Source organism: Paenibacillus sp. D9, from assembly GCF_001188365.1.
GTDB classification, from domain to species: Bacteria; Bacillota; Bacilli; order Paenibacillales; family Paenibacillaceae; genus Paenibacillus_O; species Paenibacillus_O humicus.
The window spans coordinates 4595137-4652807 of the sequence record NZ_JZEJ01000001.1 but is presented as its reverse complement, the minus strand read 5'-3'; the positions used below and the strand labels follow the sequence as shown (position 1 = coordinate 4652807).

Here is a 57671-nt window from a genome sequence, read left to right as displayed (position 1 = left end):
CGACATTCGCATTGCTCGCCTTGGCCTGTTCCAATGGGAATCCGTATTTGCGCGACAGCAGTTCATGAATGCTGGTGCCCGGCACGTGCTTTGCATTCGGGTCCAGCTCGAAGCTGCGGTATACGACCTCGATCTTATCCCGATGCGGAAACGATTGCAGCGCCAACTCAAACCTTTTCTTGCCGATATAGCAAAACGGACATGCATAGTCGGACCAAATCTCTACCTTCATGCTGCCTTCCTCCCGTTGTTTCGAATCCGTCCACAACTAACTGTAACTAAGTAAGTTACATTATTATAGCATAGCCGGGTTTCGGCGATCAAACGAACGGTCCGAGAGCCCTTGCAGGATGTCCGCCTATGCGGTTCATGCGGATCCCTGAGACGAGAGGCGTTGCCTGCACAACGCTTCACCAAGCTTCATGCACGCCGCCCGGCAGAGCCCGGCACACGCTGCCCGACAGCGACCATGGCATGAATCCCCCGTTCTATTTCCCGTCCTGAGCGGCCGGCTGATCCGATTTCGCGCCGGCTGCTTCATGCTCCGTCTCCGCAATCATCTTCAGCATGCCCAGCTTGTTGTCCCAATAACGTTCGAAGAAGGCGAGCCAGCGCCGAAGCTCCAGCAGAGGATCGGCATTCATCCGGTACCGGGTCTCGCGCCCGACACGCCGTTCGTGAACGAGTCCCGCATCGGATAAAATATGCAGATGCTTGGATACGGCAGCCCTTGTCATGGAAAAATGAGGAGTGATGCCCTTGAGCGGAAACTCCTCCCCGGTACGAAGCAGCTGCAGCAGCTCCCGGCGAGTCGGATCGGCGATCGCCTGAAACACGTCATGCCGCTGTTCCTTCGCTCCCATATGTCAGGAAGGGAACATGCCGGCGAGCTTCTGAACCATTTTCTCCCAGCCGCCGTTCATATGGCCCCGCACCTGGCTGTGAGGCTGTCCGAATTCCGTCCTTCCTTCCTCCAGCCAGCCGGAGTGGATCAAGGTGAATTCCGTCACATCCGGCTCCAGCTCGCGCAGCTCGAACGTGATGGACCATTGTTCTCCCCAGGCGAAGCTAAGCCGGCGTGGAGGCGACAGCTCGGTTACTTTGCATTTGGAATCTCCGAAAGGGCCCGCATGCAGGATGAACTCCGCTCCATCCTCCGGTTTAAACGTATTGGGCATGAACCAGGAGGCGATGCCCTCGGAAGTAGCGGCTTTCTCCCATACGAGAGCGATGGGGGCGTTGATGATCTGGGTCTGACGGATATCGGGCAGCGAGCGGCCCGGTTGCAGGTTTTCGGTCATGAGATACAGCTCCTCTGTGCGTATGAGTATCATTTCATTATTAGGATACCATATGGTATCCTAAATCGACAATTGGATTTCCCTGTATCTTTCATCCCTTCCCTTCTAGGCGCAGGCGCGCAACTAGCCATCGCTCGTTCAAAAACCTGGACGGACATGCCCTCCCGATGCCTGCAAATCGGAAAAGGGCCAACCAAATAAACCGGTTGACCCCATCCCTTGCACTTGTCCCGAAGATGATAGCTTGCCCATACCTAGCCCTTAAGCTTGCCGTAAGCAGCGGAAGGACGCTTCCGGCTTCAGCGATAAGTCCGCTGCGTGAGCTGATCCAGACTTTTGAACGTGTACCCCTGGCCTCGCGCGGAGTCGATTATTCGTCCGAGAGCTTGCGCATTGTCCCTGGATACCGCGTGAAGCAGCAGGACGGCACCGGGATGAAGCTGGCCCATTACGTTGCTGTAGGCATATTCCGCCCCTTTTTGAGCGGAGGTATCCCAATCCTTGTAGGCGACCGACCAGAACACATTGGTATAGCCGTCCTCCTTGCTCGCCTCCAGCATGCGGTCGCTGAAAATGCCTCTCGGAGGACGCAAATAGTTCATTTCCCGGAAGCCTGTCAGGTCGGCTACCGCTTTTTTCACATCGGCCAGCTCCCGCTTGACCGCATCCGGATGCAGCGTGCTCATATCGGGATGGCTCCAGGAATGGTTGCCGATCAGATGGCCCTCGGAGGCCATCCTCTTGACGAGATCAGGCTCCGTCTTGACATAATGGCCCGTGATGAAAAAGATGGCCGGGACCTTCTTCTCCTTCAATACGTCCAGAATCTGCGCCGTAAGCTTGTCCTTCTCGTACCCGTTGTCGAAGGTCAGATACAGCTCCTTCTCGGCCGTATTGCCGAGAAAAATCGCCTTATGCTTCTCAAGCATCGGCATGAAGCCCTCCTCGGCTATCGAGGGAAGCTGGCCGTTTTTGCTTTTTTTGAAGCCGAAATGGTAGGGCTTGCTCCATCCTGCCGCCGCTTCCTGATTGTGCTCCGCGACGGCGGCATTCCGATTGGACCGCTGCTCAGGGGCAGCGGCTTCCGCTGCCTGAGCGGAAAGAACAAGCATCGCCAGCATGCAGCCGGCCGCTCCCGCCGCTTTGATTCGGGCTTTCATTCATCGTCCGCCTCCTGCCTGATTTAGTTCGCATACCGGGTTGGTATGTGCAGGAAGCGGAAAAAGTATGCGTTGCGGAATGCAGGAGCATGCCTGCGCCGCAAAACGCCGTTCAGGAAGGAACGCACCCGGAAGCATGTATCCTCTTGTGCATAACTTGAATTGTGGATAAGTGGGCAACTTTTTCAATTTCTTCATATTACAGGCTTTCGAACCTGTTCATAGTGTGCACAAATCTGTGTATAACCTTCCGTTTCAGCAAGCCTTACCTTGGGTTCGAGGAGCGCTCCAGCGAATCCAAGCTTGTGTAGACGTAATCGGAGAAAATGCCTCCGTCCTCGGTCTCGTTCGTGCTTACTTTAAAGACGAATCCTTGGCCGCCGTATTCCTTCACGATGAATTGCTTGATGTGCGCATCGCTGCTTCCTTCCAGGAAGAGCGCCGCGTCGCGGAACGGCTCTGGACGCTTCTCCTTGGGAACGTCGGCGAGATCGGCGTCTTTGAACTCTTTCCGCGCTTCTTCCCTCAGATCTTCCGTGTTGAAACCGGAAGGCAGCGGCGCAATGGAAGCTTGCAGGTTGTTTCCCTGTGCCGGATCTCCAAACGACAGCGTTCCGTTTTCGGGATCGAAATCAAGCGCGCTGAACACATACAATCCGAACCCCTTGCCCTGCATGAGGGCGGCCGGCTTCTCCGTCGGAACATTCTGCACGCTCAGCTTGAAGGTTTTCGCCTTGGCCAGCTTGGTCAGGACCAGCTGCTTCACGGAAGCGTCTCCTTCTACCGGCTGTTCCTTATAGATGAAGAAAACCTCGCTCCCTTCGTCGATGCCTTCCGTGCCGACGCCTTCCCCGAGCTGATAAGACTGGGGCTGCCCGTCCGATTGGATCTCGACCGTATGCGGATCGGCCGCTCCGTTGTAGAGGCCGTATTTCCGGTGCTCCGCCTGCTCCGGCAGCGGAGCGGCAGTTGGCGCGACCGAAGGCTCGGCGCTCGGGGCAGGAGTCGGAGACGCTGAAGCGGAGACGACCGGACTGGCCTCCGGCGCAGGACTGGCTTCGCCGCCAGCCGCGCCTTCCGAATTGCCTGCGCCGCAGCCGGCGAGCATAAGCATCAGAACCGCGCTGGACAGCGCGAACGTTTTTGATTTTCTTTTCATTGGGTTTACACCTCCGCTTCTTAAGACGAGCGGGACGATCTCTTGGTTACATTGGAATGGAAAAAGCCGGCTCCGCAGATAGGATCCGCGAAGCCGGCTTGGAGTTGGAACCGGATGAAGACTGGCCTTACATCTTGGAAGTCAGCGTGATGGAGCCGTCGCTGCTGTTGAACATGACGTTCCAGTTCAGCGTTTCAGCGATGAAACGAAGCGGAACGAGCGTGCGGCCGTTTTTGTCGATGACGACTTTGGAGGATACCTTTTTGTTCACACCGTTCAGGGAGAAGGTGTCCTTGCCGGCCCAGAAGCCGAGCTTGTCGGAGCCGGCCATGACCCAGATGCCTTTGGCCGCTTTATCGTAGCTGACCGTGGCGCCGATGCCTTCGCTGAGGAAGCGCAGCGGAATATACGTCATGCCGTTCCACATAACCGGAGTTGTATCCATTTGAGTCGTCGAGCTGTTCACCTTCAGCTGCTTGCTGTTCAGCTTCATCCAGACCGTCGTCATTTCAGGAGCTGGTGTCGGTGTCGGCGTTGGTGCCGGTGTCGGCGTTACGACCGCAGCGTCCATGAATTTGTCCGGATATTGGGTTACAATCGCATTGCCGAGCGCCTGGCCGACGCCGAAGACGAATTTGAAGCCTTCGCGGTCGGTCGCATAAGCGCCGTCGTAGTTGCCGGCGGCGTATTGGTCGAAGGCGGCTTGGATTTGACCTTCATGCTTCATCAGAGCTTCCGTAGCGGCTGCAGCCGGCAGATTGCCGTTTGTAGCCGTGCCGAGGAAGGCGCCGAAGTCTTTCGTGAAGCTTTCGATGCGGGACTTGACCGCGGCTTTGGCATTGGCGTCGCTCATCTTGACCGCATTGACATAGTCGCTTTGAGCATTGATATGATTCGTTACCCACAGCTTCTCGAAGCCGTCAGCGCCGGCAGCGCCGTACAGGGAACTGATCGCCGCTTTCCAGTCGGCCGTATTCATCGCTTCGGTGCTGATGAGGGCATCGGAATCCTTGGAGCCGTCCAGCTGCTTCTGCATTTGCAGAACCGATAGGGCTACGTGCTCCGATACGAGAGCATTCAGGCTGGAGCGCAGATCGGCGGCTTTCGTATCCGGCGTCGTGTTGTTGAATTTATCCGGCATCTGCTTCGCAATCGCCGTGGAGAGCGCCTTGCTGATGACGAACATCGTTTTGTAGCCTTCGCGGTACTTGCTGTAAGCATCCTTGTAATCGCCTGCTACATACTCGTCGAATACCATCTGGACTTGATCCTCGTGGAGGCGAAGGGCTTGAGCGGCCGCTTCTTTGGGAAGGTTGCCGGCCGTTGCCGTCGCGAGGAAGGAAGAGAATTCATCGACAAAGCTCTGCACTTGGGCTTGAGCCGCTTTTTTGGCTTCCGCGTTGTTCATCTTGACGGCTTTGGCGAATTCGTCGGTCGCCTGGTTGTGGGCGCGGAAGATGCGTTCGAACTCATCCGCTCCCGCTTTGCCGTACAGCGATTCGATCGCCGGTCCCATGTCGATTGCATTCTGATCCAGCGCTTTATAAGCGGCTGCGGCATCCTTGGAGCCTTCGTAAGCTTTTGTCATGGCGACGACTGCAAGAGCAAAGTGCTCGGAGAGCAGCTGGTCCAATCCGGCGCGAAGATCGGCTGCTGGAGTATTGACCGTCGGTTTCATCGATGCGGCATGGACTGGAGCTGCTGCGGCCATTCCGGCTGGGATGAGCAGGGTCAGGCTGAGTACGGGTGCGACCAGTTTTTTGATGTTCATGTTATTCACTCCTCGATTTTTTGGTAGATTTTAGAATGTTGTCCGTCATACTCTTCAACCTCTTTTCATGGAGTGAAACGCGCCTGATTTTGAAAAGGATCACTGTTTGGAGAAAATATTTTTTATATTATTTTTGATGGTTTTACCTGTTTTAACTAGCTGTAATCACGGTTAATTCTATGATTCTATTTATTTTAAGCCTCATTTTCATAATGTTTCCTGTTTTTCAAAATGAAGAACATCCCTTTCCAAAACCACTCTGCGATATTGGTACTAACCGCCTTTGGCGCACCTTCGCTCGGATGTTTCCCGGCTGCAAAAAAGAAAAAGGACTGAGCACAGCCGCTCGAACGGCTGGGTTCAGTCCTTTTCATCTTGTCAGTGGGCTCCGCCGCCAAGACCGATGCGGTCGACGAGGCTGCGGCTCTGCTCGTTGAGCCCTTCAAGCGCAACGCTTTTGCCGGCGGCGGCGTATTTGTCCGCGAGCTTGGCGATCGCGTTGACGGCGGAATGATCCCATACATGGGACTGACCGAAGTCGATCACGACCTCGTCCGGATCATCCGCATAATCGAACTGCTGTACGAACGCCGTCGTTGTGGCGAAGAACAGCTGGCCCGTAACGGAATAGCGCTTGCGACGACCTTCCATCGTTCCTTCGACCTTCATTCCGGAGATGCGGCGGGCGAAGATCAAGGCGCTGATGACGACACCGGCCATGACTCCATAAGACAGATTGTGCGTCATCACGACGATGATGACCGTCACGGCCATGACGATGCTGTCGCCGATCGGAATCCGCTTCAGCTCCGTCAGGGAACGCCAGTTGAACGTTCCGAAGGACACCATGAACATGACGCCCACGAGCGCGGCCATCGGAATTTCCTTGACGACGCTGCTTAGTACCATGATCAGAATAAGCAGGAAGATGCCCGCTGTGAACGTGGACAGGCGGGTCCGTCCGCCCGATTTGACGTTGATGACCGATTGGCCGATCATCGCGCAGCCTGCCATGCCTCCGAAGAAGCCGGTCACGATATTGGCGATGCCCTGGCCCTTGACCTCCCGGTTCTTGCTGCTCGCCGTGTCGGTCATGTCGTCGACGATATTCGAAGTCAGGAGCGACTCCAGCAAGCCGACCAGAGCGAGCGAGACCGAGTAGGGCAGGATGATCATCAGATTGTCCACATTCGGAACGAAATTCGGCAGGTGGAAGCTCGGCAGCGCGCTCGTGATGTTGCCGATGTCGCCGACGGTGAGGACGTCCAGCTTGAAGCCCATCGTAATCGCCGAGACGACGATGATCGCCGCGAGCGCGGACGGGAACGCCTTGGTCAGACGCGGCAGGCCGTAAATAATAGCCAGCGTCAGGGCGAGCAGCGCATACATGAGCCATCCCTGCCCCCGGAAATGCACGAGCTGCGCGGTGAAGATCAGGATGGCGAGCGCATTGACAAAGCCGTTCATGACTGAATGCGGCACGAAGCGGATCAAGTGCCCCAGCCGCATATAGCCGATCGCCATCTGGATGATGCCGCACAGGACAGTGGCCGCGAACAGATACTCCAAGCCATGGTCGCGGACCAGGTTGACCATGAGCAGCGCCATCGCGCCGGTCGCGGCCGAGATCATCGCGGGCCGACCGCCGAAGAAGGAGATGACGACGGCAATAATGAAGGAGGTGTACAAGCCGATCATCGGATGTACGCCGGCGATGATGGAGAAGGCGATCGCCTCCGGAATCAAGGCGAGGGCGACCGTGATGCCGGACAGAATGTTGGATTTGGGATCGGTGAGCCATTGGTTTTTCCAGCTTGCTGCTTTCAATTCTTTCCCAGACCTCCTGCAGGATGATTTTGGCGACTTTCCAGTCTCAGAAAAGCCGGGGTCCGATGCACTTCGTCCGTAAGCATTATACGGAAAATTCGGATCGAATTGAAGGGGTTTCGGGGTCTCGTTTATGGGCGGGAGGGCTTGAAAAACCTGACAGAGCCAGTGAGCAAAGGCGGAAGCGGCACGCGAAGAGGCTGTGGGAACGGCAGCATCCATTGCAGAAAATCAAGGAACTGCGCGGCCTCGACCAGGTCGAGGAAAGTTCGAGGGAACGGTATGGGCTCGCAACGACGGCGGTCCGGATCGAATCGCGGGCGAGCTGGAGAAATCGGAGCGGCCGGGGCGTTCCCGGGTCCTCGCTATGTTTCGGAGTAAAAACGGCAGGAGGCTTTTCGCCGAAGGCGGAAACCCCTGCCCAGGAACGGGATTTACGGCTTTTGGAGCTCGAAGGGATCACGATTTCTTGAGCTCAAAGCTTTCTTGATGCCCCCCATCCTTGTCGGTCCACTCCATTACGACCATTATCGTGTCCTTCTCGGGAGTGCAGTCATCGCACACGATGCCGGAGGACAAGGTCGGACCGGGCAGGCCGTCCGATCCACGATAGTAAAAATGACCGGGTCCATCGGTCGCGATCGAGAAGGCTTCAATCTCTTTGCGCGCATCCCCTTTGTAGCGGAAAGAATACGTCCCCAACTGCGACTTCTTGCTCTTGACCAAATCCGCTTGGTAGCTTCCTTCCCAGCTGCCGCCGCTCCCTTGGTACCGGATGGTCTGAGACTCTCCGCAGCCTGACAGCAGCACAGCAGCGGCGGCAAGAAGAAGACCGGCTTTTGCTCGGCCTGTTTTCATCGCCATCACTCTCCCTCTATTTCCCATTCTATCAAAAGGCTGGAGCAAATCCGAATCTATCGCTTCAAACGAAAAGCAGAGGATGGAAAATCCCACCCTCTGCTATCCCTGACCGAAGAAAACATCGATCTGTATCCGCCGGCTTAGATTGAATATCCCGTCGCCCGCAGCCGCTCGGAGCCTTCCTCCCCGCCCAAAATGCGGTCCAAAATCAGCTTCTCGTAATGCGCGAAGGCGCTGTCCCGCTCCCGAGGCCGCGCGAGGCGGATCTCGACATCGAGGGAGATCACGCCATCCTCGACGAGAATGACCCGGTCGGCAAGTGCGACCGCCTCGCTCACGTCATGCGTGACGAGCACGGCGGTGAAGCCCTGCTCCTCCCACAGCCGCTCGATGAGGCGCTGCATCTCGATTCGCGTCAGAGCATCGAGCGCGCCGAGCGGCTCGTCGAGCAGCAGCAGTCCCGGCTGCCTCGCGAGTGCTCGCGCCAAAGCGACGCGCTGACGCTGGCCGCCGGACAGGACGCCCGGCCATTCGTCGGCGCGGCCGCGCAGGCCGACCAGGGCGAGAGCATCCACCGCATCCTCGCGGCTGCCGCGCCTCATGCCGATGCGGACATTGTCGGCCGCCCGCTTCCACGGCAGCAGCCGCGCGTCCTGGAACAGCATGCGCGTCGACTCGCCGATGCCTGAGATGGCGCTGCCGTCCAGCGACAGGCTGCCGGAAGAAGGCTCATCCAGGCCCGCGATCAGCCGCAGGAGCGTGCTTTTGCCGCAGCCGCTCCGTCCGACGACGGCGACGAACTGTCCGGCAGGAATTTCGAGCTCGATTCCCTTCAGCACTTCCTTGCCTCCAAATTTCTTCGAGGCTCCCGAGATGACAAGCCGCTTGCCCCGGGACAGCAGCCGCCGGCTCTCATCATATTCGTCTCTGCTCCCGTATTTTTTTGAGGCAGTCTGGACGTCATTTTCTCTACGGGGATCCCGCCTGTTCCCTTGCCATCCTCCAGACTCAGGTCCTCCCTGTTGCTTGGCTTCCTCAGCTCCGGCAGCCTCTCCGCCGATCCTCGCTCTGCCCGCCTGCTTCCGTTCTCCTACGCGCACGCTCATGCCGCCTTCCCCTCCCCGGATTCCGGCGTCGAATAATTCGGGTTCCATGCGAGCAGTCTCTGCTCCAGCAGCCTGGCCGCCGTATCCGACAGCTTGCCCAGGACCGCGTACAGAAGAATCGCCAGCACGACGATATCCAGCCTCATGAACTCCCTCGCGTTCATCGCCATATAGCCGATGCCGCTGTTCGCGGAGATCGTCTCCGACACGATCAGCGTCAGCCACATGAGGCCGAGCGCATAACGCACGCCGACGAGAACCGAGGCCATGGCGCCGGGCAGAATGACCTCCCGATAAAGGGAGAAACCCCTCAGCTTATACACGCGCGCCATCTCCAGCAGGCCGGGATCGATCGAGCGGATGCCATGGAGCGTGTTCAGATAGATGGGGAAAAAGACGCCGAGCACAACGAGAAAGATTTTAGCCGTCTCCCCGATTCCGAACCACAGGATGACGAGCGGAATCAGGGCCAGATGCGGCACGTTGCGGACCATCTGCACCGAGCTGTCGAGCAGCCGGAACGCGCTCCGCGACAGGCCGCTCAGCAGTCCGAGTCCGAAGCCGATGCCGCCCCCGATCAGAAATCCGAGCAGCGCCCGCCGAGAGCTGCTCCAGATGTACTGGAACAGCTCGCCGGAGTACGCCAAGGCGATGCCTGCCTCCGCCACACGGAGCGGAGTCGGAAGCGTGTGCGACGAGATCGCGCCGTACTGGCCCAGCAGCTGCCAGAGCGCCAGCACCAGCACAGGAACGAGCCACGGGGTCAGCCGGCTTTCCGTCCATTTGCGGCCTCTCTTATCGATGGGAATTCCCCTCTTTCCTCAGGATTTGGCAGCGACAGCGTCCGGAAGAAGATCGTTGGCGACGATTTCTCCCGAAGCCTTGATCGCGGCCTTGAGCGGCTCGCTCTGCGGCTCGACCGGCAGCAGAGGGAACAGCAGCTCCGCCGTCCGGTACGCCTCTTCCAGATGCGGATAACCCGACAGGATGAACGTCTCGATGCCTAGAGCCTCGTACTCACGGATTCTCTCTGCGACTGTGGCCGCGTCTCCCACAAGAGCCGTGCCTGCGCCGCCGCGAACCAGACCGACGCCTGCCCATAGATTGGGAGAAATCTCCAAGGAGTCCCGCTGGCCGTTGTGCAGCCTGGCCATCCGCTGCTGGCCGACGGAATCGTAGCGGGCGAACACCTTCTGCGCCTCGGCGATCGTATGGTCGTCGACATGGCGGATCAGCTCCTCCGCCGCCTGCCACGCCTGCTCGTTCGTCTCGCGGACGATGACATGCAGCCGGATGCCGAACTTGACCTTGCGCCCCTTGGCCGCGGCCAGCTCCCTGACCTCGCCGAGCTTGGCCGCGACGTCGGCCGGCGGCTCGCCCCAAGTCAGATAGACGTCCACATGCTCGGCGGCTATATCCTTGGCTTCATCCGAGGAGCCTCCGAAGTAGAGAGGCGGATAAGGAGACTGCAGCGGCGGGGAAAGCAGCTGTCCGCCTTCCGCGCGAAGGGATTTGCCCTTATGGCTGACCTTCTCGCCGGAGGCGTACTTCCGCCATAGGTGCAGGAATTCGTCCGTCAGCTCATAACGTTCCTTATGGTTGAGGAACAGGCCGTCGCCCGCGAGCTCCTCCGGATCGCCGCCAGTGACGATGTTGATCAGCAGCCTGCCGCCGGAGAGGCGGTCGAACGTCGACGCCATGCGGGCAGCCGTCGCCGGCGCCATCATGCCCGGACGGATGGCTACGAGGTATTTGAGCCGGCTCGTCGCCGGGATCAGCGACGAGGCGGCTACCCAGGCATCCTCGCAGGAGCGGCCCGTCGGGAGCAGCACGCCGTTGTAGCCCAGCCGGTCGGCAGCACCGGCGATCTGCTTCATATAATCGTAGTCGACGGCGCGGGCCCCGTCGCTCGTGCCGAGATATCGGCCGTCGCCGTGCAGCGGTATGAACCAGAAAATTTGCATGATGGGTATCCTCCTTGGGCTGGGGAAAAGTGGACTAGCTGTCGAACCGGCTTAGAGGCTCGCCTCATCGGCCGTGATGCAGACAGCGGCTGCGGGATTGTCAGCTCGGCGTCACGGGCCGGGCTTGCGTCCTTGTTCTGCCCCGCTCGCGTTATTTTCCTGGAGCCGCGTCCCTCACCTTGACCGCTTCCGGAATCAGCTTCAGCTTCAGGAACGCGTCCGCGATGCGCTGCTGCTCGGCGTAGGTGTCCTCGTCCATGTCCTCGATGCCGAAGGAGCGGCGGGAGATCGCCTGCTCCAGCGAGGGCACGTCGATGCCGAGCTCCGGAGACAGCAGCTTCGCAACCTCGCTTTGATTGGCTTCCGCCCATGTGTCGGCTTCCTTGAGCTGATCAAGAACGATACGGACGGCTTGCTTGTTGTTCTGCTCGAAGCTCCTTGAAGCAAGCATGAATTCATGGTTCTGCACCAGGCCCTCTCCCGTCGTCAGAACCTTGGCCTTGGTCGCCAGCTGGGCCGCCGAAAAGAACGGCTCCCAGATGACCCAGGCGTCGACGCTGCCGCTCTCGAATGCGGCTCTGGCATCGGCCGGAGGCAGAAAGACGGTCGTGATGTCCTTATAGTCCACGCCCGCTTTCTCCAGCGCCTTGACGAGCAGGTAATGCACGTTGGACCCTTTGTTCAGGGCGACCTTCTTCCCTTTGAGATCGGCCACCGTCTTGATATCGGAATGCTCCGGCACCAGAATGCTCTCGGACTTCGGACTCGCCGGCGAATGGGCCAAGTAAACGAGCGGCGTTCCGGCCGCCTGGGCGAATATCGGAGGCGCCTCCCCGGTGTGGCCGAAGTCGATGCTGCCGACGTTCATCGCCTCCAGCAGCTGGGGGCCGCCGGGGAACTGCGTCCATTCCACCCTGTAGCCGATCGCCTCCAGCTTGCCCTCCAGGCTTCCTCTGCCCTTGAGGATGTTGGCGGTGCCGTACTTCTGATAGCCGATATGAATGACCTTATCCTTCGCCTTGCCGGAGCCCGATCCGCCTCCGGCCTGGGATGTCCCATCATTGCCGTTGCCGCAGGCCGCAGCCAGCAGAAGCACAGCGGACAATCCGATCAGCCATCCTGCCCGTTTCCACCCGATTCCAGTACGCATGCCCGCTTTCCGAATAGCCGCAGTTGGCTTCACGTTTTCCCTCTCCCTTTCGGCCAGTTCCGGCCTCTTTCTAAATTCCTCGGTCTTGCTTAATCCCCATTAAATCGGTGTGATTAATAGAAAATTAGCATCGCGCCGCATCCCTGTCAATAAATGGAGGAGAAGAGAGGAGGAATGAGGAGAAATGAGGAAGAAGGGCAACGTTTGGGAACTAACCATTGCGCTTTCCGCAACGGTCCGGTATTTTTATAAATATATAATTCCTACCCGATAAGTTGTATTTATAAATGGGAACTGTCCCTATGACTCGTTGACGGAGGAGAAGCGATGCCGAACGAACCGTTCAATCTGATGAGCCTCCAGGAGGCGATGGACCTGCTCGGCGTCAGCCGGGCGACCATCGACCGCTGGCGCAAAGACAAGCGGCTGCCGTATCTGAAAATCGGAAAAGAGGTATGGATCGACCGTATCCAGTTGGAGTTATGGGTTCGAGGAGGCATGCGGAATCCGGTCCCTGCAGAGAAAGAGAAAGTTGCGGCCGGCTCGGCGGTGTTCCCGCTTCCTTCCAAGGAAGCTTCGTCATTCCAAACGGAGATCGAGACGGAAATCACCGTCGGCTATCAGAGCGGTGCTGCCCTGCTCTGGAGCGCCTTGATCGTCAAGAACCGGGGCTGGTTCGAGCAGGAGCTGCGGCAGGCGGAGCCAAGCCGCCGGTACCGGGTCAGCTGGAAGCATGCGGACAGCGGCATGGAGCTGGTCGAGGAGCTGATCGCGGGCCGGGTGCAGATCGCCTCCGTCGGCGATTATCCCATCGCCGCGAGCATGGAGCTCGGGCGCCTGCTGCCGCGCTTCCAGCCGGCCATGCTCGCCTTCGACGGCAAATGCGCGGGCGGAACGGGCATTTCCCTGGTGGCCCGCAAAGAACAAGGAATCCGCTACGGGGATCAGCTCACCTCCTCCTCCGCCATCTCCACCGTCATCCGCTCAAGCGCATCGAGACGGCTGCAAGCCGTCCTGGACCGGGGCCGCAAGGAGGCCGTGCAGGTGCTCGGCAGCCGCAGGATGGCCGACTGCCTGGCCGCGCTGCTGGAAGGACGCGTCGGAGCCGCGATGCTGTGGGAGCCCTATCTGACCTGGGCGCAGACGCTCGGAGCCGGCATGACGGTCGCAGCCGATGATTGCGGAGGGGATTACCTGACCGGAATCATGGCGGATGAAGCGTGGGCACGCACTCATGAATCGGTGACGGTATCGTATCTGAAGGCTCATATCCGGGCTCATGAGCTGATCCGCCGGGACCCGCTGGCTGCCGCATCCATCATTCGAGACGCCAGCGGCATCCCTTTGGAAGTCATCCTCCCGGTTCTCGCCTCCATTCGCTGGGACGCCAGTGTCTACAGCCGCGACCTGCTGACTCTGTCCCGGCTGGGGGAGGACGACTCCGGACTCAAGCTCCGCAGCTCTTCCCTGTCAGCCGGCCCAGCCTTTCAAGCCTCTTATTTGCAGGAGGCCGCCGCTGCGCTCAAGCTGCCGTCCCTGCCGGATATGGCGATTCCCCATGATTGGACCGATGACCGCCTCTATTGATCGCCACATGCGGCTATGCTCTGATTTCCGCGCAGGCTGACCTATGATCTCCGCACGACGTGCTGCAGTCTTCAGAGTTCGCTGAATTCGTTAAAGGAAGTACGAACGCAGAAAAAAGAGGTCGAACCAGTAAGTTCTGGCGACCTCGAATCCGATCGCTTTGGTGATGAATTCATGAGAGATATAACCGGCTAAAGAACAGGGAATCTTGCTAGCCCGACAGACATCCAACGCAAGTGAGGATCTATGTGCTCAGTATAGAGCTGTGATACTTTCAATCAAAGTGAATAGCATTCAAGATAACATTCAATAAAATTGAAATATGAAGGGGGAGCATCGGATGGAATTGCGGCAACTGAATACCTTTTGTACGGTTGCAACAACATTGAATTTCACGCGGGCAGCAGAAGTGCTGAGCTACGTTCCTTCCAACGTCACGATGCAAATCAAAGCATTGGAAGATGAGCTGGGTGTTCGCCTCTTTGATCGGTTGGGCAAGCAGCTCGTACTCACAACTGCGGGTAAACGCTTTTTAACACACGCCCGAGGCGTTCTTGAAAAAATGGACGAAGCTCGCAGCGCTGTCCATCATAACGAAAAACTAAGCGGTACCTTAACGATAAGTGCGAATGAGGTGATTTGCGCCTACCGTCTTCCACCTGTCTTCCAACGGTTTCGTTCGCAGCATCCGGGAGTTCGTCTAATCTTTCGCTCCGTTCCGAATCAAGAGCTCAAGCAATCGCTCTTTGAGGGAACCACGGATATTGTTTATATGTTGGATGAGCCCATTCGCTCGAGTGGACTTTCCGTGGAGCCTTTGCTGGAAGAACATTTCCGATTGTTGGCTGCTCCAGATCACCCACTCGCCAAACGAACTGTGCTTCAGTTGGAAGATTTTCACGGAGAAGTATTCCTGACGAATGAAAAGGGTTGTCCTTATCGAACTATGTTTGATCGATCCTTTGAGAAAGAGGGCATTGATAGCATTACCTATTTGGAGTTTCAAAGTGCCGAAGCCATTAAACAATGCGCCATTTCAGGAATCGGTATTGCCTTTCTTCCTGAGATCGTCGCAGAATCCGAAGTTGAACGCGGAGAACTTGTTGTCCTGCCATGGCAGATTCCGGACTTGCAGGTATTTACACAGATGTTGTGGCATAAAGACAAGTGGCTTTCACCAATCATGTTATCTTTCATGGAAGCAGCCAGAGCGGTTTTTGGTTCGCCGAATGAGAACCTAGTTTTTCCGACCAAGGGCAAGAACTTAACTTCATAGCTGAAAAGGTTAAGAACATGGACCAATGTCTATTAGAATCTTACTCTGTTTCGTTCAGCTAACGGAAACGTTAGCTGAACGCATTTTGGAGCAGTTTGCCGTCGGCAGCTGCTCCATTTTTCATTAAGCTAACGGGCAGGTTAGTTGAAGATTATTCGCGGTGAACCTTACCACAAGTAACGGCAAGTTCTATGAATAATGATAGAAGAAGAGAGATTTCATTTAGTATAAGCCCTGAGAGAGAAGTACAATCACTTTGTATGGTTTACACAAAAACTAAGGGTGAAAATTTATAGAGACAGTGAAACATAACGATCCGCTGGTCGTATCGTTCGTGCAGGCAGTTCAAACGGGCGATTTGGATGCATTGCGTCGTCTTCTGATCGAGGTTCCTGGCTTGGCCTCAATGAGAGCAATTGACAACAAGGGTGGTTTTCGTACTACTTTGCACGTGGTTACAGATTGGCCTGGATACTTCCTTAACGGCCCTGTAATTGTAAAGATGCTGATTGACGCAGGAGCAGATCCTAATGCCCTAGCTACAGGTGGAAACTTTTCGGAGACCCAATTGCACTGGGCGGCCAGCAGTGACGATGTGGATGTTGCCGCTACGTTAATCAATGGCGGTGCGAACATCGAAGTGATTGGTGGCTCCATTGCTGGTAGTACGCCTTTGGACAATGCCGTGGGTTGGTATGTTGCGAGACTTTTGGTACAGCGGGGCGCGCGTGTGGACAAGCTTTGGCACGCAGCTGCTTTAGGGATGTTGTTTCGCGTTGAGGAACTGATGGGCTCCAATCCGGTACCTACTGTGGATTACATTAACGAGGCTTTCTGGCATGCTTGCAATGGAGGCCAACGTCGCGTTGCAGAATATCTCCTCTCCAAGGGAGCCGACCTAAATGGGATCCCTGGTTACTCGGATCAGACGCCACTCGATGCTGCGGGCAATCTCGACACTCGGAGAGATACGTTGGTTTCTTGGCTTAACAGCAAAGGTGCCAAGTCGTCAAAATTGGCGTAGGTTTTTGCAGAGTGGAATAAGCTTTTGGTGGAGGAGTTCTTTCGCCAGAAAGAACAGAAGCGGAAAGTCTTCTTCTAATATGAGCAAAGAGGTGGCCATCCTGAACAAGAATGGCCAACTTTCTTCAAAAAACTTGCCGTTACAGACAGCGTGGTGAACCGTATCACAAGTAACGGCAAATTTTTTATAGCGAAAAAGGGAGGAATCTTCGTGACTGACACGGCTTTTAGTCGCTCAGTCGATGTTATCTGGAGGAACGAGTCGGCCAGGATAATCGCAACTCTCACACGGATCATGCGAGATGTCGGACTTGCTGAGGATCTCGCGCAAGATTCGCTCCTTATTGCCCTGGAACGTTGGCCGCAATCAGGTATACCCGAAAACCCTGGGGCATGGCTGATGGTAACCGCAAAGCGCCTTGCTATCGATCTACTGCGTAGAAATAAATTGAGAGACCGCAAATATGAAGAGATCGGTTACGAGCTGAACACGCATGATGAGCCGGATATGGATTCTGCACTTGATGATGATTTTGGAGATGATCTTCTTCGTCTGATCTTCATGATCTGCCATCCCATTTTGTCGGTAGAGGCACGTGCGGCACTCACGCTGAGACTGATCGGGGGACTGACGACCGAGGAAATCGCAAAGGCGTACCTCATTCCGGAGCCAACGGTTGCGCAACGAATTACGCGGGCCAAGCGAACGTTCTCAGGAATGCGCGTTCCTTTCGAGGTTCCCCCAAAGGCCGAGCTCGCTTCTCGACTGTCTTCGGTTCTGGAGGTTATCTATCTCATGTTTAACGAGGGATACTCCGCCTCTTCCGGAGACAGATGGATCCGGCCCGTACTTTGCGAGGAAGCCTTGAGGCTAGGTCGAAAATTGTCTGAAATCATACAAAACGAACCCGAGGTCTTTGGGCTTGTAGCACTTATGGAATTTCAGGCGTCGAGGTTTAAAGCGCGGGTCGACCAAGCTGGAGAGCCCGTTCTGCTGATAGATCAAAACCGGGCGGTATGGGATGCTTCCCTAATAAAAAGCGGGTTGGCTGCGCTTGTTCATGCGGAGCAGCTTCGCATCGAGCGCGGTCCTTATACGCTTCAGGCGGCTATTGCTGCGTGTCACGCCCAAGCACCAACCATCCTGGAGACGGATTGGGTCCGGGTATCCAGTCTTTATGATGAACTCTCACAGATTGCGCCATCTCCTATAATAGAGTTGAATCGTGCTGTAGCTGTATCTATGGCTCATGGACCGGAAATCGGACTTCAGCTCGTCGATGGGCTACTGTCGGAGCCGTCGCTGAAAAACTATCATTTGTTACCTAGTGTTCGTGGCGATCTTCTAATGAAATTGGGGCGTTTTGACGATGCTCAATCGGAATTCACACGAGCCGCAGCACTTGCTGGCAACGTTCGTGAGCGAGCGTTTCTATTGAAACGCGCTGCAGGATGTGCTGAAGGTAGAAATAATTGAGCATGAATAACATTCAGTAAACGATCGAATATTTTTTGAAAATTTATTTGTGGGTCTGTCGATTCTGCTGCAAGTTGTTCGTTGATTAAGTAGAGGCAAAAATAATGCTTCAATACTTCATTAAAGGAGACATAGAAATGCAATTCCTGTGTTTGGGGTACTTGGATGCTGAAAAAATGGATGCCCGTCCAAAGGACGAGATTCAAGCGATCATGCAAGAATGTCCGCCTCACCTGGAGAACTTCTATAATAGCGGCCAAGTCATTGTGGATGCCGGTCTTTCCTCCGAAACAAAATGCTTGCGACGGGCGAATGGAAAGGTGAAGGTGACGGATGGTCCTTTTATCGAGACGAAGGAAATGATCGGTAGCGCTTTTCTGATAGAAGCACAGGACATGGAAGAAGCAATCCGTATAGCCTCCGTGCATCCGGCCGTCCAGGTTGGTGCGGGGGAGCAGTTTGGATGGGGGATAGAGATTCGTCCGATCCACTATTTCAAATTAAAAGACTTACCGAATGGTTAGTTCGGTAATTCGAGGAGAAGGCCATCCTTCAAAGGATGGCCTTCAAACATGCCGTTACTGACAGCACGGTGAAGCGTATCACAAGTAACGCCTTGATCATTAAGCTAACGGGAAACGTTAGTTCAAAGGCCGTTCAAACGAATAGCTTAAAAGCCTCCTGCAAGAACAAACTAGACATATATGCCCTCGTTCTTGCAAGAGGTTTTATTATGATTTTGAGTAAACTATGGCAAGCTTATGAATCTGAAAAGCGGATCCAAGGCTTCAGCCCGAATACGCTGAAGGCATACGCCTTGACAATCGTAACCCCGCTTTTGTTAAAGGCTCTCAGAAAAGGGTACGCCCGTAAAAGAGGGAACAAGATAACGGGGGTCAAAGCCTCCATGCAGCAATGAACGTAAAAAAGAAGGCCGGCAATAGTTATTGACCGACCTTGTTAGGTCATGAATATTGCCGTGAGACTCAATCCCATTAATGATTTGAGCGAAGATTAAATGGCTAGCAAAGAGAACAGAAAAATAATTTCAGCCAAGCGAATGTTTATTCGGCGAATACGTCTCCCTATTCTCACATGCATAACCAAAAAATCGCTTCCAACCGAAGTTAACCGTCCGGTTAAAACACGACCGCTTGTCGTTTCGATTCGAACTGAAGTTCCAACCAATTCCTTTGCTTGATGGCGAAAGCTCATGTACATCCCCCTTATCCCTTAAGATACAATACCTTATGATCATTTTTCCGAGAGGGAAGGGCTTAAGCGGACTGGGTTTCATGTTTGTTAACGAAACCCGGCAGTCACAATGTTGCGACTGCCGGGTTTCATTATGTTGATATAAAGGATCATCAAGCGACCGTTCTCTATTTTTTTCGTGACATTCTTAAACTCGTACCAGAAATTCAAGTGAACAAGAACTTCTTCCACTAGCGGTAGCCCTTCATCCTGATATGCGTTCGGTGCGAATAGTTCGTCCTGCAAGTACACAAATAGCTTCCCTGCTTTATGGGATAAAGAAAAAGGACATAAGTATCCTTGTATAAGGGTACTTATGTCCTTCCCTATCATAGACAGATCTATGAGAGTGTTAGGGATACTCGCAGAGTTCTATGTTACAAATATTTCCAAAAATAAGTGAAAATAGTTTTCGAGTTTATTAGTCTGATCCATTAAAAGAAGCAGCGGCAGATCAAGACCTGAAAAATTAGATTGCCGCAGTTGTCATTCAACTACCGTTCTCCGCCAGGAGTTGAACAAACCACCGTACCTCTACGATTTGACGTTAGTGTATCAGTGATGAGCAAGAATGTTGATAAGTTTACCAAACGGGTCTCGGACATAAAATCGTCTAACGCCCCAAGGCTCATCGACTGGCCCATATTCGATCGGAAATCCAGCTCTCTTCATGCCTTCTAATGCAGCATCGATATCATCGACTTCAATCGATAGATCAGGAGTAGGTGTTTCTGAGCCGCCCTGTGAGGCAAAACTAATTTGAATGCTCATCTCCTCGTTTAAACCATAAGTTCTAATCCAACCATGATCCATCATTAATTCAAGGCCGAGTACATCCCGGTAGAAGCATTTAGCTGCTGTGATATCCTTCGCATTTGTATTGGCAACGATTCGTTTAACCTTCATTTCGTTTCTACCTCCAGAACATAAGCAGATTGTCATTCAGTATCGAATAGATTCGACATGTAACAGTTCATTCTTCTTTAATATTCACTCCCTCCGCTATTCTTCCTCGTTGGGCTTGAAGAGGCATCGCCAGTCTGACAGTATATTTTCTCGGTCTACAACTTTCCCAACTACTTTTCTTTGGACAGCTCCAACAACGTATCGGTCATCGACCAGACGACGCAGCGGACCGCCCCCGTGCTCGTCATCGTGATTCAAGCAAGAAATGCCCCCTCGTCTGCTTGACGAGGGGGCATTTCTTGTTTATTGGAACGGACGGTTGGTGAAGTAAAGCGTCTGCGGGCCCGCCGAGCCGCCGGTCAGGCTGAGACGGGATGGAACCGTCTTCCCTTTGCGCCCGACATTGAACTCGGAGAGCTGCCACGCCATCGTGTAGTTCAGGAAGCCGGAATTCAGCAGCTTGCCGCCCCAGCCGATCGTATAATGGCCCGATCCTCCGGACGGGTTCAGATAGACGCCTACGGTGCGGCGCTCGTCGCTGTCGTTCTCGATCTCGACCGACATGTCGTAGATGACTCCGTAGTTGCCGGGGTTCAGGACGGCGGCGCCGCTCGTGGCGTCCACGCCTTGCTCGTACTCTCCCGGCATAAAGTCGGCCCATTGGCCGGTAGGCGACGAATCGACCCGAAGCAGGGAGTTGCCGGCAGAGGTTTTGTAGACCAGCGTGCCGGTACGGTCGTAATGCGGGAAGGTGCCGCGGATATGCCGGTCGGGCGGCAGCACAGGCTCGGCGAGCGGATCGGCCGGCCGCATCGCATAGCCCAGCGTAGTGACGGTCACCGGCGCGGCGCCGCCGGAAGCGGATTCCGCGCGCAGCTGCAGGATGCCGCTGAGCGTATGCGTCGCGGGCACCTCGGCGGTCCGCCAGTAGGTTTCCCCCGGCTTCAGCACGGCCGCCGGCCGCTTCGAGCCGCGATCCTTGAGAAAGGCGGCGAGGGCGATCTGGCCGGCTACGTCCGGGTAGTAGTCCACTCCCGCTCCCGAGCCTTCCTCGTAAAGCTTGACCGTGTAGCCCGACGTATTGGTCACCGCGGCGCCGATCTGCAGCGGCGCTCCCGTATTGTTGAGATGATGGTAGAAGACGCGGAAGGAGCCTGTCACCCGATCCCGGTAATAGGCGCCCGGGGCGGTCGGCATTTCCGGAGAATCGCTGAGGATGAGCTGGCCGCCCGTTGGAGTCAGCACCGGCTTCTCCATGGCCTGGGCCGGCTTGAGCGATTCTATCGGGACGGTAACGAACGGCTGGTCTTTCGCCATCGCCTGCAGGCCGGCTCCCGATTCGGGAACGGCGGGCGGCGAAGCGGATACTGTCCCCCCCAGCAGCAGACTGGCGGCAACGAGGCTGTACGCAAGCTTTTGACCATGTGATCTCATGAACAATTCCTCCTGTTCGATCATGGGTTTTCTAGCCTGGCTTCCTTCAGCGGCGGATCGGAAGGGATTTCCCCTTCGACCCTATTGTCCAATATCCCGTATCGTCCATGCTGCTCTTTCCTTCGATTCCCTTTTCCATCCGGTTTCATGCCTGTCGGAAAAATGTTCATAAAACTCGTTCCCGGCTTCTTTTCGCAGCCTGAACTTTTTGCCTGCCTGATGATTGCTCCTGTTTCATTTCCTATAGCTCTCGTCATTCACCTGCCCGGATGTCATCCTGCTCCATGAAGCCGTATAGCCGCAAGCCTCACGCTCCCTCGACCACCTCCTTCTCCACATCCTCCGGCCAGTGCATCTCCACGCCGCGGGACGCCAGCAGCTCCTGGTAGCTTGCCAGCTGCTCCGCATCTCCGTGCACCTCGCGCGGCCTCAGCCCGGTGCGAAGGCAATAGGCAGCGAGCGCTCCGGCCGCTTCGCCGATGTTCCATTCCGTCGGATGCAGGCGGTAGCAGCCGTTGGAGATCTGGGTCGTCCCGATGTTCTTGCAGGCGGGAAGCAGGTTGTTCATCCGCACCGGGATGAGGGCTCCGAGCGGAATCTCATACGGATAGTTGGGAATGTAAAAGCTCCGGTAGGTCACGGTCGTATGATGCAGATCGAGATGGTAGCTGCCGACTCCGACGCTGTCCTCGTACCGTCTTATGCCCTCGCTGCCGCGCATCTCCTTGCTGACGTCGGCTTCCGTGATCGTCTGCAGCGCCTTGATGCGGCGGGACTCCCGGATGTAGACGGACTTGGCGAGGCCGTCCTTCGTCCCCAGCACGTCCGGCCGCAGACGGACGCCGGGCCAGCCCTTGCCGCCGTCGAGCCGCGGCGCCTCGGTCTGCAGCCAGTAGACGACGGACAGCGTCAGCTGCCTTGCGGCATAGAGCCGATCCTCCTTGACGGTCGAAGGAACATCCAGAATCGTGCCCAGATAATAATCGTTCTGAGCCCAATTGAGCAGGGACAGATCGCCATCATAGAGAGGAGCGGCTAGATGGCGGGGATCCAGAATCCGGCGGTAGTCCCACAAGGAGGTGACGCCCTTGTCGTTGGGCAGCAGGGTGAACTCCTTTTTCTTCGTCGTGTCGCCCGCATCGGTCGCGAACCAGCTCAGCAGAGGGTAAGGGGAAAAGGGCGGGACGAGATCCCTCCAGTACGAATACATCTCCGGCGGCTTCTCCGGCGTGAAATCCGCTCCCGGAATGTACTCCAGCGCCGCCACATGGGTGAACGCCTGCACATCCTCCGGATCGCCCGTCTCCGGCGCATGCGGCTCTCCGCTCTCGCTGCGGGATTCCGAGCCGACCGAATATTCCGTCCCCGTCATCGGGAGCAGGTCGCCGCCTTCCGTCGCATCCAGCACATAAGGCGCGCGCAGCACCGTGCGGCGGTCCGACCTGCGGCAGGCGACCGTTACGGAAGACACCAGATCTCCCTCCGTCTCTGCGCTTACGGCGGCCGTTTCCTTGAGAATCCGCAGCTTGCCGCTGTTGACGTATGGAGCCAGCATCGCCTCCAATACGGACAGCGCGACGCGCGGCTCATGCGCCAGGCGGCTGACCCAGCCGTTGCCGGGGTTGAGCAGCTTGTTGGCCCGGGCTGCTTCCGTAAGCGGATAGTTGTCCCGGTAATAAGCGCGAATCCGCTCGCGAAGCTCGCGGAACGAAGACGTGCAGCCGCATCTCTCGATCCAGCGATGCTCGTCCGGAGGCACCGCCTGAGAGGTCAGCTGCCCGCCGATCCAGTCGCTCTCCTCCGTCATGATGACCCGGCATCCTTCCCGCGCCGCGGCCAGCGCCGCGGCCGTCCCTCCAAGACCTCCGCCGATGATCAGGACATCGGCCTCAAGCTCATGCATCTTCATGCCGTCTCCTCCTCCGTCGTTCTTCCCATCAGGTCCAGCGCCATCCTTGCGGCGCCGCAGCAGCCTGCCGCCGTGCCGAGCAAGGCCGGACGCAGCTCGATCCTCACGCCTTCCAAGGCCAGCGCCTCGTCCAGCAGCGGCCGCCACTCCCGCAGCGAATCTGCGGCGCCGCCTCCCAGCAGGACGGCCTCGGGATCGAGGGCGGCGGCCAGATTGCCGATGAATACGGCCAGCATCCCTGCATATTCCCGAAGCAGCTGCAGGGCAGCCGCTTCTCCTGCCCGGTACCGCTCCATCAGCCCTTCGGGCTCGACCGGGCCGAAGGCTGCAGCCGCATCGCGCATGAGCGCCGTTCCCGACAGGTACATCTCCGCGCAGCCGCGGCGGCCGCAGTTGCAGGGACGTCCGCCCGGCACAAGCACGACGTGGCCCCAGTCTCCGCCGCCCCAGCGCGCTCCGCGCAGCAGCCGGCCGCCGGCGAGATTGGCGCCGCCGACCCCGGTGCCTAGCGTCAGCATGACCGCATCGCGCAGCCCTCTTCCGGAGCCGATCCAGCATTCGCCGAGCAGCGCCGCATTGGCGTCATTGTCCACGCTTACCGGCAGCCCGAAGCGCAGTCCAGCCCACTCCGAGAGGTTCATGCCGGTCCAGCCGGGCAGGTTGTCCGTCGCATAGGCGACTTCCCCGCTGCCGACATCGATGCGGCCCGCGCTGGCGATACCGATCGCCTCCGATTCGGGATGCCGTTCCAGCAGCAGCGCCGCCAGATTCTCCAGCGAGGAGAGAATTCCCCTCCTGCCGCGAGCCGCTTCCGTCGGCACCGACAGCTCCTCCAGAATACGCCCTCGATGATCCGCGGCGATTCCTTTGATGGAAGTGCCTCCGATATCGATTCCTACCAGCGTCGCGATCCCGCCCACCTCCGATCCTTCGAGATCAAGCCTTCGTGACAAAGGCAGTGCCGTTCAGGGTCAATAAGCACGTTCGATGACCGCCTTGGCCGTCCAAGGTCAATAAATCCGTTCCATGACCGCCTTGACCGTCCAAGGTCAATAAATCCGTTCGATGACCGCCTTGGCCGTCCGTTCCTTCATCTCGCGAGTCCGGGCCAGATCCAGCCTGGCGAGTCCCTCGCAGATCATATCGATCAGCAGAAGCTGCGAGATTTTGGCTCCGATGGAGCCGCCCTCGAGCGGAGATTCCTTGCCCGCCGTGAGCAGCACGAGATCGGCCGCCGCCGTGATGGGCGACTTGGCGTAATTGGTCATGGCGATGACATAGGCTCCCTGCTGCCGGGCTTTGGTCAGCATGTCGACGGTGTCGAGGGTGCTGCCGCTGAGGCTGATTCCGAATGCGACGTCCCCAGGCCCCATCGTGACAGCCATCATCGCTTGAAAATGGGCGTCCGCCACCGCCTCGGCGCGCCTGCCGATGCGCAGCAGCCGGTTTTTGGCGTCCAGCGCGGTAATGCCCGACGCCCCGACTCCGAAGAACTGGACGTAGCCGGCCGCATCCATGCGGGCTACCGCTTCCTCCAGCCTGGCGCGGTCGAGCAGGCTCATCGTATCGGCCAGAATCGAGGAGGTTTCCCTGTAGACGAGCTCCGCATAATCATCCGGCGCGGCATCGGAATGCCCGCCGCTCTCCTGCTGCCTGCGCGGGCTGTAATCCTGGGCGAGCGCAAGCTTGAAATCCTGGTAGCCCTTGAAGCCGATCGCTCTGCAGAACCGCATGACCGTCGTTTCCCCGACGGCGGACAGCTCCGCGAGCTCCGTCACGGAGCGGTAGATGATATCCTCCGAAGCGTTCAGCACGTAATCGGCGACCTTCTGCTCCGACTTCGTCAAGGAGGGATAATAGGAACCAACCTTCAATCGCAGATCCATCTCTATCGGACACTCCTTCTGGCGGCTGCGGCGAACCGCTCTGTAATCAATTGGGGACGGGTAATCGCCGACCCGACGACGACGGCGCAGGCTCCCAGGCCGAGCAGCTTCTCCACCTGGTCCGGATCGCTGATCCGCCCTTCGGCGAACACCGGAATCCGCAGGCTGGCAGCCGCCTTCTCCACCAGCTCGAAGTCCGGACCGTCGAGGCTTCTGGAATAAGGCGTATAACCGGCAAGCGTCGTCGAGACGCAGTCGGCTCCGGCCCGCTCGGCTTCAAGCGCTTCTTCCAGCGTGGAGATATCCGCCATCGCCGGGATACCCCTGCCGTGCATATGGCGGATGAGCTGCTCCACCGTGGCGCCGCCCGGCCGCTGCCTGAGCGTCGCGTCGAATGCAATCATATCCGCCCCTGCATCCGCCAGCTCATCCACTTCTTTTATCGTCGGCGTGATGTAGACCGGAGAGCCGGAATAATCGCGCTTGACGATGCCGATGACGGGGATGGCGACCCCGCTCTTGATCTCCGCCACATCGGCGCCCGAATTGGCCCGGATAGCGGCGGCTCCTCCCTGCTCCGCCGCAAGCGCCATCCTCGCCATCATGCCCGCTCCGTGCAGCGGCTCTCCCGCCAGCGCCTGGCAGGAGACGATCAGCCCGCCCTTCACCTTCCCCCACAAAGTCGTCATGCCGTCATCCCCTTGCCTCGTTGTTGTCGGCGGATGCCGCCGCCTGCTCCATGGATCGCTCCCGCTCGCCGACCCTCCGTCTTCGTCTATTGCACATACCGCGAACCTTCCATCGATATCGCCGACGGCGCAGCCATCTCGGCATGGACCGACAGCCCGACTTCGAACATCCGGCTCCATGGCATGCGGCAATCTCCGACCTTCACGGAAAGCCCGCTTCCCGCCAGCTCCCGTTCCAGGAACCGCTCCAGCTCCTCGCGGACCATGGCTGCAGCCCGGCCTCGCTGCCCGTCCACCGCGAAATAGTCCATGCCGAGCTCCTTGATCGGTCCGTCGGCCAGCCGGCGGCGAATGCCGGAGCAGTAGCCGTAGTCCTCCGCGATGCGCAGCCCGAGGAAGTCCGCGTGGCTGCCCGTGCAGCCGAACCGGGCATATACCATCAGCTGCGCGAGCACGGTGCCGATGGAGTTCGCGCTCGTGTTCCAGCCGGCGATGCCGGCCAGGCGGGGCAGCATGCCTTTCCTGCCGAGCAGGCGCAGCAGCTGCAAGTCGCCACCGTTGGCATAAGCGACGTCGGCGCCCGCCACAGGCTTGCGCAGCCGGCCGGCCGCATAGCTGCCGTACTCCACGAGCTCCGCTATGCTGCGCTGCACGTCATAACCCGCATCCGGATTCAGCTGTCCGTTGGCCTCCCCCATCCTGTCTCCCGGCGAATTCACGAGCAGCACGAGATCCCCATCGGAGGCGCTCTCCGCGAGCAGGCCGCCCGCCGCAAGGATATGGAGCTTGAGGCTCTCGCCGAGCAGACGGTCTTCATACAGCGGCGTCACGAACGGACCCCGCGTGCTGGAATATCTCGGGTAGACGAGCGGAACCGCACCGTGCCTGGCGTTGACGAGCCGGGCGAGCAGCGTGCAGCCCGCCTCGTCCGCTCCCGGATACATGAGCGTCCGCAGCTCGGCTCCCAGCTCCCGGATCCGCTCCCGCACCGCCTGCTGGTCGAGAGCCGTCCAGCCGTAAGGGGCGGCGTCGTCCTGGGGCAGCGCGAGGAAATCGAGCGTGCCGTCCGCCGCAAGCTCCAGCGAGGCCCGGTTGGCGGCCGCGTTGACAGCCCGCCGCTGCAGGTAGTCGTCGCGGATGTCTCCCGGCAGCCGGGCCCGGATCGCCTCCAGCTCGGCCAGCTCCTCTGCCGAGGCTTCACCCAGCCTTTCCCGGTGTCCGTAATAGCCGAGCAGGAACAGCTCCCGTCCCCACTCCCCGTAATAATCCGGCTCCTCGTCGGAGCTGGAATAGCGGGGACATCTCATCAGGAGGTGGAAGGCGTACAGCTTGAGCGAAGGATTGCTTCGGCGGATGCGGCGCAGCCTCTCCAGCGGAGCGGCGGCCTCATGCTCGCCCAGCCGGTGCAGCCGGGAAGGAACGATGCCGCCGTAGAGAAGCGTGTCGATGGACACGATCGCCGCTTCGGCGTCTGCCGCCTCCCGCTCCAGCCAATCGCCGAGCTCGGAGATGCGGCCCGGCTTCTTCTTGTCGCCCATCCACTCCAGCGGCGGGCGCACAAGCTCCAGGTCGCTCCCGCGCGACAGCAGCCAAGGAAAATCATAGTTGCAGGGGCGCTCGTCCAGCGGCAGGTATACGACCTTCGCCTTCGGGCCCGATGTCGGATGCATAACGTCGTCAGCTCCTTTCTTCCCGCATGGCGGCTTCGGCCCGGCGCTGCCGGCCTCGTCCCTCCCTTGGCGCTCTCCGATCAGGGGAGAGCGGCCTCGTCCATGCGTCTCCTATCCTTTCACCGCTCCCGAAATCCCTTCCATGTAGTACCGCTGCGTGAACAGGAACACGAGGATGATCGGCAGCACCGATAGGATCGTGCCGGCCGCGATCCAGCCGAAGTTGTAGGCGAACTGCCCGTTCAGATAGGTCAGCGCCGCCGCAAGCGGATACTTGCCGGGATCGTCGAGCACGACGATCGGCCACAGGAAGTTGTTCCAGTACGCCATGAATTCCAGCAGCAGGATGACGGCGATGCCCGGCTTCACCATCGGCACCATGAGCCGCAGGAAGATCCGGACCTCGGAGGCGCCGTCGATCTTGCCCGAGTCGCGGATGTCGTCGGGCACGCCCATGAACGTCTGCCGCATCAGGAAGATGTTGAACACGGATACGGCCGACGGAAGCACGACGCCGATATAGGATCCGATGAGGCCGAACCAGCCGATTGTCAAGTAGTGGACGACGAGCGCCGTCGACGACGGGATGATCATCGTCGAGACGAGGATGGCGAAGACGAGCGAGCGGCCTTTGAAGCGCATTTTGGCCAGCGGGTAAGCGGTCGTAAGGGACAGCGCCAGGTTGAGAGCGAGGCCGAGCGCAGTGATGATCAGCGTATTGCCGATGTATTTGGGAAAGTTGATGAACCCCCAAACCTCCGTGTAGTTGGTCAGCTTGACGAAGGTCGGGAAGATCGGCGGCGGGAAGGCGAATACGTTTTTCCCCGGCATGAGAGACACGCTGAGCAGCCAGAGAAACGGCCCCATCATGAACAAGGCCAGAAGCAGCAGCAGGACATATCCGACCGACAGCGTCACAATCCGGCGCAGCCGCCTGCTTCGCCGGCTCTCTCGTTCAAGGCTTTGGACGGAGCGGCCCATACTCGGTTGATTCATCAATATGGATTCACCCCGCCTTTCTGATTGACCCGGAATACGACGATGCTGACAACGCCGACGATGACGCTGACGATCAGCCCGAGCGCCGAAGCATAGCCGTAATTCAGCTTGGTGATGCCCTCCTGGTAAATATAGAGGCTGGAGGTCAGCGTCGCGTTGCCGGGTCCTCCGTTCGTCAGCACGAACATCTCGTCGAAGACGCGGATCGCGCCCATGAGGGAAATGAGGCTGCAGAAGAAGACGTACGGACGCAGCAATGGAATCGTAATATGCCTCACCCGCTGCGACGCCGAGGCTCCGTCCACGATCGCGGCCTCGTACAGATCGGCGGGAATGGCCTGGAGGCCCGCCAAATACAGCATCATGTAATAGCCGAGCCCTTTCCACAAGGTGATGAACATGAGCACATAGAGAGCGGTTGAGCTGGTCGAGAGCCAGCCGATCTTCTCGTGGATGATGCCGAGCTCAAGGAGGATGTAGTTGACGAGGCCGTTCTGGCTGAGCAGCCAGTTCCACATGAGCGCCACCGCGACCATCGACGTAACGACCGGAATGTAGTAGGCCGCCCGGAACGCCTTGATGCCCGGAATGCGGCTGTTGACGAGGATCGCCATCAGGATCGACAGCAGCTGCAGCACCGGAACGACGATGACGTACGTCATTGAATTCCGCAGGGAAGCGATGAAGCTGTCGTCCTTGAACGCCTTGACGAAGTTGTCCAGGCCGACGAAATCCGTCTCGCCGAGCACCGAGTAGTTGGTCAGCGCGAGAGGGATGCTGTACAGGATGGGAAACAAAACGAAGACTCCGATAACGAGAAGGCCCGGAGCCATGAAGCTCCAGGCCGGAAGCGCATCGGAAGCGAGGGTTCTTCTGCGCATGCCAGTTCACCGTCCTAAATGTGTTCGGTTATTTGGTTGGGGCTTTGATAGCCTCGTTCACCTTGGCCGCTGCCGCTTCAAGCCCCTTTTTGACGTCGCCGCCGTTCAGGATGATGTTCTGCAGCTCCTTGGAGACGGCGGTATTGATGTCGCCCGCTGCTGGTATGCCCAGGTAATACTCCTGAGCCTTGTCAAGGCTTTGAGCCGAAGCGATCTTGGCCTGGGATTCCAGCGTATTGTCGGATTCCGAGAAGAACGGATCCTCGATCGATTTCTTGGTCGCCGGCAGCGTGTTGGAATCCTTGGAGAAGGCGGTCTGATTGTCCGCGTTCGTAACGAAGGCGGCGAAGTCGGCTGCTGCCTGCGGATCCTTGGAGCCTTTCGGCACGACGAGATTCATGGAGTTGGAATAGCGCAGATCCGCCTTGCCCGTAGGCAGCGGCACCGCGATCGTGTTTTTGTACACATCCGGTGCGGATGTCTTGAGGAAGTTGATGAAGGATGGACCGGACAGCTCGAAGGCCACCTGCTCGCTGGAGTAATACTGGATCTGCTTGTCGAACTTGGCGTCGTCCTTGACGATGACGCCCTCGTCCACGAGAGTTTTCAGCTGCTGCACGACTGCGGCGCCCGCATCGGTATTGAAGGCTGCGCCGGTCCGCGCCTCGTCCAGGATCGGAACGCCCTCGCTCGGCAGGATGTTGGCTCCGAACTGGGTCGCGTACCCCGAAGCGCCCGTCTTGGCCTTGATCTGCCTGGACCACTCATAGAGCTCCTCCTTGGTTTTGGGAGGATTGGCGGGATCGAGCCCGGCTTTCTTGACCAGGCTGGTGTTCATGTAGAGGACTTGAGTACCGGTATACCATGGCAGAGCATAGGCTTTGCCGTCGAATACGGTGGAGTTGTAAATACCGTCGAAGAAGCTGGTCTTCACCTCGTCGCCGATGAGCGGATTGAGGTCGGCAAGAGCGCCCTTGGAGGCAAGCTGGCTGGCGAATTCCGTGTTGAGGTTGACGACGTCGGGCGAATTCTTGCCGCCTGCGGTGGCCAGCAGCTTGGCCTGGATGGCGTCATACGGATAGTCCTTCCAATCGATGGTGACGCCGGGGTGTCCCTGCTCGTACTCGTCGATCAGCTTGTTGAAAAAGTCGTTGAACTTCGGCTGGAGGGAGATCGTCCAGAACTCCAGCTTCACGTCCTTGGCGGGGGCCGGGCTGCCGCTCGGAGCGGTGCTCGCTCCGGCCGTCGGAGCGGGCGATGCGGCTCCGTCGTTGCCCGCGCTGTTGTTGCCGTTGTTGCCGCAGGCCGCGCTCAGCAGGAGCAGCGCTCCAAGAGTTCCCGCCGTCGCGGCCTTGCGCAGCGCTGCGGATGACGGACGACGCAGGGATTCCTGAGCCGCCGTGTGATGCCTGACCGCCTTTTCCTTGCCTTCTGTTTGCTTCACCATACCATGAGCCACCCTCTCTTGATTTCATAGACTTGCAGGACAAGTACGAAGAAAACGGGAGAATAGAGAACCATGCCGTTCGCAACCAAGTTGAGGAAAATGTGGAATTGGTAAATCTTGCTTAGAGTATAGCAACAGAGCTCCGCTTTGAGAAGCATTATTATCCAGAATTTTTGATTTTTCTGGAGAATTTTTTCTCCATAAGGTGAATAAGGACATTGGAAGGAAGTCTTGAGCATCGAAAAATCGAGGAAGGTTCATCATCCCGGTGAAACCTGGAAGCCGCTTGACTCGTCTTGGGACCGACGGGTACGAGAGCGAGAGCGTCGTTTCCGGACGATACGGCAGGCAGGCGTTCATCGCAGCAGAGAAAGCGAGGCGGAGCATGAAGATGGGAACGTCAACAATCGAAGCCGACTGGGGAGGCCATCTGGTCAGGCTGACGTGGCTGCCGGGGGCCGTGCCGGATGCCGGACAGATCGTGACCAGCGTCCATGGAGTGTGCACGGACAACGGCCATATTCTCCTCGTGAAGGTAAGCGGCAGAGGCTGGAACCTTCCCGGCGGCCATGTGGAGGAGGGGGAATCGCCGGAGGAGGCCTTGCTTCGGGAGTGCATGGAGGAGGGATGCGTGCGCTGCGGCCGCCCATCCCTGCTGGGACTGATCCGGGTCAGCCACGAAGCCAATCCACTGTTCGATCCCCAGGGAAAATATCCGCTCGTAGCCTATCAGGCTTTTTACAAGGCCGAGGTTCAGCAGCGCCTGCCCTTCAACGGCGTGCATGAATGCACCGCGCGGATCTGGGCGGAGCCCGATCAGGCCCCCCACGCCCTGGATGACCATGAGCTCGTGCAGCTGATCGTGAAGCAGACCGTTCAGGAGGAGCAGCGCTAAAAAAGGATGTGGCCCCAATGACGAAGACAATCAAGCTGGTGCTATTCGATTTTGACGGCACGCTCGCCGACACGCTGCCGCTTTCGTTCAGCGCCTTCAAAGCGGTATTCAAGCAATTCGGGGATCAGGATCTGACGAATGAAGATATCGTGGCCATGTTCGGACCGACGGAGGACGATATCATCCGGAGAAATATTCCGGCCGGACATTCCGCGGAGGAAGCGATTCGGCGTTATTATGCCGTCTATGAAAACGGCCACCGGGACGGGACGATGACGGGAGACTCCGATGTCGCCGCTCTGCTGGACATTCTCCGCGGCAAAGGAATTGCGATGGGCGTCATTACGGGCAAGAGCCGGAGAGCCTACGATATTTCAGTCGAAGCCCTGAACATAGCAGACTGCTTCGCCATTTCCGTAACGGGAGACGATGTGGACAAGCCGAAGCCGGATCCGGAAGGAATTCTGCTGGGGCTGGGCAAGCTCGGAGCCTCCCCGGCGGAAACGGTCTTTATCGGCGACAGCAACGCGGATATTCTGGCCGGCAAAGCCGCGGGCGTCCGCACCTTCGGCGTCCGCTGGCTCTCCACCTTCCAAAGCGCTCAGTACGATGCGGAGCCGGACGGCCTGTTCAGCAGCACGGCAGAGTTCCTGCAGCTGCTGAATGCGGAGGCTGCCGGCGGCAGCGGTGCCTGATGCGTTCCTGCGTCCTGGTTTGACGAAAAGGAGCGTTGCTCCAGGTTTTCTCTATTTGCCGACGCATGCATTCGACTCCACAAAAAAGGCCGACGGACTGGAAACCCAGCCGACGGCCTTGCTTTTTTTATAGCGAAAATAGAGAACTAAAAGGCGGGAGCCGAATCAGATGCCGAGCTCGTGAAGCAGAGATCATCGGCTTAGTACGTTCCCGCATTCCATTATCCGATGCGGGCTTCCTTGACCGCAGCCAGATTGACGCCGGTCGCCGACCCCAGCGCTCAAGCGATTTTATTGGGCTCCGACGACCCGGTGAGGGACATACGGCTCTTCCAGCGACGCGATTTCTTCCGGCGTCAAGGAAACCGAGAGAGCGGCCGCCGCCTCCTGGAGATGCGGTAGTTTGGTAGCGCCGACAATAGGAGCGGTGACGGGCTGCTTCTGCAGCAGCCAGGCCAGCGCGATCTGGACGCGGGAGACGCCGCGCTTTTCCGCTATGGAAGCGACTTGATCGATGATCGAGCGGTCGGCGTCTGCGGTGGCGTCGTATTTTTGTCTGGCGATCTGATCGGTTTCGGAACGAAGAGTCGTTTCCCCCGCATCTCTCGTCAGCCTTCCGCCTGCCAGCGGACTGTACGGAATCACGCCGATTTTTTCCTCCCTGCAGAGAGGAAGCATCTCCCGCTCTTCTTCGCGATAAATGAGATTCAAATGATTCTGCATCGATACGAACCGGGTCCATCCGTGAGTCTCTGCTGTATGAAGCGCCTTCAAGAATTGCCAAGCATACATGGCGGAGGCCCCTATGTATCGGGCTTTGCCGGCCTTCACGACATCGTGCAGGGCTTCCATCGTCTCTTCGATCGGCGTCTGGTAATCCCAGCGGTGAATCTGGTACAGGTCCACGTAATCGGTTCCAAGACGCTTCAGGCTTTTGTCGATCTCGCTCATGATCGCCTTGCGGGAAAGTCCGGCCCCATTGGCGCCCTCATGCATGCGGCCATGCACCTTCGTCGCGATGACGATCTCATCCCGATTCGCGAAGTCCTTGAGAGCGCGTCCGACGATCTCTTCGCTGGTTCCGCCCGAGTATACGTTGGCCGTATCAAAGAAATTAATGCCCAGCTCCAAGGCATTCTTGATGATGTGACGGCTGCTCTCCTCATCGAGCACCCACTTATGAATCCAGCGGTCGGCATCGCCAAAGCCCATGCAGCCAAGGCAAATGCGGGATACATCCAAGCCGGTGTTTCCAAGTTTCACATAGTCCATGCGTCGGCACACTCCTTAATAGGGATAGCTCGACTATACTCCTTGGAGTGAACTCCAAGTCAAGCGGAAAAGACGGCGGAAAGATAAGAAGGTTCGCCCTCCCCGTCCATCGGAACGCCCTCCTTGGCTCTGACGCCGCCGTCAGCCCTGCAAGCGCAGGACGAGCGCCTCATAAGGCCGAAGCTTCAGGCTGCGCCAATCTCTATCCGCTCCATTTCCGTAATTGCCGATGAGCGGCTCGGCGCTCTCGAATTGTATTTTCTCCGGCAAGCTGCAGTCGGCTTCCTCTCCAAAGAAGTTCAGCACGACAAGCAGCCGCTCTCCATCCAGCATGCGCGTATACGCATAGATCCGCTCGTCCTCCTCGAGCAGCGCCTCGTACCTGCCGTAGACGATGACGTCATGCTGCTTGCGGAGCGCGATGAGCCGGCGATAGTAGTGGAAGATGGAATCCGGATCTCTCCGGGCGTCCTCCGCATTGATCTCCGTGTAATTGGGGTTGGACGCGATCCATGGCGTGCCGGTCGTGAAGCCTCCGTGAGCGGATCCGTCCCACTGCATAGGCGTGCGGGCATTGTCCCTTCCTTTGCTGTAGACGGAAGCCATGACAGCCTCCGCGGGACGTCCGGCCCCGGTCGCTTCCTTGTACATGTTCAGCGTCTCGATATCCCGGTAGTCCTCGATGGAGCCGAACCGGACGTTGGTCATGCCGAGCTCCTCGCCCTGATAGATGTAGGGCGTTCCCTGCAGCGTGTGCAGCAGCGTGCCGAGCATTTTGGCGGACTGCTTGCGGAAGTTCTTGTCATCGCCGAAGCGGGACACCATCCGCGGCTGGTCGTGATTGTTCAGGTACAGGCTGTTCCAGCCCCTGTCCTGCAGCTCCCGCTGCCATTTGCCCATGACGCGCTTGAAATCCGTCAGCCTCCAAGGCTGCACGTCCCATTTGCCGCCAGGTCCGGAATCGATGTCCATATGCTCGAACTGAAACACCATGTTCAGCTCTCCGCGGTCCTCGCCGACGTACAGAGCCGCCTGCTCCGGCGTCACGCCAGGCGTCTCCCCCACGGTCATGATGTCGTAGCGGGACAGCACCTCGCGGTTCATTTCCTGCAAATACTCATGCACCCTCGGGCCGTTCATGAAATAATCGGCGCCGGAACGGTACCGTCCTTCTCCGGGGGCGTCCGGCAGTCCGGGAACCTTGGAGATCAGGTTGATGACGTCCATACGGAAGCCGTCAATGCCTCTGTCCAGCCACCAGGCCATCATATCGTACACCTCGCGGCGGACCTTCCCGTTCTCCCAGTTGAGATCGGGCTGCTTGGAGGAGAACAGATGCAGATAATACTGATCCGTCTCCCCATCGTATTTCCATGCGGAGCCGCTGAAGAAGCTCGACCAGTTGTTCGGCTCCGCTCCGCCCTTGCCGTCCCGCCAAATATAGTAATCGCGATGCTCGCCGTCCCGGGACTTGCGGGATTCCGAGAACCAGGCATGCTCGTCCGAGCTGTGGTTCACGACGAGGTCCATGATCAGCTTCATGCCGCGGGCATGGAGATCCTCCAGCAGCCTTTCCCAGTCCTCGAGCGTGCCGAATTCGTCCATGATGCGCCGATAGTCGCGAATATCGTAGCCGTTGTCGTCATTGGGGGAGTCATAGACGGGACAGAGCCAGACGACATCCACGCCGAGCTCCTGCAAATAATCCAGCCGGGAAACGATTCCCGGGATGTCGCCGATGCCGTCTCCGTTGCTGTCCTGGAAGCTGCGGGGATAAATCTGATAGACGACGCTTTCCTTCCACCATGCTCGCTTCATCTGCCAGCCTCCTGTCGGTATGGATCTGCTCCTGCTCTCAAAAGGAAATAGAAGCAGCCGCGTTCCGATGCCGGAACGCTTCTGCTTCTATTCTTACCCGATCAGCGCCGTTCCCAACGTCCGGCTCCGGATCAGACGCCCTCGACGACGAGATCGGCCCGCTCCATCGGCTTGTGGGATTGGGCATACCTGTCCTCTGCCGCCATCCATGCCGCCCAGCGTCCACGGGCTTCCTCCCCGTCGCGCTCCAGGCCTCTGCGCAGGCGCTCCTCCCGGGGACAGTCCACCCAGATCGTCAGGTCGTAGAGCGGCGCGAGCTCCAGGCGGGTCGACGTCACGCCCTCGACGATGAGCGTGCCGCAGGCCGGAACCTCATGCCAGTCGGACAGGCGCTCCGTCCCCCAGTCGTACCTCTGATACTTGCCGTCCGCTCCTCCAAGGACGCTGTCCAGCACCTCGCGCTTCAATCTCCGCCAGTCGAAATCCGCTCCGACGGGCAGCGACTCAGGCCGGCTGCGGTCCAGCTCCGCTGGCGGGACATAAAAATCGTCCAGATGCACAATCGTCACCGGAGAAGGACAGCTCGCCTTCAAGGCTTCGGCCAGCGTGCTTTTGCCCGATCCCCCGCAGCCGTCTACGCCGATCAGAAGGGGCCGATTGACCGGCCGCTCCAAGCGGCCCAGCCGATCCGTGATTGTTGCATGCAGGCTTTCTAAAGACATCTTTTTGCCTCCTTATGGGAAATCGTAATCGTTGGCAGCTTTGCAGCGGGGGAACATCGGATTTCGGCTCTATCCTCCCCACACGCCCTGCTAAGAAGTTGCCCCCGGCAGCGCCAGCAGCTCCCGGATGTCGTCCTGATTGAGCAGCGGCATATCGGCCTCCGCCGTTCCTTGGATGACTTCCTCCGCGAGGCGGCGCTTGCGCTGCTGCATGTCGTGCATGCGCTCCTCGATCGTGCCGCGGGCGACGAGCCGGAACACCTGCACCGTCTTGTCCTGACCGATCCGGTGCGCCCGGTCCATCGCCTGCTGCTCGGATGCCGGGTTCCACCATAGGTCGTACAGGATGACCGTGTCGGCGCCGGTCAAGTTGAGGCCGGTGCCGCCGGCCTTGAGCGAGAGCAGGCAGACGTCGCGTTCGCCGGCATTGAAGCGGCGGCAGATTTCCACTCTCTCGCGAGCCGGCGTGCTGCCCTCGAGCAGGAACGCGGACACGCCCTGCTCCGTCAGTCGCCGCCGAATCATCTCCAGCATGCCGGTGTACTGCGAGAAGACGAGCGGCCTGCGTCCGCTCAGCCGGCAATCCCGGATGAGATCCATCAGCTGATCGAACTTGGCCGAGCCGCCGGCATAGTCCTCCACGAACACGGCCGGGTGGTTGCAAATCTGCCTCAGGCGGGTCAATCCCGCCAGAATGCGAATCTTCTTCAGCTCGAAAATGCCTTCGGCCATATGCTTCAGAGCCTCCGCCCGCAGCTTCACCAGGTAGCTGGCGTACAGCCTCTTCTGCTCCGGCAGCAGGTCGGTCTTCAGCATCGTCTCGATCTTGTCCGGCAGCTCGCTCAGCACGTCGCGCTTGAGCCTGCGGAGCAGGAACGGCCGGATCATGCGCGCCACCTCCTCGCTGCGCAGCTCCTGGAACTCGCGGCGGCTGCCGAACAGGCCCGGCAGCACGGCCTCGCAGATCGACCACAGCTCCGTCAAGCGGTTCTCCAGCGGAGTGCCGGACAGCGCGAACCGATGGCGCGCATTCAGACGCTTGACCGCCCGCGCCGTGCTCGTGACATCGTTCTTGATCATCTGCGCCTCGTCCAGGATGAGCGTATGGAACGCGAGCGCGTCGTAATCGGCCGAATCCAGCCTCACCAGCGGATAGGAGGCGATGACGACATCGACGCCATCCAGCCGGGACAGCTTGGCGGACCGCTCCTTCCTGGAGCCGTCGGCGATGACGGCGCGCATGCCGGGAGCGAAGCGCTCCAGCTCCGAGCTCCAGTTGTACAGCAGCGAGGACGGGCAGACGACAAGTGCCGGCCGCCCGCTCTCCCGGATCTCGGGCAGCACGGAGACGAGGAAGGAGATCGCCTGCAGCGTTTTTCCCAAGCCCATGTCGTCTGCCAGAATGCCTCCAAGGCCATAGTGGGCCAGCGTCTTGAACCAGCGGAAGCCGGTCTTCTGATAGTCGCGCAGCACGTTGTCCAGCGATTCCGGCAGCTGGAATTCCAATCGCTCCGGATGGCGCAGATCTTCCGCCAGCTTAAGCAAGGCGGGACCGAACCGCATGCTCGCATCCTCGCCGGAAGCATGGTGAAGCAGAGGCAGCCCCTGAAGCAGCGGCAGCTTGAACGATCCGTCCGGACCGATCCGGCTTGCCATGCCCGTGTCCTGGATGATCCGGATCATCTCGGCGAAGCGGCCGCCTTCCAGCGAAACGAATGCTCCAGAAGGCAGCCTGTAGTAAGGCTTTCTCTCCTGAACGGCCTCCACCAGATGGCGGACCTCCTCGGCCGGAACTCCGTCCATCGAGAAGCGGAATTCCAGCCAGTCGGTCCGCTCTTCGACCTCCACCCGCACCTGCGGCGGAGCGGTGCTCGACGGCATGCGGATGCGGACGGCGTTCGTCGCGTAGATCTGCAGCAGCTTCTCCAGCTTGGGCACGGTGCGGTAAAGGAATTGGTATTCTTCCTCTTCCCCCGAAAGAAAATAGCCTGCGTCCGTAGAAGCGGGCTTATGCTCCTCCAGTACCCGGAAGATCTCGGCCTCCCGCTCGGGATCGCGGATCAGAATGGCCCCTGCGCCTCTCTGGCGCAAGTCCTCCAGCGGATTGAAGACGATCTCTCCGTACTGAAATTCAAGGGCGGCGAGCAGCTTGTCCCGCACCCGGTCCAAATACAGCCGGGCCTTGAGCGGATGCCGGATCATCCGCTCCTCCAAGCGGGCGTCCAGCTTCACGCTGCCGAGCTTGGCCAGCTCCGGCAGCACGCCGGCGGCAAGCGCCTCCAGCTGTCCTTCCGGAATGGACAGCTTCCCTTCCGGCGCGTCGGCCAGCAGCCGCTGCAGCTCGTCCAGCCGCATGGCCTGCTGCGGATCGAGACGATGCAGCGAATTGCCCTGCAGGGCGGCGGCGTACGCGGGAAAAGCGGTAACGCCGGCCAGGCCGTCCGCCCGCAGCTCGTACTCGCCGCCCTCCGCCTCCTCCAGACGGAAGCCGAGCTCCGGGGCGCCGTCTCCTTCGCGGAGACCATCGTATGCGGCTCCCCGATGCTCCAGCTTCAGGCCCGCCGCCTGCAGAAGCAGAGGCTGCAGGCGGGGCCAAACGGCCGGCGGCACCGGCAGCACGCTCTCCGGCAAGGCGCTTGCAGCGGCGCCTGCCTGCTCCGCCGGCTGCCGATACAGCGCCTCGGTGCCGGCCGTCTCCGCGAGCAGGCGCAGCAGCGCCTCCTGCCCGGCGGGGAAGCGCTGCTGCTGCGGATCGAACGCCGCGCCCGTCTCGACAGGGTCGGCCGCCGCTCCCGCGCCGATGCGCAGCAGGAAGTCGCGGATCCGCCGCACGGGCCGCAGGCCGCGCCCGTCCGCGACCGACAAGGCGATGCCGAGCAGGCGCAAGCCGCCGTCCAGCAGCACCGGCGCGCAGACCAGCTCCGCGCGCGTCAGCCGGCGCGAGTCCACCAGCCGCTCGGCGAGGCCGGGAGCTGCGGGCGCTTGAGCCGTCGCGAACAGCTGCAGCAGCTTGTCCACGCCGGACGGAGGCGCCTTGTCCCCGGCAGAAGGCTTCTTGCCCGCGCTCCGCCGGCGGCCGGGCTCCTCGCCGCCGCCAAGGAGCCGCTCCTTGACGGCCACGAGCACCGCCGCCACATGCTTGCAGCCTTTGACGTAGGAGCCCAGCGGCGGACAAGAAGAGCAGGACGCCTCCAGCCTTCCGCCGGACGCAGCCCGCACGGATACGTGGCTTTGGAGCTTGTCCTGGACAAGGGCCTCGACCCGGCTGCCGTCCTCAGCCATATCGGCCAGCAGCACCTTGCCGTTTTTATAGAGCGTCCGTCCCTTCCCGAAGGAAAGGCTGCCGCACAGATTCTGGATCATCGCTTCGGTCAGGATCGGTCCCGGCTGGTTCTTGTCCATCGGCGGCCTCCTTCATGATGTCTTCTAAGGTCAGCCTCCATCATACCATGCCTGCAGAGGACAGGAGAACGGCTGCCAACCGCGTTCTCCTGAAAGCGGCTTCGCGGTCATTAAGCCAGTTGTTCCATTCCCCTTGTTGAACGAGCTTACCAATAATATCCTTGTCAAAATAAAGGACCGCCCAAAAAGTAAATGCGGCGGGAATTTTTTGCGCTTGAGGCGGTGAATTCAAGCCGCTTGGTTTGTATTTTCAAGAACTTGGAAAGAAACCGTTTTCAAGGATAGGATTCCATCTTATACTGTGGTTGCCATCCCCTGATGGCAATAGAAATTCATCGACATCAAACGAAAAGAGGTGGCAGGCAGCCTGTTTTTGAAAACGATTTCAACACCAGGGCCAACCCGCGCAACGCAAGGCCAATCAAAGGAGGATGAAGAATGAAGAAAATGATCCTGTCGGTCGCAGCGGCGCTGACGCTGGGCGGATTGGCAGCGGGCGCAGCCTCGGCCGCCCCTGTCAGCGACGCCAACGCCACCCTGTTCGGACCCGACGTCTATGTGTTCGATCCGTCCATGCCGGCGGCGGACATTCAGTCCGTGGCGACGTCGATCTTCGGCTCGCTGGAGTCGGCCGAGTTCAGCAGCAGCCGCAAGGCGCTGCTGTTCAAGCCGGGCACATACAACGTCAACTTCAACGTCGGCTTCTACACCCATGTGGCCGGCCTCGGGCGCAATCCCGGCGATGTCACGATTACCGGCGGCGTCAACGTGAACGCCGACTGGGACAACGGCAACGCGACGCGCAACTTCTGGCGGGCGATCGAGAACATGACGCTCGCTCCATCCAGCGGCAAGACGCAGATCGCCGTATCGCAGGCCGCTCCGCTCCGCCGGCTCAACATCAAGGGCGAGCTCGACCTGTTCGACTTCGACTCCAACTGGAACGCCGGCTGGGCGAGCGGAGGCTTCCTCGCCGACTCCAAGGTCGACGGCAAGATCGTGCCGGCCTCGCAGCAGCAGTGGTTCTCCCGCAACAGCGAATGGGGCGAATGGACCAACGGCGTCTGGAACATGGTGTTCGTAGGCGACAAGAACGCTCCCGCTGCCAGCTTCCCGGACCCGCCTTATACGGTCGTTCCGACGACGCCGGTCATCCGCGAGAAGCCGTATCTGTATGTGGACGGCAGCGGCCAATACCAGGTATTCGTCCCCTCGCTGCAAAGCGGCACCCAGGGCGTCAGCTGGGCGGCCGGCTCTACGCCGGGCCAATCGATCCCGATCAGCCAGTTCTACGTCGCTCGTCCTGAGAGCGCTACCGCAGCCAGCTTGAACGCGGCTCTCGCCCAAGGCAAGCATCTGCTGTTCACTCCCGGCATCTATCATCTGAACGATACGATCCGCGTGGCAAACGCCAATACGGTCGTGCTCGGCATCGGCATCCCGACGCTCGTGCCGGACACGGGACTGCCCGCGATGACCGTCGCGGACGTGGACGGCGTGAAGATCGCGGGCCTGACGTTCGATGCCGGACCGGTCAACACGCCGGTGCTGCTCGACGTCGGTCCTGCCGGCAGCACGGCCCGGCACAAGACCAACCCGACCTCCCTGCATGACTTGACCTTCCGCACCGGCGGCGCGTCGAACGGACGCAGCGACGCCAGCCTGCGCATCAACAGCAGCGACGTCATCGGCGACCACTTCTGGCTCTGGCGCGCCGACCACGGCGCCGGCGCCGGATGGACGTCCAACGTCTCCAAAAACGGCCTCATCGTCAACGGCACCGACGTCACCCTGTACGGGCTGTTCAACGAGCATCACAACGAGTACCAGACCGTCTGGAACGGCAACGGCGGCAAGCTGTATTTCTACCAATCCGAAATTCCGTACGACGTGCCGAACCAGGCATCCTGGAAAAGCGGCGGAGGCGCCGTCAACGGCTACGCCTCCTACAAGGTCGCCGACAGCGTAACGAGCCATGAGGCTTGGGGGCTCGGCATCTACTCCTACTTCCGCGACGCGGCCGTCAAGCTGAACAGCGCCATCGAGGCGCCGAACGCGCCGGGCGTGAAGTTCCACAACATGACGACCATCTGGCTCTCCGGCACGGCCGGCAGCGAAATCTCCCATATCATCAACAACACCGGCGGCCGCGTGTACGCCAACACCCCGGCCGAGGCGATGCGCCAGACGCTGGCGGAGTGGGCAGGCAACGGCTCGGGAGGGACTCCGACGCCAGCTCCGACTCCAACTCCGACTCCAACTCCGACTCCAACTCCTACGGTTACGCCGACTCCGACTCCAACACCGGCGCCAGGCGCGGCGCTGGACCGCACCGGCTGGACGGCGACCAGCAATCCGTCGAGCGGCGACGTCCCGGCCAACCTGCTGGACGGCAGCATGGCGACCCGCTGGAGCACCGGCGCTGCCATGGCGCCCGGCCAGTCCATCACGATCGATATGAAGGCGGCCAAAACCTTCAACAAGCTGACGATGGACTCCACCGGCAGCGACAACGACTATGCGCGGGGCTATGAGATCTACGTCTCCGCCGACGGCGCGAGCTGGGGCAGCCCGGTCGCCACGGGCGCAGGCACCGGCCCGGTCGTGACCGCCTCGTTCACGGCGCAGACGGCCCGCTACATCAAGATCGTGCAGACCGGCACGAGCAGCAGCTGGTGGTCGATCCGCGAGCTGAACGTGTACGGGACTTCCGGCGGAGCGACACCGACTCCGACACCAACTCCGGCTCCGGGCGCGGCGCTCGACCGCACCGGCTGGACGGCGACCAGCAATCCGTCGAGCGGCGACGTCCCGGCCAATCTGCTGGACGGCAGCATGGCGACCCGCTGGAGCACCGGCGCTGCGATGGTCCCGGGCCAGTTCATCACGATCGACATGAAGGCGTCCAAAACCTTCTCCAAGCTGACGATGGACTCCACCGGCAGCGACAGCGACTATGCGCGGGGATATGAAATCTATGTCTCCTCCGACGGCGCGAGCTGGGGGGCCGCCGTCGCCACAGGCACCGGCACCGGGCCTGTCGTCACCGCCTCGTTCGCGGCCAAAACCGCACGCTACATCAAGATCGTGCAGACCGGCACGAACAGCAGCTGGTGGTCGATCCGCGAGCTGAACGTATACAGCTGAGAAGCAGCAGCCGAGAGGGACTTTCGACGTCCCTCTCTTTTTGCGACCCCATTCCGCAGAAATCGGGAGGAATTCAAATGCACCTACCGCTCCTCAAGAAGCAGCCCCTGCGCCGCTTCACCATCTGGACCGCGGTCCTCGCGCTCCTGCTGCCGCTGCTGATTCCGGCAGCGCCTGCCGCTCCGGCGGCTGCCGCGGCAGGCGACTACCTGCTCACGGGGAACCGGCTCGCCTACGCGTCCTCCGTGCGCGGCGCCAACGGTCCGCAGCTCGCCTTCGACGGCGATCCGGCGACCCGCTGGGAAAGCCGGCTCGGCCAAGACCCGCAGTGGATCTACGTCGATCTGGGCGCTCAGGCGACCCTCTCCAGAGCGGTCGTCAAGTGGGAAGGGGCTTACGCCAAGTCGTTCCGCATCGAGACGTCGAACGACGAGTCGTCCTGGACGCCGGTCTACAGTAACGCCAACGCCTCCGGCGGAACGACCGACGTCGCCTTGAGCGGAGCCGGCCGCTACGTGCGCCTCTACTCCGTGCAGCGGGCGCTCCCCGCCTACGGCGTCTCGCTGTACGAGTTCGAGCTGTACGGCACCGGCGGAGCCGGGCCCGCGCCCCAGCCCGCTGCGGTCAACGCCGCGCTCGGGCGTCCGGCGGTCTCCTCGTCGGAGGCCGGCGGCGGCCAGCCCAAGGATTACGCCACGGCGAACGTCACCGACGGCAGCCTGTCTACCCGCTGGGCATCCCAAGCCTCCGATCCCCAGTGGATCTATGTCGATCTCGGCCAGAGCCAGCGGATCGGCAAGGTCGTCCTGAGATGGGAGACAGCCTTCGGCCGGGTATACGACATCCAGGTATCCGACGACGCCAGGAGCTGGACGAGCGTCTACCGCCAGCGCTACGGCTCGGGAGGCAAGGACGAGATTCCGCTCTACGTTTCCGGCCGCTACGTCCGCATGCTCGGCATCGGCCGGGGAACGAATTACGGCTATTCCCTCTATGAGTTCGAGGTATATCCGTACCGTTCCGGCGATCCCCAGCCGTCCTACAGCATCGCCCCGCTGCCCCAGCCTTCCACCGTACAGGCCGGCAGCGGAAGTTATGAGATCGGCGACGTGACCCAGCTCGAGCCGCTCTATCCCAAAAACCGCACGAGCGGCGTGAACGCCCCCATTCCGTCCAACGACTGGTGGCAGAACCTGCTCGTCCAGCATCTGGGCGCGGGCACCGGCATCGTCACCCTGCCGCTCAAGGCGAAATACTCGCCGAACGGGCTCGGCCTCCTGAATCCCGGAGCGGGCGCCGTCAACGGGGACGGCGGCGCGGTCAACGCCGACGGCGACCCGGATCTGTATCTCTCGGCGAACAACCTGCTGAGCCCGAAAGCTCTGGAGAGCAAGGTGGACGGCTACGGCGACTATTCCGTCCGCGTCGTCCTGAGCGACGATGACACGCCGAAGATGAAGTCGGTGCTGGCGAAGGGCTCGCCGTACGTCTACAGCACGTTCAGCGACCCGAACTCGCCGGAGCTGTTCGTTCCCGGCCTTAGCCGCGCCTTCGATGATGCCGGCCAATCGCTGCTGGCGGCGGAAGGCTCCAGCGTGACGGCCGATCATATCGGGCTGGAGATCGCGACGCTGGACAACGCCGTGCAGCCGAAGGCGGTCACGCGCTCCTACGGCGTCTTCGCGCCTCCGGGCACCGTGTTCACCCGCGCGGGAGGCAAAATCAAGATGAAGCTCGGCGGAGGCGCGGGCTACCTTTCCGTCGCCGGCCTGACCGGCAGCGGAGACTTGAACTATTTCTACAAGCACGCCTATGCGTTCGTGACCGACACGAAGGTGGCGTACGGGTACGATATGAGCCAGGCCAAAGTATCGTCCACGTTCACCAGCGTCACCGAGCTGAAGCGCTCCGGCTTCTCCGCCGACACGCTGACGGCGCTGCTGCCGCATCAGTGGAAATCCTCGTCCGCTCCGCTGACGGCGCTCTCCTACCCGTCCATCCGAGGCACGCTGAAGCTGCGGGAGGGCAACAGCTTCTCGACGTCCGATTCCTTCACCGGCCTGCTGCCGCAGTTCGCGGAGCCGAATGACTCCGCCTACTCCCGCGCCGAGCTGACGGGCTACCTGAGCCAGCTCGATACGGAGCTCGCGAACACCGCGGGCCTCATGAACCAGGACCCTTACTGGCAGGGCAAGGTTCTGTACCCCGCGGCTCTCGGCGCCATGGTCAGCGACAGCATCGGCGATACGGCCCGCCGCGACCGGTACCTCGGCGTCCTGCGGAGCATTTTGACCGACTGGTACACCTATTCCTCCTCCGACGCCCTGCACACGTATTACTTCCATTACGCTCCGGAATGGGGCTCCATCTTCCCGTGGGCGGCGGGCTGGGGCATCAACACGGGCTTGACCGACCATCATTACACCTACGGCTACTACGTCTACGCCTCCGCCGTGCTGGCTTCGTTCGACAGCGCCTTCAAGCGGGACTACGGCGGCATGGTGGAGCAGCTGATCCGCGACTACGCCAACCCGTCGCGCACCGACTCCATGTACCCGTGGCTGCGCAGCTTCGATCCGTACGAGGGCCATTCGTGGGCGGGCGCGTATGCCGACAACGACAACGGCAACAACCAGGAGGCCGCGGGCGAAGCGTTGAACGGCTGGGCGGGCCTGTTCCTCTGGGGTCTCGTCACCGGCAACAACAGCTACCGGGATACCGCCGCATGGGGCTTCGCGACCGAGCTGAAGGCGATCGAGCAGTATTGGTTCAACTATGATCATGACAACTGGATCCCCGACTACCGCCATGGCGTCGCCGGCCAGGTGTGGGGCAGCGCTTACCTCTACGGAACGTACTTCTCCGGCACGCCGGTCAACATCTACGGCATCCACTGGCTGCCGACCGCGGAGTGGATGAGCTATTACGGACGCTCTCCCCAAAAGGCGGCCGATCTGTATGCGGCCTTCCTCAAGGACAACGGAGGCCCGGAATCCGGCTGGGAGCATATCGTCTGGCCGTATCAGGCTCTGAGCGACCCGCAGGCGGCGATCGCCAAGTGGAATCCGTCCATCCTGCAGAAAAATGAAATCTTCAATTCGTACTGGTTCATCCACAGCATGGCCAGCTACGGCAGCCGGACGTCGGAAGTCTGGGCGAGCAACTGGGCCGGCGTGGGCGTCTACAAAAAAGGCTCCGCCTACACGGCCATGGCTTGGAACCCGACGGACCAGCCGATTACCGTGCAATTCCGCAATGCCGCCGGATCGACGGGCAGCGTGACCGTGCCGCCTCATAAGCTGGTCAAGGCCGATCCGCTGAGCCAGGGAGGCGGAACGACTCCGACTCCGACGCCAAGCCCGACCCCGACTCCGACCGTTACGCCGACTCCGACCCCGGCTCCGGGAGCGGCGCTGGACCGCACCGGCTGGACGGCGAGCAGCAATCCGTCGAGCGGCGACGCCGCAGCCAATCTGCTGGACGGCAGCATGGCGACCCGCTGGAGCACCGGCGCAGCCATGGCGCCCGGACAATTCATCACCATCGATATGAAGGCGGCCAAAACCTTCAACAAGCTGACGATGGACTCTACCGGCAGCGACGGCGACTATGCGCGGAGCTATGAGATCTACGTCTCCGCCGACGGCGCGAGCTGGGGCAGCCCCGTCGCCACGGGCGCAGGCACCGGCCCCGTCGTGACCGCCTCGTTCGCCGCGCAGACCGCCCGCTACATCAAGATCGTGCAGACCGGCACGAGCAGCAGCTGGTGGTCGGTCCGCGAGCTGAACGTGTACGGGACGTCGGGCGGATCGACGCCGTCGCCGTCGCCGACACCAACGCCGACCGCAGCTCCAACCCCGACGCCGGCACCGACACCGGGCGCGGCGCTGGACCGCACCGGCTGGACGGCGACCAGCAATCCATCGAGCGGCGACGTCGCGGCCAACCTGCTGGACGGCAGCATGGCGACCCGCTGGAGCACCGGCGCTGCGATGGCCCCGGGCCAGTACATCACGATCGACATGAAGGCGTCCAAAACCTTCTCCAAGCTGACGATGGACTCTACCGGCAGCGACGGCGACTATGCGCGGGGATATGAAATCTATGTCTCCGCCGACGGCGCAAGCTGGGGCAGCGCCGTCGCCACGGGCGCCGGCACAGGTCCGGTCGTGACCGCCTCGTTCGCCGCGAAAACCGCGCGCTACGTCAAGATCGTGCAGACCGGCACGGACAGCAGCTGGTGGTCGATCCGCGAGCTGAACGCATACTTGTCCTAAGCAGGGAAAAAGAAAAGGGCCGTTCCGGGCGAAGCTTCCGGAACGGCCTTTTTTCGCGCTGATCCGTCTCCTGCGGTTGCCGGGCCGACAAGAGGATTCGCCCCGCTTCAATGAGAGTCTTTTATGCCATGCCCTGAGCGATTTTGAGCGAGTCTGCCTGAACGTCCTACTTCGCCGTCCCTTTCGCCTGCTCCAGGAATCGGGCCGCATCATGGCTGTCGGTCGCGGTCCTCTCCAGCTGCCGGCTGGCGGCGTTGTAGCGGAAATGGTACACGTCGATCTTATCCTGCCCCGCGCCGTAGCCCTCGGCCAGGAGCAGCTCGCCGTCCTTCGTCTCCATGCCGCCGATCGGCAGTCTCGCCATCAGCGGTTTGGTCTGCTCCTCGCCGAAGACCAGCGGCACCGAGTAGGCCTTGCCGCCTTCCAGGACGTAAAAATACGTCAGCAGCGCATGGCAATCGGTATACTGAGGAGTGAACGCATACAGGTCAGCCGAGCCCAAGGATACGGCTGCCATCCGGACAGGCTCGGTGTCCGGCTGAATGATTCCGTCGCCGTCAAAGCCGTCCTCGTAAAGCGCTACCGGCTGCTCGGTCCCAACCTTAGGCTGCCACACCGCCTCAAAGCTCCCTTTCCACTGATGATCGTTCTCCTGTCCGAGACAGCTCGGGGCTCCAAGCTTCTCCTCCGTCACCGGGCCGGTCGGCCGGATGACGAGCTTTCCTTCCGCGTTCTCCGCATACGCTCTCGCAGCCGTGCCATCCTTGGATGGCACGGCTGCTTGCCCATCGGGCGAAGGGGACGGAAGAGCGCCGCCTCCGGTGCCGATAGCCGGGGAATTCGGATCGCCGTGCAGGGCCGCCGAAGGTGCCGGGATGATTGTTCTCCCCCGTTCCGGCGGAGCTCCGCTGCAAGCAGTCAAAAGCAGGGCGCACACGGAGAGGGATACGATGAGTCCGCGAAGCTGCATTTAAATCTCCTCCTGGAAGCATTTACTGCCGTTAATGACGCCTCCTCCATCATCAAGGTTGCACAGCAGCCAGCTCCTCCGGATGAGCCGCAGACCTACCGGGCTGCGGCTTCGCCCCCGAGTCGGCATGCCAGTTCGATTCTCGCGAAGGCATCCCCGCCATGCTCCCGGTCGCCGCTCACCTTGACGGCTTCCTTGAAGCCGCAGCCGATCCAGAAGCGCAGAGCCCCCCAGTTCTTGAGATCGACCGCAGCCCTGACGGTATGATAGGACCGCTCGGCGGCAAGGCGGATGATTCCTTCCACGAGCTCGCTTCCGAGCCTTTGACCGCGCTGCGAAGGATCCACCGCGAACAAGCCGATGTACAAATCCCGTTCTCCCGGATACCCTCGGTAAAGCTCGATCAAGGCGGCAGGCTCAGCTGCGTTTCCATCCTCTTTCGGTTCTGCTGCGGTTCCATCCTCATTCGATTCTGCTGCGGTTCCGACCTCATTCGGATTCGCCGCCTGGGCTTCTTCCTTCAGCTCCGCCAGCTGAACATGCAGCCGATCCCGACAGCCGCCCGGCGGCAGCTCCGGATTGCCGTTCAGCACATCCCTTATATAAGAGGATTTCAAAGGCTGGCCCGTCCAAATCGGCAGATGAGCGGATCTCTCGTACAGCTGCTGAGCAGCATTCCCTTCCTCATCCTGTAAATCGTGGACTTTGCAGCGTTCGGATGACCATACAGACGGCCATGGGTTTGTCATCGTCGCCACTCTCCTTTCCAAGTTCTCAAGAACAGTTGTCAGTTCAATGGATATCTAATTAGATAATAATCAAATTAATTAAAGAACTCAAGCATAGAAAAAAGGAGGGAGATTTCTCTCCGTCCCTGGAGGGCCCAGCCCTATGAAGCTATGGAATCAAGACGATCTTCCCGCTGTGCAGGCGGCTCTCCAGCAGGCGATGAGCATCCGCTCCGTCCGACAGAGCGAAGCTGCGGATATCCGCAAGCTTCAGGCTGCCTTCCCGAATCCGGCCGAACAGCTCGCCCGAGCGGCGGATCCTCTCCTCCTGCGTCGTGACATGATTCCATAAGTCGCCGCCGGTCAGTGTCTTGGAGGTGTCCATCAGCATCCGGGGATCGACGGGAGCGGGATCTCCGCCCGCCATTCCGTAGAAGACGACCGCACCCCGCGTCCTTACAGCGGCAAAGCTGTCCATCAGCGTCGAACCGACCGAATCGTAGGCTACGCTGACTCCGTCGCCGCTTCCGCTCCACTGACGCGCTTCGCTTGCCCAATTCGGCCCGTACAGCAGCACCTCGTCCGCACCGGCTTGAAGAGCGGCTTGCCGCTTGGCGGCGGACGAGGTCAGTCCGAGCACCCGCGCTCCCTTGGCGGCAGCAAGCTGAACGAGCAGCTGCCCGACGCCTCCCGCGGCGGCATGGACGAGCACCTCATCCCCAGGAGCGACGCGGAAGCTGTCGTTCACGAGATAATGGGCGGTCAAGCCCTGCAGCAGCACGGCGGCCGCCTGCTCGAAGCAGATTTCGTCCGGCAGCGGAATGGCGCGATCGGCAGGAACCCGCACCAGCTCCGCGTTGGCATGCGGAACGTCGGCGAATGCGACTCGATCCCCTTTTTTCCATGCCTGCGCTCCTGCTCCTGCCCCCACGACAACGCCGGCTCCTTCGTAGCCCAGTATATAAGGCGGCCGGCCAACCAGATGGTAGTTGCCCCGCCTCCGGTAAATATCAGCGAAGTTGAGCCCGATCGCCTCCACCCGCACGAGCACTTCATCGGCAGCCGGAATGGGATCCGGGAGTTCCTCCACATGAAGCACCTCCGGTCCGCCGAATTCATGGAATACAAGTGCTTTCACAGACATTCCCCTTCCATAGACGCTGATTACTGCAAACGACAACCGTCTTCAAATCCATTTCAAAAAGTTTTTCCGGGCTACCTTGATTCCATTTTCAGCGGCCCACCGCTCCAGCTCCCGGACTCCCTGCTCCTCATCCTCTAGAAATCGGAAGTAGAGAGACGGCGGGACGATACGGCGTCCGCGTCTCAAAATGCCGGTATAAGCTCCAAACACTCCGCAGACTCGAATTTCACCTATTTCACTCGCCGCATAGCGGCTGACGCCGATTTCCAATGCACCGGGCGACAGAGTCAGCTGCCTCGGCTGCTGCTTCAAGCGGCTGAGCCGGATTCCGACGAGCAACAGGAGGAAAATCAGAACGACGACGCCCATGCCTAAAATAAGCGGATCCAGATCCCGATGCCTGCTGAAGTTCGCCCCATTCACGAGCAGGACGACTGCAAGACCTATCGTTTCCGCCCACAGTACAGGCGTTTTTATTCGCAACGGATGGATCTGCCGGTTGGATTCCACCTATTCGCCTCCCATCTCATCAGACATCCCGCTTCCGTTCAAGTCCTCTTGCTATCGGACGGACTGGCTCCTTACTTCTTCCAAATAAGCCGTCACCCGAAGAGCTTCCGCCTCGTTGAAGGCAAAGCCCATCGACTCGGCCACCTCGGAGCTGACGCGGCGGAACAGCTCTCCCATGGCGAACAGAGCCTCCCACATGCCTTCGAGGCTGGCATCGGAATAAGTCGCCATCAGCTCGCTCCATGTCCGTCCGTCCACATACTGCCGCAAATACTTGCTGTTTTTGCCCGTACTCACTTTATAGCCGGTTGAAATACCTACTTGCCAGTCCAGCATCGTCAGCAGCATCGGCCGGACATAGAGATTCAAGTGGTCGTAAGCATACAAATGCTCCTGCCTCCACAACCCCTTGGCGACATAGGTCGCCACCCACCAGAACTCGTTGCAGCAGCCGGCATGCTCCGATGCGGTCGGAGGCTTGATGCGGTAGTCCTCGTCGGTCGGAGGAGGCAGCTCCGGCAGCATGCCGTCCTTGTCGAGCAGCACGACCGTCAGCTTGTCCTCGAGAACATACTCATCCGACTGACTCCGCTCGATGAGCGTCAAGTCGATGCGGTTGCCATCCGCCAGCTGCATCAGATAAGCGTATCGTCCTTCGCGATCCGAAGGGAACAGCTGGCCCTCGTCCGGCATCTGCATGATGAGGCGCTTTCCGAAAACGTCTGTCCAGGCATGGTTTTGCACAAAAGAATCCAGCTCCGTCACCAGATAGACGATGTCGTAATCCTGAAAGCGATCCTTCGGCACGTTCACATTGGTCCGCGAGCCGTTCATGACGACCGCTCGCACGCGCTCGTCCTGCCGGGCATAACCCAGAATCAAGTCCATCATCTGCTGTTCCGTTCTCATGTCTCCAGCCTCCTTGGTTGTCTTGGCTTGAGGTTGTCCAGCACGGCTGAATCCAGGAGGCGGTCCCCCTTCCCCAAGACGCGGACAGGCGAGCGCGGGACGGGCGAGAGCAGGACGGGCGATTGCGGGGCCGGCGATTGCGGGGACGGCGATTGCGGGACGGGCGAATGCGGGACGGGCGTCAATGCTTCGCAAACGGGTTTTCATTCCCCCTTTTTCCTCCCTCAGAATGATCCTCGTCTCCCTCATTGTATCCCATGCGATGACGCCTGGCCTCTGCCTAAGACTAGGAGCGATTGAACTCTCTCGCCTCCAGCGCTTCACGCAAGTTTTCCAGCTTGCGCTTGGCTTCCTTGACGCTGCCGCTCATCGAGATTCCAATTCCAATTCCGGAATCCCTAAGCTCCGCTCGCAAGCCGGAGAAGGCCGATTGTTCTTCTTTAGATACCTCCGGCAGCTTGTACGGCTCTCTATTGGGATATCGGCTGAGAAGGATGTACAGGCTTTGCAGCATCCGCTCCTCCGACTTGGAGGGCAGCTCGGTCAGAACAAGAGTAGACAGGTTATCCATCACATTTCCCACCTGGATCGTGACGAGATCAGGCTTATCCCAGTTCCTCTCTTCCTGCTGGCCGATCAATCCCTCCAGCTGCACCAGACTGATCATCAAGTCGTTTCTATAGAGCTGCTGCTCCACTCTGCCCATCTGCCAGCATCCTCGGATCAGAAGGACGGCAAGCAGGACAGAGAACAAGATAGAGGCTCGAAAGGCCCATTTTCGTCTCGCCATCAGGCTCATTCTTCCTTCCGGGAACGGCATCGCCAACGATTGCAATCGACGTTATGGGTTCTTCTCCGGAAAGATTACAAAACCCTTTATTTGGGAAATGACATTCATGATCGCAAGGGCCTTCTCATCGAGTAGAAAGGAAGAAGCGGAAGCGCGCTGGACGGCCAGTTTCCCAACCTGCCCCTTGCTGCTTATGACGGCTATCGCTTCATCTAGGCTGCTGCAGGCGTTCCGGAAACAGTGAAGCCGAACTTAGCCTCCAAGCTCCGTTCTGTTTCCTTGAACAAATCTCGCGAACAATAGCCTGACCAGCGGCCCTACGACCAGCAGCTGCAGAGGAAGAGCAATAATGAAATTGTGTCCGACAAGGGAAAAATAGCTGCCGATCCATGATGCTCCATCCAATCCGCTGGTGAGGTACGTCGTCATCAAGCCGTAAAAAGACATGCAGAGAACCATGCCGGTCACCATGCACAAAGCCAGGGACAACATGACGAATATTTTCTTGGACTTGTCATAGGGCAAGGAAAAGGCGGCTTTCTTCGCAATCGGGCCCACGACAAGCAGCTCCAGCAAGGATGCGACGACATAAACCAGGAGCAGCTGAACGAGAACTTCTTTCCACGTCATTGTTCCAAGCAGTTCATGCGTGTAGAGATTGTAGAACGTCATGAATACGACCATTCCAAAGCACATCATCAAACCGAAATAAATATCTTCCTTCTTCGTTGCAGGCATTTCCCATCATCCTTTCGTTTTACCCTTGCCAGTATAGAAAGGATGGCACCTCTCGCATAAGTGAACCTTTTGTGAACGTCAAAAAATCCGGGACAAACGTCAACGAGTCCGGGACCGCCGTATTTGGTTGTTGCTGCAGGCCGCTCTGACGGACTGCTCCTCTCTTTCAAGAAACGATTTCTTTCTTCTTCTGCCTTTACGGCTTGAAAGGAACGCCGAAAAACCGAAGCCATCCCCGCGGCGGCTTCGGCGTCCCGATTTTACCTTTCTCCTTTAATGCTCCCCCAGTACGACTCCTATTCTTCCTCCGCCAACGGACAGCTTGTAGGTGCGGATTCGGGTGCGGTCGCTGAACAGCGACTTGCCGGTGCGGATATCGAACTCCCATCCATGCCAGGGACAGCGCAGAATCTCGCCTTCCCTCCCGTATTCATACTCGTACACGCCGGATGGACTCGTAGTCCCGGATACCCTTCCTGCGCACATCGGAGCCCCTTGATGCGGGCAATAGTTGTGCAGCGCGTAAAAATTCCCGCCGATACGGAAGATGCCGATCTCCCGTCCCTCCACCTTCACGACGGCAAATCCGCCTTCCGGCACCTCTTCCTCGGCCAGCACATCATGGACGGCCACGGAATCCCTCCTTTGCTGGAATACTTTCATCCGAACGGTCTTCAGACAAACATTTGACATGCCCTTTCAGGGCTGGCCGTCATTGGAGCGTCATCCACCGCATAAAATTCCACTCTTCTCAAGGCATGCTGCTGGATACTGGATTCGTATCGGACATAGGATCCGCTATTTGGCGATTATACCCGGTTATGGCTTCGTATCGGACATAGGTTCCGCTATTACCCGATTTCGTATCGGCATCAAAATAGAAATTGGAAAATAACGGATCGTATGTCCGATGGCCCCCCGTTAGAGGCCAAATGGGATGAAATAACGGATCGTATGTCCGATCCGAGATGCATTCAGAAGCTTGACGAGATCACCCAGTCCTTACAATCCGTACAGCCGCTTGGCATTGCCATAGAAAATCTTGCGCCGCGCCTCCGTAGACAGCTTGCGCAAAATCATGTCCGGAGCGTCGAAATCCCAATGAGGATAGTCGCTGGAATAGAGCAGCATGTTCTCCGCATCGAACATGTCGAACAGCTCGGCCAGATGCTTCGGATTGTCCGGCTCCTCGATCGGCTGCGTAGTCAGAAAGCAGTGGTCGCGGACATATTCGCTCGGAAGCCGCCTCAGCCATGGGACGGTAGAGCGCAGCGCTTTGTAGTTCTTGTCGAGCCGCCACAGCAGCGGAGGCAGCCAGCCGACGCCGCCCTCGACGAGCACGAGCTTCAGCCGCGGATACTTCACGAACACGCCCTCGCAGACAAAGCTGACGAGATGGGCCATGAATGTCTGCGACAGATTCGTATGCCACTCGATATAACGCGAAGGATATCCGGCAGCTGTAGGCGCCGTCGAGCTGCCGCCGCCCTCCGCTCCGGGATGCACCGCCAGAGGCAGGCCGTTGCGCTCCGCCGCTTCATAGATCGGATGATAGTTCCGCTGACCGAGCGGGGAACGGGCGGCGCTGGAGATGATCACCTCCACGATGTCCGGGTGGCCTCCGACCCGGTCGATTTCCCGTGCAGCCAGCAGAGGATCGAGAGTGGATACCGCCATCGCTCCCTTGAAGGCCGGGTGCTTGCCGAGCCACTCCGCGATCAGGTAGTCGTTGTATGCCGAGCAGATCGCCGCCGCGTAGTCCGGATCATGCGTCGAGGAAATGTTGTAGACGACTCCGGTCAGGATGGCCGCCTCGACGTTGTAGGGCTCGATCAGCTGCCGGATCATCAGCTCCGGATCAGACCCGGCCTTGCTGCCGTCCGCTGGAATGGAATCCTTCTTCATGACCCCGATCGGCGAATAGTAGCCGGAGCCGGAGTAGCCGATTCCGCTGCCCGCCACGCGGGAACGCCATGGCTCAGCCAAATAGGGCAGCAGAGCCGAGTCCGCCTGCTCGTTATGGACATCCGCGTCGATGAGCGGGAGCTTATCTTTCACGTTCACCCTTTCACTCTCCTCTTCCGTCATGGCTGAATGTTTGGCTTGGCATTCAAGCCATGACGGTGGCATGTTGAATGTCACTTCCCGCCGTAAGTCCGGGTATAAGCCGTCTCGTACATGGCGAGCAGCTCGTCGGAGCCGAGCTTCCTGCACTGGGCGACGAACTGGTCGTAGCTCTCGTCGGTGATCGGCGTTTTGCCGGTCACGAATTCGGTCAGCTTCTGCTCCATGTATTTGCTCAGGCTGCTCAGCTTGGATTTCTCGAGCTCCAGCTCCTCCTCCGTCTTGACAGCCTGCTTGGGAGCCGGAACGATGAATTTCTCGTACCGCGCATTGATGTCCTTGGCCTTGTCGCTCAGCCCCCGCTCCCAAGCCGCCCTGGACTTGGCGTTGTCGAGCGTGATCATGTCGTACCAGACGCCCCAGTCCTTGCGCAGCGTCGTGAATGGAGACGCCCCGAAGTCCTTGTTGTACATGGGAACTCCGTTCTCCAGCGTGTAGGTTTTGCCCTCGATTCCGAGCGACAAATAGTTCGAGCCTTCCTCGCCGACGAGGTAGTCGAGGAACTTGACCGCACGCTCCTTGTCCTTCACCTTGGCCGAGATCGCGCGGCCGACGCCGCCGACGACCGGACGGGAGAACTGGTAGTTTTTCACGCCGTCGGCGGCGAAGGAAGGAATCGCATCGAGCTCGTAGCCGGCCGTGCCCGCTTTGACGGCTTTGTCCGTCAGCGTCTCCAGGTCGGCTTTCCAGAAGTAGGTGACGAGCGACTTGCCCGTCAGAATCCGCTCCTCCCACTGAGCGTCCGTAAGCAGCGAATACTCCGGATCGAGCAGCTTCTCGCTGTAGAGCTTGTTCAGGAACAGGATCATGTCCTTGTAGCCCTTCTGATAAGGCGCAAACGCATACTTGCCGGTCTTGGGATCGAGGTTGTAGAAGCCGTGTATGCCCGTGAAAATCCGGCCGAACACCGTATACAAGCCCGTGTCCCCGACGATCGCGTTGGAGATGAGCGGATAGCTTTTCGGCTCCTTCTCCTTGAGGGCTTTGAGATAGCGATAGAATTCGTCCAGCGTTTCGGGAGCCTTCAGCTGGTATTTGTCCATGAGGTCCTTGCGGCTGTACCAGATGAAGTTGAAGCCCTTGCCCTCCGCGTCGCCCTCCAGCACCGGCACGGTGTAGATGCCGCCGTCGGCGCCCGTGGCCACCGCCTTGGCTTCGGGATACTTGTCGTAGAAAGCCTTGAGATTCGGCGCCTTGTCGAGATAATCCTTGAGGTTCAGGAACACCTTGTCCGGACCGTTGTCCCGGCCCTCCTGCGTGCTGACCTGGATGAAGTCGGTCACCGAGCCCGTCGCGATCATGATCTGCTTTTTCTCCTCTAGCCCCTCCTGGCTGACGACCTGGAACTCCGGCTTCACCCCGGTCTTGGCTTCGATTTCCTTGAAGATTTCCCAGTCCGGACGCACCTTGCCCTCGACCCGGTCATAAACGAGCCATGAATACGTGATCGGCTTGCCGTCCCCCTTGCCGCCGTCTCCGCTCTCTCCCCCGTTGCTGCAGCCGGCTGCGACCGCTCCTGCAAGCGCCAGCATCATCCATGACTTTGCCGCTCTCTTCTTTCGGATGTCCATGTTCATGAGCCTCCCTTTAAGGTTCCATATCCTTCCTCAGCCCTTCACGCCGCCGATCATGGCGCCTTGCACGAAATATTTCTGGATAAAGGGATACACGCACAAGATAGGCAGCGTCGCGATGACGATCATGGCGTACTTGAGCGTCTCCAGATGCGTCAGATCGCCCTCGCCCTGCACGGTTTCGCCTGCGATGAGGATATTGCGCAGCATGATCTGCAGCGGGTACAGGCTGCGGTCGTTCAGATAGATCAGCGCGTCGAAAAAAGAGTTCCACTGATTGACGGCGGTGAACAGCCCGATCGTCGCCATCACGGGCATGGACAGCGGCAGCACGACCCGCAGCAGCACCTGCAGCGGATTGCAGCCGTCGATCGTCGCGGCGTCCTCCAGCTCCTCGGGCAGCGCCTCGAAGAAGGTGCGCATGATGAACAAATACCAGGTGCTGACGAGGGAAGGCAGCACGATCGCCCAGATCGAATCCAGCAGGCCCAGCTTCTGCACGACGAGGAAGGTCGGGATCATGCCTCCGCCGAACAGCAGCGTGAACGCGGCCATGAGCAGGATCGGCCTTCTTCCCGGCAGCCATTTCTTGGAGAGAGGGTAGGCCATCGCCGCCGTCACGAGCAGCGTCAGCGCGACCTGCACGGCCGTATAGCGGATCGTATTCCAATAGCTGATCCACACGTCGCGATTGCCGACCAGCTGATCGTACGCCGCCGTCGTGAGGCCCTTGGGCCAGAGCAGCACTGCGCCGCTTGCCACCAGCGCGTTGCTGGAGACCGATGCCGAGATGACGTATAGCATAGGGTAGACCATGACGGCCATCAACAGCAGCATGAACAGAATATTGGCGGCGTCGAACAGCCGGGAGCCGAAGCTTTCCTTGATTTTCATGGGGTGCAGCCTCCTTTCACCATAGGCTGGTGCCGGAATGCTTGCGCACGATCCGGTTGGCGGTCACGACAAGAATGAGTCCGATGACGGACTGGAACAGGCCGACCGCCGTCGCGAAGCTGAAGTCGGCGTCGAGGATGCCCCGCCGGTAAACGAAGGTGTTGATGACGTCCGAGGTTTCGTAATTCATGGAGTTGTAGAGGAGCAGAATCTTCTGGAAGCCGATCTCCATGAAGTGGCCGAGCGTCAGGACGAACAGCACGATCATGACCGGCACCATCCCGACAAGCGTAATGTGCCGGACCTGCTGGAACCGGCTCCCGCC

47 protein-coding genes and 1 pseudogene (1 of these 48 running past the window's edge) are annotated in these 57671 nt (G+C 59.5%); 10 read left to right on the top strand and 38 right to left on the bottom strand.

Annotation, left to right across the window (positions count from 1 at the left end):
• From VE23_RS20860 to VE23_RS20800, 12 genes are all read right to left on the bottom strand, one after another.
• Positions 1–232: the 5' portion of a DsbA family oxidoreductase gene (locus tag VE23_RS20860; RefSeq protein ID WP_049868991.1), read on the bottom strand. The gene continues 548 nt to the left of window position 1, outside the view; the window shows 232 of its 780 coding nt (coding positions 1–232); its start codon is at positions 230–232; its stop codon lies off the left edge, out of view.
• Positions 233–488: 256 nt separating this feature from the next.
• Positions 489–863, bottom strand: coding sequence for an ArsR/SmtB family transcription factor (locus VE23_RS20855; RefSeq protein ID WP_021880532.1), 375 nt, complete (start codon positions 861–863; stop codon positions 489–491).
• Positions 864–866: 3 nt separating this feature from the next.
• Positions 867–1301, bottom strand: a complete 435-nt coding sequence (locus tag VE23_RS20850; protein WP_048746237.1) for an SRPBCC family protein — start codon at positions 1299–1301, stop codon at positions 867–869.
• 299 nt (positions 1302–1600) lie between these two features.
• Positions 1601–2461, bottom strand: coding sequence for a delta-lactam-biosynthetic de-N-acetylase (pdaA, locus tag VE23_RS20845; RefSeq protein WP_021880534.1), 861 nt, complete (start codon positions 2459–2461; stop codon positions 1601–1603).
• A 265-nt stretch (positions 2462–2726) separates the two neighbouring features.
• Entirely contained in the window at positions 2727–3620 is an 894-nt protein-coding gene (locus tag VE23_RS20840; RefSeq protein WP_021880535.1) for a hypothetical protein, read from the bottom strand.
• 127 nt (positions 3621–3747) lie between these two features.
• Complete coding sequence (locus VE23_RS20835) at positions 3748–5391, bottom strand: copper amine oxidase N-terminal domain-containing protein (protein WP_048746235.1); 1644 nt, start codon at positions 5389–5391, stop codon at positions 3748–3750.
• A 378-nt stretch (positions 5392–5769) separates the two neighbouring features.
• Entirely contained in the window at positions 5770–7218 is a 1449-nt protein-coding gene (locus tag VE23_RS20830) for a SulP family inorganic anion transporter (RefSeq protein ID WP_021880537.1), read from the bottom strand.
• A 459-nt stretch (positions 7219–7677) separates the two neighbouring features.
• Positions 7678–8076, bottom strand: a complete 399-nt coding sequence (locus tag VE23_RS20820) for a hypothetical protein (RefSeq protein WP_048746232.1) — start codon at positions 8074–8076, stop codon at positions 7678–7680.
• A gap of 143 nt (positions 8077–8219) precedes the next feature.
• The gene (locus VE23_RS20815; protein ID WP_442950549.1) at positions 8220–8981 is read right to left on the bottom strand and encodes an ATP-binding cassette domain-containing protein; all 762 of its coding nucleotides are present in this window, start codon (positions 8979–8981) and stop codon (positions 8220–8222) included.
• Between the two features lie 200 nt (positions 8982–9181).
• Positions 9182–9931 (bottom strand): ABC transporter permease subunit, encoded by a 750-nt coding sequence (locus tag VE23_RS20810; RefSeq protein WP_232317012.1) that lies wholly within the window; start codon positions 9929–9931, stop codon positions 9182–9184.
• A gap of 75 nt (positions 9932–10006) precedes the next feature.
• Positions 10007–11149 (bottom strand): FMNH2-dependent alkanesulfonate monooxygenase, encoded by a 1143-nt coding sequence (gene ssuD / locus VE23_RS20805; protein ID WP_049868988.1) that lies wholly within the window; start codon positions 11147–11149, stop codon positions 10007–10009.
• Positions 11150–11300: 151 nt separating this feature from the next.
• Complete coding sequence (locus VE23_RS20800; RefSeq protein ID WP_049868987.1) at positions 11301–12299, bottom strand: sulfonate ABC transporter substrate-binding protein; 999 nt, start codon at positions 12297–12299, stop codon at positions 11301–11303.
• A 327-nt stretch (positions 12300–12626) separates the two neighbouring features.
• On the opposite strand from VE23_RS20800, the gene VE23_RS20795 reads away from it, so the two are divergent.
• The 6 genes from VE23_RS20795 to VE23_RS27485 all read left to right on the top strand — a co-directional run bounded on the left by VE23_RS20795 (position 12627) and on the right by VE23_RS27485 (position 18581).
• Positions 12627–13886, top strand: coding sequence for a helix-turn-helix domain-containing protein (locus VE23_RS20795; RefSeq protein WP_049868986.1), 1260 nt, complete (start codon positions 12627–12629; stop codon positions 13884–13886).
• 340 nt (positions 13887–14226) lie between these two features.
• Positions 14227–15162 carry a LysR family transcriptional regulator gene (locus VE23_RS20790; protein WP_049868985.1) on the top strand — a complete coding sequence of 312 codons (936 nt, stop codon included), beginning with the start codon at positions 14227–14229 and terminating at the stop codon, positions 15160–15162.
• A gap of 301 nt (positions 15163–15463) precedes the next feature.
• A complete protein-coding gene (locus tag VE23_RS20785) occupies positions 15464–16186 on the top strand; it encodes an ankyrin repeat domain-containing protein (protein WP_232317010.1) in 723 nt (240 codons plus the stop codon).
• A 210-nt stretch (positions 16187–16396) separates the two neighbouring features.
• Complete coding sequence (locus tag VE23_RS20780; protein ID WP_049868983.1) at positions 16397–17662, top strand: RNA polymerase sigma factor; 1266 nt, start codon at positions 16397–16399, stop codon at positions 17660–17662.
• 104 nt (positions 17663–17766) lie between these two features.
• A complete protein-coding gene (locus VE23_RS20775) occupies positions 17767–18186 on the top strand; it encodes a YciI family protein (RefSeq protein ID WP_232313333.1) in 420 nt (139 codons plus the stop codon).
• Positions 18187–18221: 35 nt separating this feature from the next.
• On the top strand, positions 18222–18581 hold the full coding sequence (locus VE23_RS27485; RefSeq protein ID WP_049868981.1) for a hypothetical protein: 360 nt from the start codon (positions 18222–18224) through the stop codon (positions 18579–18581).
• Positions 18582–19471: 890 nt separating this feature from the next.
• On the opposite strand, the gene VE23_RS20760 is transcribed toward VE23_RS27485, so the two are convergent.
• From VE23_RS20760 to VE23_RS20715, 10 genes are all read right to left on the bottom strand, one after another.
• The gene (locus VE23_RS20760; RefSeq protein WP_049868979.1) at positions 19472–19822 is read right to left on the bottom strand and encodes a VOC family protein; all 351 of its coding nucleotides are present in this window, start codon (positions 19820–19822) and stop codon (positions 19472–19474) included.
• A gap of 303 nt (positions 19823–20125) precedes the next feature.
• Positions 20126–21256 carry a hypothetical protein gene (locus VE23_RS20755; RefSeq protein ID WP_157054013.1) on the bottom strand — a complete coding sequence of 377 codons (1131 nt, stop codon included), beginning with the start codon at positions 21254–21256 and terminating at the stop codon, positions 20126–20128.
• 307 nt (positions 21257–21563) lie between these two features.
• The gene (locus VE23_RS20750; RefSeq protein ID WP_049868976.1) at positions 21564–23165 is read right to left on the bottom strand and encodes an FAD-dependent oxidoreductase; all 1602 of its coding nucleotides are present in this window, start codon (positions 23163–23165) and stop codon (positions 21564–21566) included.
• On the bottom strand, positions 23162–24085 hold the full coding sequence (locus tag VE23_RS20745) for an ROK family protein (RefSeq protein ID WP_069202503.1): 924 nt from the start codon (positions 24083–24085) through the stop codon (positions 23162–23164). Before VE23_RS20745 ends, VE23_RS20750 begins: the two co-directional genes overlap by 4 nt.
• A gap of 129 nt (positions 24086–24214) precedes the next feature.
• Positions 24215–25051, bottom strand: coding sequence for a MurR/RpiR family transcriptional regulator (locus VE23_RS20740; protein ID WP_048748500.1), 837 nt, complete (start codon positions 25049–25051; stop codon positions 24215–24217).
• Positions 25052–25053: 2 nt separating this feature from the next.
• A complete protein-coding gene (locus VE23_RS20735; protein WP_049868975.1) occupies positions 25054–25740 on the bottom strand; it encodes an N-acetylmannosamine-6-phosphate 2-epimerase in 687 nt (228 codons plus the stop codon).
• Positions 25741–25826: 86 nt separating this feature from the next.
• The gene (locus tag VE23_RS20730; protein WP_049868974.1) at positions 25827–27410 is read right to left on the bottom strand and encodes a DUF4127 family protein; all 1584 of its coding nucleotides are present in this window, start codon (positions 27408–27410) and stop codon (positions 25827–25829) included.
• A gap of 111 nt (positions 27411–27521) precedes the next feature.
• Positions 27522–28412 carry a carbohydrate ABC transporter permease gene (locus VE23_RS20725; RefSeq protein ID WP_373864556.1) on the bottom strand — a complete coding sequence of 297 codons (891 nt, stop codon included), beginning with the start codon at positions 28410–28412 and terminating at the stop codon, positions 27522–27524.
• Positions 28406–29290: a carbohydrate ABC transporter permease gene (locus VE23_RS20720; protein WP_049868971.1), complete on the bottom strand. Its 885-nt coding sequence runs from the start codon at positions 29288–29290 to the stop codon at positions 28406–28408. Before VE23_RS20720 ends, VE23_RS20725 begins: the two co-directional genes overlap by 7 nt.
• A 28-nt stretch (positions 29291–29318) precedes the next feature.
• Positions 29319–30737 carry an ABC transporter substrate-binding protein gene (locus VE23_RS20715; RefSeq protein ID WP_049868969.1) on the bottom strand — a complete coding sequence of 473 codons (1419 nt, stop codon included), beginning with the start codon at positions 30735–30737 and terminating at the stop codon, positions 29319–29321.
• Between the two features lie 268 nt (positions 30738–31005).
• On the opposite strand from VE23_RS20715, the gene VE23_RS20705 reads away from it, so the two are divergent.
• Positions 31006–31632, top strand: coding sequence for an NUDIX hydrolase (locus VE23_RS20705; RefSeq protein WP_232317009.1), 627 nt, complete (start codon positions 31006–31008; stop codon positions 31630–31632).
• A 17-nt stretch (positions 31633–31649) separates the two neighbouring features.
• Positions 31650–32327, top strand: coding sequence for an HAD family hydrolase (locus VE23_RS20700; RefSeq protein ID WP_049868967.1), 678 nt, complete (start codon positions 31650–31652; stop codon positions 32325–32327).
• 291 nt (positions 32328–32618) lie between these two features.
• Here the strand turns inward: VE23_RS20700 and VE23_RS20695 are convergent, their stop codons facing one another.
• From VE23_RS20695 to VE23_RS20680, 4 genes are all read right to left on the bottom strand, one after another.
• Positions 32619–33599 (bottom strand): aldo/keto reductase, encoded by a 981-nt coding sequence (locus tag VE23_RS20695; RefSeq protein WP_049868966.1) that lies wholly within the window; start codon positions 33597–33599, stop codon positions 32619–32621.
• Between the two features lie 141 nt (positions 33600–33740).
• Complete coding sequence (locus VE23_RS20690) at positions 33741–35417, bottom strand: glycoside hydrolase family 13 protein (protein WP_049868965.1); 1677 nt, start codon at positions 35415–35417, stop codon at positions 33741–33743.
• A gap of 131 nt (positions 35418–35548) precedes the next feature.
• Positions 35549–36139, bottom strand: coding sequence for a uridine kinase family protein (locus tag VE23_RS20685; protein ID WP_049868963.1), 591 nt, complete (start codon positions 36137–36139; stop codon positions 35549–35551).
• A gap of 90 nt (positions 36140–36229) precedes the next feature.
• Positions 36230–39541, bottom strand: coding sequence for a DEAD/DEAH box helicase (locus VE23_RS20680; RefSeq protein WP_049868962.1), 3312 nt, complete (start codon positions 39539–39541; stop codon positions 36230–36232).
• A 447-nt stretch (positions 39542–39988) separates the two neighbouring features.
• Between VE23_RS20680 and VE23_RS20675 the strand changes: the two genes are divergently transcribed.
• Together VE23_RS20675 and VE23_RS20670 are read left to right on the top strand one after the other, a co-directional pair.
• Positions 39989–42688, top strand: a complete 2700-nt coding sequence (locus VE23_RS20675; protein ID WP_232317081.1) for a discoidin domain-containing protein — start codon at positions 39989–39991, stop codon at positions 42686–42688.
• Positions 42689–42765: 77 nt separating this feature from the next.
• Positions 42766–46965, top strand: a complete 4200-nt coding sequence (locus VE23_RS20670) for a discoidin domain-containing protein (protein WP_049868960.1) — start codon at positions 42766–42768, stop codon at positions 46963–46965.
• 166 nt (positions 46966–47131) lie between these two features.
• Here the strand turns inward: VE23_RS20670 and VE23_RS20665 are convergent, their stop codons facing one another.
• The 12 genes and pseudogenes from VE23_RS20665 to VE23_RS27480 all read right to left on the bottom strand — a co-directional run.
• Positions 47132–47935 (bottom strand): hypothetical protein, encoded by an 804-nt coding sequence (locus VE23_RS20665; protein ID WP_049868958.1) that lies wholly within the window; start codon positions 47933–47935, stop codon positions 47132–47134.
• Positions 47936–48030: 95 nt separating this feature from the next.
• Positions 48031–48684, bottom strand: coding sequence for a GNAT family N-acetyltransferase (locus VE23_RS20660; RefSeq protein ID WP_049868957.1), 654 nt, complete (start codon positions 48682–48684; stop codon positions 48031–48033).
• Positions 48685–48832: 148 nt separating this feature from the next.
• Positions 48833–49801 carry a quinone oxidoreductase family protein gene (locus VE23_RS20655; RefSeq protein WP_049868956.1) on the bottom strand — a complete coding sequence of 323 codons (969 nt, stop codon included), beginning with the start codon at positions 49799–49801 and terminating at the stop codon, positions 48833–48835.
• Between the two features lie 48 nt (positions 49802–49849).
• Entirely contained in the window at positions 49850–50317 is a 468-nt protein-coding gene (locus tag VE23_RS20650) for a hypothetical protein (RefSeq protein WP_049868955.1), read from the bottom strand.
• 51 nt (positions 50318–50368) lie between these two features.
• On the bottom strand, positions 50369–51433 hold the full coding sequence (locus VE23_RS20645; RefSeq protein WP_332310178.1) for an aminoglycoside 6-adenylyltransferase: 1065 nt from the start codon (positions 51431–51433) through the stop codon (positions 50369–50371).
• Between the two features lie 79 nt (positions 51434–51512).
• Positions 51513–51932, bottom strand: a complete 420-nt coding sequence (locus VE23_RS20640) for a hypothetical protein (protein WP_049868953.1) — start codon at positions 51930–51932, stop codon at positions 51513–51515.
• A gap of 336 nt (positions 51933–52268) precedes the next feature.
• Positions 52269–52754, bottom strand: a complete 486-nt coding sequence (locus VE23_RS20635) for a hypothetical protein (RefSeq protein WP_049868952.1) — start codon at positions 52752–52754, stop codon at positions 52269–52271.
• A gap of 273 nt (positions 52755–53027) precedes the next feature.
• Positions 53028–53387, bottom strand: coding sequence for a Rieske (2Fe-2S) protein (locus tag VE23_RS20630; protein ID WP_049868951.1), 360 nt, complete (start codon positions 53385–53387; stop codon positions 53028–53030).
• Positions 53388–53756: 369 nt separating this feature from the next.
• Positions 53757–54818 carry an amidohydrolase family protein gene (locus VE23_RS20625; RefSeq protein ID WP_157054012.1) on the bottom strand — a complete coding sequence of 354 codons (1062 nt, stop codon included), beginning with the start codon at positions 54816–54818 and terminating at the stop codon, positions 53757–53759.
• 74 nt (positions 54819–54892) lie between these two features.
• Positions 54893–56449 (bottom strand): extracellular solute-binding protein, encoded by a 1557-nt coding sequence (locus tag VE23_RS20620; RefSeq protein ID WP_232317008.1) that lies wholly within the window; start codon positions 56447–56449, stop codon positions 54893–54895.
• A 36-nt stretch (positions 56450–56485) separates the two neighbouring features.
• A complete protein-coding gene (locus tag VE23_RS20615) occupies positions 56486–57346 on the bottom strand; it encodes a carbohydrate ABC transporter permease (protein ID WP_048746062.1) in 861 nt (286 codons plus the stop codon).
• Positions 57347–57362: 16 nt separating this feature from the next.
• Positions 57363–57671: pseudogene (locus VE23_RS27480) on the bottom strand (sugar ABC transporter permease); the annotation flags it as partial.

Coding starts and splice junctions, on each gene's coding strand:
- VE23_RS20800 (WP_049868987.1), bottom strand. CDS start 12,299: ATGCGTACTGGAATCGGGTGGAAACGGGCAGGATGGCTGATCGGATTG.
- VE23_RS20755 (WP_157054013.1), bottom strand. CDS start 21,256: ATGAGATCACATGGTCAAAAGCTTGCGTACAGCCTCGTTGCCGCCAGT.
- VE23_RS20790 (WP_049868985.1), top strand. CDS start 14,227: ATGGAATTGCGGCAACTGAATACCTTTTGTACGGTTGCAACAACATTG.
- ssuD (WP_049868988.1), bottom strand. CDS start 11,149: ATGCAAATTTTCTGGTTCATACCGCTGCACGGCGACGGCCGATATCTC.
- VE23_RS20615 (WP_048746062.1), bottom strand. CDS start 57,346: ATGAAAATCAAGGAAAGCTTCGGCTCCCGGCTGTTCGACGCCGCCAAT.
- VE23_RS20700 (WP_049868967.1), top strand. CDS start 31,650: ATGACGAAGACAATCAAGCTGGTGCTATTCGATTTTGACGGCACGCTC.
- VE23_RS20660 (WP_049868957.1), bottom strand. CDS start 48,684: ATGACAAACCCATGGCCGTCTGTATGGTCATCCGAACGCTGCAAAGTC.
- VE23_RS20795 (WP_049868986.1), top strand. CDS start 12,627: ATGCCGAACGAACCGTTCAATCTGATGAGCCTCCAGGAGGCGATGGAC.
- VE23_RS20670 (WP_049868960.1), top strand. CDS start 42,766: ATGCACCTACCGCTCCTCAAGAAGCAGCCCCTGCGCCGCTTCACCATC.
- VE23_RS20675 (WP_232317081.1), top strand. CDS start 39,989: ATGATCCTGTCGGTCGCAGCGGCGCTGACGCTGGGCGGATTGGCAGCG.
- VE23_RS20730 (WP_049868974.1), bottom strand. CDS start 27,410: ATGCATCCGACATCGGGCCCGAAGGCGAAGGTCGTATACCTGCCGCTG.
- VE23_RS20665 (WP_049868958.1), bottom strand. CDS start 47,935: ATGCAGCTTCGCGGACTCATCGTATCCCTCTCCGTGTGCGCCCTGCTT.
- VE23_RS27485 (WP_049868981.1), top strand. CDS start 18,222: ATGGCCTTCAAACATGCCGTTACTGACAGCACGGTGAAGCGTATCACA.
- VE23_RS20775 (WP_232313333.1), top strand. CDS start 17,767: ATGCTTCAATACTTCATTAAAGGAGACATAGAAATGCAATTCCTGTGT.
- VE23_RS20685 (WP_049868963.1), bottom strand. CDS start 36,139: ATGTCTTTAGAAAGCCTGCATGCAACAATCACGGATCGGCTGGGCCGC.
- VE23_RS20720 (WP_049868971.1), bottom strand. CDS start 29,290: ATGCGCAGAAGAACCCTCGCTTCCGATGCGCTTCCGGCCTGGAGCTTC.
- VE23_RS20820 (WP_048746232.1), bottom strand. CDS start 8,076: ATGAAAACAGGCCGAGCAAAAGCCGGTCTTCTTCTTGCCGCCGCTGCT.
- VE23_RS20715 (WP_049868969.1), bottom strand. CDS start 30,737: ATGGTGAAGCAAACAGAAGGCAAGGAAAAGGCGGTCAGGCATCACACG.
- VE23_RS20740 (WP_048748500.1), bottom strand. CDS start 25,051: ATGGATCTGCGATTGAAGGTTGGTTCCTATTATCCCTCCTTGACGAAG.
- VE23_RS20855 (WP_021880532.1), bottom strand. CDS start 863: ATGGGAGCGAAGGAACAGCGGCATGACGTGTTTCAGGCGATCGCCGAT.
- pdaA (WP_021880534.1), bottom strand. CDS start 2,461: ATGAAAGCCCGAATCAAAGCGGCGGGAGCGGCCGGCTGCATGCTGGCG.
- VE23_RS20735 (WP_049868975.1), bottom strand. CDS start 25,740: ATGACGACTTTGTGGGGGAAGGTGAAGGGCGGGCTGATCGTCTCCTGC.
- VE23_RS20680 (WP_049868962.1), bottom strand. CDS start 39,541: ATGGACAAGAACCAGCCGGGACCGATCCTGACCGAAGCGATGATCCAG.
- VE23_RS20840 (WP_021880535.1), bottom strand. CDS start 3,620: ATGAAAAGAAAATCAAAAACGTTCGCGCTGTCCAGCGCGGTTCTGATG.
- VE23_RS20635 (WP_049868952.1), bottom strand. CDS start 52,754: ATGCCTGCAACGAAGAAGGAAGATATTTATTTCGGTTTGATGATGTGC.
- VE23_RS20690 (WP_049868965.1), bottom strand. CDS start 35,417: ATGAAGCGAGCATGGTGGAAGGAAAGCGTCGTCTATCAGATTTATCCC.
- VE23_RS20620 (WP_232317008.1), bottom strand. CDS start 56,449: ATGGACATCCGAAAGAAGAGAGCGGCAAAGTCATGGATGATGCTGGCG.
- VE23_RS20750 (WP_049868976.1), bottom strand. CDS start 23,165: ATGAAGATGCATGAGCTTGAGGCCGATGTCCTGATCATCGGCGGAGGT.
- VE23_RS20645 (WP_332310178.1), bottom strand. CDS start 51,433: ATGAAAACCCGTTTGCGAAGCATTGACGCCCGTCCCGCATTCGCCCGT.
- VE23_RS20835 (WP_048746235.1), bottom strand. CDS start 5,391: ATGAACATCAAAAAACTGGTCGCACCCGTACTCAGCCTGACCCTGCTC.
- VE23_RS20640 (WP_049868953.1), bottom strand. CDS start 51,932: ATGGGCAGAGTGGAGCAGCAGCTCTATAGAAACGACTTGATGATCAGT.
- VE23_RS20760 (WP_049868979.1), bottom strand. CDS start 19,822: ATGAAGGTTAAACGAATCGTTGCCAATACAAATGCGAAGGATATCACA.
- VE23_RS20695 (WP_049868966.1), bottom strand. CDS start 33,599: ATGGACTATGTGAAACTTGGAAACACCGGCTTGGATGTATCCCGCATT.
- VE23_RS20850 (WP_048746237.1), bottom strand. CDS start 1,301: ATGACCGAAAACCTGCAACCGGGCCGCTCGCTGCCCGATATCCGTCAG.